Origin of the sequence: Streptomyces sp. AgN23 (assembly GCF_001598115.1) — a bacterium.
GTDB classification, from domain to species: Bacteria; Actinomycetota; Actinomycetes; order Streptomycetales; family Streptomycetaceae; genus Streptomyces; species Streptomyces antimycoticus.
In genome coordinates, this window is record NZ_CP007153.1 from 10,433,893 (window position 1) to 10,491,341 (window position 57,449).

At 69.4% G+C, this 57,449-nt stretch carries 50 protein-coding genes and 4 pseudogenes (2 of these 54 only partly in view); 25 read left to right on the forward strand and 29 right to left on the reverse strand.

Features of this window, described 5'->3' with window-relative positions; translation table 11 throughout:
* A protein-coding gene (locus AS97_RS44535) for a BtpA/SgcQ family protein (protein WP_059142372.1) crosses the window boundary here: on the reverse strand, positions 1-103 show its 5' portion. The gene continues 776 nt to the left of window position 1, outside the view; the window shows 103 of its 879 coding nt (coding positions 1-103); its start codon is at positions 101-103; the stop codon falls past the left edge of the window.
* A 161-nt stretch (positions 104-264) separates the two neighbouring features.
* On the opposite strand from AS97_RS44535, the gene AS97_RS44540 reads away from it, so the two are divergent.
* The 3 genes from AS97_RS44540 (at position 265) to AS97_RS44550 (ending at position 2,947) form a co-directional block, all read left to right on the forward strand.
* Positions 265-1,299 carry a LacI family DNA-binding transcriptional regulator gene (locus tag AS97_RS44540; RefSeq protein ID WP_210566912.1) on the forward strand — a complete coding sequence of 345 codons (1,035 nt, stop codon included), beginning with the start codon at positions 265-267 and terminating at the stop codon, positions 1,297-1,299.
* A gap of 32 nt (positions 1,300-1,331) precedes the next feature.
* Complete coding sequence (locus tag AS97_RS44545) at positions 1,332-2,438, forward strand: M20 family metallopeptidase (protein ID WP_210566913.1); 1,107 nt, start codon at positions 1,332-1,334, stop codon at positions 2,436-2,438.
* Between the two features lie 170 nt (positions 2,439-2,608).
* Complete coding sequence (locus AS97_RS44550; RefSeq protein ID WP_210566914.1) at positions 2,609-2,947, forward strand: hypothetical protein; 339 nt, start codon at positions 2,609-2,611, stop codon at positions 2,945-2,947.
* A gap of 146 nt (positions 2,948-3,093) precedes the next feature.
* On the opposite strand, the gene AS97_RS44555 is transcribed toward AS97_RS44550, so the two are convergent.
* The 9 genes and pseudogenes from AS97_RS44555 to AS97_RS44595 form a co-directional block, all read right to left on the reverse strand.
* Positions 3,094-3,564 carry a hypothetical protein gene (locus AS97_RS44555; RefSeq protein WP_210566915.1) on the reverse strand — a complete coding sequence of 157 codons (471 nt, stop codon included), beginning with the start codon at positions 3,562-3,564 and terminating at the stop codon, positions 3,094-3,096.
* A gap of 254 nt (positions 3,565-3,818) precedes the next feature.
* Positions 3,819-4,451, reverse strand: a complete 633-nt coding sequence (locus AS97_RS44560) for a TetR/AcrR family transcriptional regulator (RefSeq protein ID WP_059142347.1) — start codon at positions 4,449-4,451, stop codon at positions 3,819-3,821.
* 243 nt (positions 4,452-4,694) lie between these two features.
* Complete coding sequence (locus AS97_RS44565; RefSeq protein ID WP_210566916.1) at positions 4,695-5,075, reverse strand: hypothetical protein; 381 nt, start codon at positions 5,073-5,075, stop codon at positions 4,695-4,697.
* Positions 5,076-5,109: 34 nt separating this feature from the next.
* Positions 5,110-5,691: a leucine-rich repeat domain-containing protein gene (locus AS97_RS44570; protein WP_247204702.1), complete on the reverse strand. Its 582-nt coding sequence runs from the start codon at positions 5,689-5,691 to the stop codon at positions 5,110-5,112.
* Positions 5,692-5,893: 202 nt separating this feature from the next.
* Positions 5,894-6,784: an ornithine cyclodeaminase gene (locus AS97_RS44575; RefSeq protein WP_079059159.1), complete on the reverse strand. Its 891-nt coding sequence runs from the start codon at positions 6,782-6,784 to the stop codon at positions 5,894-5,896.
* Positions 6,781-6,969: pseudogene (locus AS97_RS44580) on the reverse strand (proline racemase family protein); the annotation flags it as partial. The gene AS97_RS44575 and the pseudogene AS97_RS44580, both read right to left, overlap by 4 nt.
* A gap of 363 nt (positions 6,970-7,332) precedes the next feature.
* Entirely contained in the window at positions 7,333-8,022 is a 690-nt protein-coding gene (locus AS97_RS44585; RefSeq protein WP_210566917.1) for a type 1 glutamine amidotransferase domain-containing protein, read from the reverse strand.
* Between the two features lie 52 nt (positions 8,023-8,074).
* The gene (locus AS97_RS44590; protein ID WP_349017646.1) at positions 8,075-8,467 is read right to left on the reverse strand and encodes a transposase family protein; all 393 of its coding nucleotides are present in this window, start codon (positions 8,465-8,467) and stop codon (positions 8,075-8,077) included.
* 131 nt (positions 8,468-8,598) lie between these two features.
* The gene (locus tag AS97_RS44595) at positions 8,599-9,174 is read right to left on the reverse strand and encodes a DinB family protein (protein ID WP_210566918.1); all 576 of its coding nucleotides are present in this window, start codon (positions 9,172-9,174) and stop codon (positions 8,599-8,601) included.
* 522 nt (positions 9,175-9,696) lie between these two features.
* Between AS97_RS44595 and AS97_RS44600 the strand changes: the two genes are divergently transcribed.
* Positions 9,697-10,197, forward strand: coding sequence for a hypothetical protein (locus tag AS97_RS44600; RefSeq protein ID WP_059142351.1), 501 nt, complete (start codon positions 9,697-9,699; stop codon positions 10,195-10,197).
* Positions 10,198-10,230: 33 nt separating this feature from the next.
* Here the strand turns inward: AS97_RS44600 and AS97_RS44605 are convergent, their stop codons facing one another.
* Together AS97_RS44605 and AS97_RS44610 are read right to left on the reverse strand one after the other, a co-directional pair.
* Positions 10,231-10,602: a VOC family protein gene (locus AS97_RS44605; RefSeq protein ID WP_210566919.1), complete on the reverse strand. Its 372-nt coding sequence runs from the start codon at positions 10,600-10,602 to the stop codon at positions 10,231-10,233.
* Between the two features lie 197 nt (positions 10,603-10,799).
* Positions 10,800-11,222: a DDE-type integrase/transposase/recombinase gene (locus AS97_RS44610; protein ID WP_349017628.1), complete on the reverse strand. Its 423-nt coding sequence runs from the start codon at positions 11,220-11,222 to the stop codon at positions 10,800-10,802.
* 267 nt (positions 11,223-11,489) lie between these two features.
* Between AS97_RS44610 and AS97_RS44615 the strand changes: the two genes are divergently transcribed.
* Together AS97_RS44615 and AS97_RS44620 are read left to right on the forward strand one after the other, a co-directional pair.
* Complete coding sequence (locus tag AS97_RS44615) at positions 11,490-13,748, forward strand: helix-turn-helix transcriptional regulator (RefSeq protein ID WP_210566920.1); 2,259 nt, start codon at positions 11,490-11,492, stop codon at positions 13,746-13,748.
* Positions 13,749-13,754: 6 nt separating this feature from the next.
* Positions 13,755-14,312 carry a hypothetical protein gene (locus AS97_RS44620; protein ID WP_059142354.1) on the forward strand — a complete coding sequence of 186 codons (558 nt, stop codon included), beginning with the start codon at positions 13,755-13,757 and terminating at the stop codon, positions 14,310-14,312.
* A gap of 63 nt (positions 14,313-14,375) precedes the next feature.
* On the opposite strand, the gene AS97_RS44625 is transcribed toward AS97_RS44620, so the two are convergent.
* Complete coding sequence (locus AS97_RS44625; RefSeq protein WP_086710425.1) at positions 14,376-15,500, reverse strand: IS630 family transposase; 1,125 nt, start codon at positions 15,498-15,500, stop codon at positions 14,376-14,378.
* A 93-nt stretch (positions 15,501-15,593) separates the two neighbouring features.
* The gene (locus tag AS97_RS44630; RefSeq protein WP_059142355.1) at positions 15,594-15,968 is read right to left on the reverse strand and encodes a LysE family translocator; all 375 of its coding nucleotides are present in this window, start codon (positions 15,966-15,968) and stop codon (positions 15,594-15,596) included.
* Positions 15,969-16,366: 398 nt separating this feature from the next.
* Here AS97_RS44630 and AS97_RS44635 point away from each other — a divergent pair, with 398 nt between their 5' ends.
* The 5 genes and pseudogenes from AS97_RS44635 (at position 16,367) to AS97_RS44655 (ending at position 21,765) form a co-directional block, all read left to right on the forward strand.
* Positions 16,367-16,624 (forward strand): hypothetical protein, encoded by a 258-nt coding sequence (locus AS97_RS44635; protein ID WP_210566921.1) that lies wholly within the window; start codon positions 16,367-16,369, stop codon positions 16,622-16,624.
* Between the two features lie 609 nt (positions 16,625-17,233).
* The gene (locus AS97_RS44640) at positions 17,234-19,099 is read left to right on the forward strand and encodes an ATP-binding protein (RefSeq protein ID WP_210566922.1); all 1,866 of its coding nucleotides are present in this window, start codon (positions 17,234-17,236) and stop codon (positions 19,097-19,099) included.
* 107 nt (positions 19,100-19,206) lie between these two features.
* Positions 19,207-20,701 (forward strand): annotated as a pseudogene (locus tag AS97_RS44645) (IS1182 family transposase).
* A gap of 152 nt (positions 20,702-20,853) precedes the next feature.
* A complete protein-coding gene (locus AS97_RS44650; RefSeq protein ID WP_210566923.1) occupies positions 20,854-21,291 on the forward strand; it encodes a hypothetical protein in 438 nt (145 codons plus the stop codon).
* Between the two features lie 96 nt (positions 21,292-21,387).
* A complete protein-coding gene (locus AS97_RS44655) occupies positions 21,388-21,765 on the forward strand; it encodes a nuclear transport factor 2 family protein (protein ID WP_059142360.1) in 378 nt (125 codons plus the stop codon).
* Between the two features lie 188 nt (positions 21,766-21,953).
* Here the strand turns inward: AS97_RS44655 and AS97_RS44660 are convergent, their stop codons facing one another.
* Together AS97_RS44660 and AS97_RS44665 are read right to left on the reverse strand one after the other, a co-directional pair.
* A complete protein-coding gene (locus AS97_RS44660; protein WP_059142361.1) occupies positions 21,954-22,634 on the reverse strand; it encodes a response regulator transcription factor in 681 nt (226 codons plus the stop codon).
* A 90-nt stretch (positions 22,635-22,724) separates the two neighbouring features.
* Entirely contained in the window at positions 22,725-23,921 is a 1,197-nt protein-coding gene (locus AS97_RS44665) for a histidine kinase (protein WP_086708765.1), read from the reverse strand.
* A gap of 253 nt (positions 23,922-24,174) precedes the next feature.
* Between AS97_RS44665 and AS97_RS44670 the strand changes: the two genes are divergently transcribed.
* Positions 24,175-26,385, forward strand: coding sequence for an MMPL family transporter (locus AS97_RS44670; RefSeq protein ID WP_210566924.1), 2,211 nt, complete (start codon positions 24,175-24,177; stop codon positions 26,383-26,385).
* A 698-nt stretch (positions 26,386-27,083) separates the two neighbouring features.
* On the opposite strand, the gene AS97_RS44675 is transcribed toward AS97_RS44670, so the two are convergent.
* Both AS97_RS44675 and AS97_RS48215 read right to left on the reverse strand, forming a co-directional pair.
* Complete coding sequence (locus tag AS97_RS44675; protein ID WP_210566925.1) at positions 27,084-27,944, reverse strand: NAD-dependent epimerase/dehydratase family protein; 861 nt, start codon at positions 27,942-27,944, stop codon at positions 27,084-27,086.
* Positions 27,945-28,101: 157 nt separating this feature from the next.
* Positions 28,102-28,320 (reverse strand): hypothetical protein, encoded by a 219-nt coding sequence (locus AS97_RS48215; RefSeq protein ID WP_247204891.1) that lies wholly within the window; start codon positions 28,318-28,320, stop codon positions 28,102-28,104.
* Between AS97_RS48215 and AS97_RS44680 the strand changes: the two are divergent.
* Positions 28,228-28,726, forward strand: a pseudogene (locus AS97_RS44680) (LysR family transcriptional regulator). The gene AS97_RS48215 and the pseudogene AS97_RS44680 sit on opposite strands and share 93 nt — an antisense overlap.
* A gap of 395 nt (positions 28,727-29,121) precedes the next feature.
* Here the strand turns inward: AS97_RS44680 and AS97_RS44685 are convergent.
* A complete protein-coding gene (locus AS97_RS44685; RefSeq protein WP_210566926.1) occupies positions 29,122-29,886 on the reverse strand; it encodes an NAD(P)-binding domain-containing protein in 765 nt (254 codons plus the stop codon).
* Positions 29,887-30,022: 136 nt separating this feature from the next.
* On the opposite strand from AS97_RS44685, the gene AS97_RS48795 reads away from it, so the two are divergent.
* From AS97_RS48795 to AS97_RS44715, 6 genes are all read left to right on the forward strand, one after another.
* Positions 30,023-30,412 (forward strand): LysR family transcriptional regulator, encoded by a 390-nt coding sequence (locus AS97_RS48795; RefSeq protein WP_282615714.1) that lies wholly within the window; start codon positions 30,023-30,025, stop codon positions 30,410-30,412.
* A complete protein-coding gene (locus AS97_RS44695; protein ID WP_210567475.1) occupies positions 30,409-30,663 on the forward strand; it encodes a hypothetical protein in 255 nt (84 codons plus the stop codon). The genes AS97_RS48795 and AS97_RS44695 overlap by 4 nt, the downstream gene beginning before the upstream one ends.
* Positions 30,660-31,178, forward strand: a complete 519-nt coding sequence (locus tag AS97_RS44700; protein ID WP_210566927.1) for a GNAT family N-acetyltransferase — start codon at positions 30,660-30,662, stop codon at positions 31,176-31,178. Before AS97_RS44695 ends, AS97_RS44700 begins: the two co-directional genes overlap by 4 nt.
* Before the next feature lie 242 nt (positions 31,179-31,420).
* Positions 31,421-32,152, forward strand: a complete 732-nt coding sequence (locus tag AS97_RS44705; protein ID WP_247204705.1) for a DJ-1/PfpI family protein — start codon at positions 31,421-31,423, stop codon at positions 32,150-32,152.
* Between the two features lie 891 nt (positions 32,153-33,043).
* A complete protein-coding gene (locus tag AS97_RS44710) occupies positions 33,044-35,668 on the forward strand; it encodes a glycosyltransferase (RefSeq protein ID WP_210566928.1) in 2,625 nt (874 codons plus the stop codon).
* Positions 35,668-37,152, forward strand: a complete 1,485-nt coding sequence (locus AS97_RS44715; protein ID WP_210566929.1) for a radical SAM protein — start codon at positions 35,668-35,670, stop codon at positions 37,150-37,152. Before AS97_RS44710 ends, AS97_RS44715 begins: the two co-directional genes overlap by 1 nt.
* Before the next feature lie 175 nt (positions 37,153-37,327).
* Here the strand turns inward: AS97_RS44715 and AS97_RS48220 are convergent.
* Positions 37,328-37,636: pseudogene (locus AS97_RS48220) on the reverse strand (hypothetical protein); the annotation flags it as partial.
* A gap of 928 nt (positions 37,637-38,564) precedes the next feature.
* Between AS97_RS48220 and AS97_RS44725 the strand changes: the two are divergent.
* Together AS97_RS44725 and AS97_RS44730 are read left to right on the forward strand one after the other, a co-directional pair.
* The gene (locus tag AS97_RS44725; RefSeq protein WP_059147353.1) at positions 38,565-39,338 is read left to right on the forward strand and encodes an alpha/beta hydrolase; all 774 of its coding nucleotides are present in this window, start codon (positions 38,565-38,567) and stop codon (positions 39,336-39,338) included.
* Positions 39,339-39,402: 64 nt separating this feature from the next.
* Positions 39,403-39,708, forward strand: a complete 306-nt coding sequence (locus AS97_RS44730) for an EthD family reductase (protein WP_059147352.1) — start codon at positions 39,403-39,405, stop codon at positions 39,706-39,708.
* A 460-nt stretch (positions 39,709-40,168) separates the two neighbouring features.
* Here the strand turns inward: AS97_RS44730 and AS97_RS44735 are convergent, their stop codons facing one another.
* Positions 40,169-40,747 carry a TetR/AcrR family transcriptional regulator gene (locus tag AS97_RS44735; RefSeq protein WP_210566931.1) on the reverse strand — a complete coding sequence of 193 codons (579 nt, stop codon included), beginning with the start codon at positions 40,745-40,747 and terminating at the stop codon, positions 40,169-40,171.
* 74 nt (positions 40,748-40,821) lie between these two features.
* Here AS97_RS44735 and AS97_RS44740 point away from each other — a divergent pair, with 74 nt between their 5' ends.
* Positions 40,822-41,676, forward strand: a complete 855-nt coding sequence (locus AS97_RS44740) for an SDR family oxidoreductase (RefSeq protein ID WP_210566932.1) — start codon at positions 40,822-40,824, stop codon at positions 41,674-41,676.
* Between the two features lie 201 nt (positions 41,677-41,877).
* On the opposite strand, the gene AS97_RS44745 is transcribed toward AS97_RS44740, so the two are convergent.
* The 3 genes from AS97_RS44745 to AS97_RS44755 all read right to left on the reverse strand — a co-directional run bounded on the left by AS97_RS44745 (position 41,878) and on the right by AS97_RS44755 (position 47,335).
* Positions 41,878-45,108 (reverse strand): bifunctional [glutamine synthetase] adenylyltransferase/[glutamine synthetase]-adenylyl-L-tyrosine phosphorylase, encoded by a 3,231-nt coding sequence (locus AS97_RS44745; RefSeq protein WP_210566933.1) that lies wholly within the window; start codon positions 45,106-45,108, stop codon positions 41,878-41,880.
* 1,638 nt (positions 45,109-46,746) lie between these two features.
* A complete protein-coding gene (locus AS97_RS44750) occupies positions 46,747-47,154 on the reverse strand; it encodes a DUF2178 domain-containing protein (protein WP_161500449.1) in 408 nt (135 codons plus the stop codon).
* Positions 47,144-47,335, reverse strand: a complete 192-nt coding sequence (locus tag AS97_RS44755; RefSeq protein ID WP_059147347.1) for a helix-turn-helix transcriptional regulator — start codon at positions 47,333-47,335, stop codon at positions 47,144-47,146. The genes AS97_RS44750 and AS97_RS44755 overlap by 11 nt, the downstream gene beginning before the upstream one ends.
* A 458-nt stretch (positions 47,336-47,793) precedes the next feature.
* Here AS97_RS44755 and AS97_RS44760 point away from each other — a divergent pair, with 458 nt between their 5' ends.
* Positions 47,794-48,321 carry a sugar O-acetyltransferase gene (locus AS97_RS44760; protein WP_079059693.1) on the forward strand — a complete coding sequence of 176 codons (528 nt, stop codon included), beginning with the start codon at positions 47,794-47,796 and terminating at the stop codon, positions 48,319-48,321.
* Between the two features lie 713 nt (positions 48,322-49,034).
* On the opposite strand, the gene alc is transcribed toward AS97_RS44760, so the two are convergent.
* The 4 genes from alc to AS97_RS44780 all read right to left on the reverse strand — a co-directional run bounded on the left by alc (position 49,035) and on the right by AS97_RS44780 (position 53,963).
* A complete protein-coding gene (gene alc / locus AS97_RS44765; RefSeq protein ID WP_059147345.1) occupies positions 49,035-50,147 on the reverse strand; it encodes an allantoicase in 1,113 nt (370 codons plus the stop codon).
* A gap of 51 nt (positions 50,148-50,198) precedes the next feature.
* On the reverse strand, positions 50,199-51,539 hold the full coding sequence (gene allB / locus AS97_RS44770) for an allantoinase AllB (protein WP_125758528.1): 1,341 nt from the start codon (positions 51,537-51,539) through the stop codon (positions 50,199-50,201).
* Between the two features lie 169 nt (positions 51,540-51,708).
* The gene (locus AS97_RS44775; RefSeq protein WP_125758527.1) at positions 51,709-52,434 is read right to left on the reverse strand and encodes an aspartate/glutamate racemase family protein; all 726 of its coding nucleotides are present in this window, start codon (positions 52,432-52,434) and stop codon (positions 51,709-51,711) included.
* A 44-nt stretch (positions 52,435-52,478) separates the two neighbouring features.
* A complete protein-coding gene (locus AS97_RS44780) occupies positions 52,479-53,963 on the reverse strand; it encodes an NCS1 family nucleobase:cation symporter-1 (protein WP_059147342.1) in 1,485 nt (494 codons plus the stop codon).
* Positions 53,964-54,298: 335 nt separating this feature from the next.
* Here AS97_RS44780 and AS97_RS44785 point away from each other — a divergent pair, with 335 nt between their 5' ends.
* Positions 54,299-54,865 (forward strand): IclR family transcriptional regulator C-terminal domain-containing protein, encoded by a 567-nt coding sequence (locus AS97_RS44785; protein ID WP_210566934.1) that lies wholly within the window; start codon positions 54,299-54,301, stop codon positions 54,863-54,865.
* A 110-nt stretch (positions 54,866-54,975) separates the two neighbouring features.
* On the opposite strand, the gene AS97_RS44790 is transcribed toward AS97_RS44785, so the two are convergent.
* A complete protein-coding gene (locus tag AS97_RS44790; protein WP_086709234.1) occupies positions 54,976-55,761 on the reverse strand; it encodes an IclR family transcriptional regulator in 786 nt (261 codons plus the stop codon).
* 266 nt (positions 55,762-56,027) lie between these two features.
* On the opposite strand from AS97_RS44790, the gene AS97_RS44795 reads away from it, so the two are divergent.
* Positions 56,028-57,449: the 5' portion of an NAD-dependent malic enzyme gene (locus AS97_RS44795; protein WP_247204706.1), read on the forward strand. 45 nt of this gene lie beyond the right edge of the window; 1,422 of the gene's 1,467 nt are visible here — the first part of the coding sequence; it begins with the start codon at positions 56,028-56,030; the stop codon falls past the right edge of the window.

The window sequence follows — 57,449 nt, forward strand, 5'->3', positions numbered from 1 at the left end:
GCAGGTGCACCACGCCGATGACGACCTTCGGGGCGCCGAACAGCTCCTTGATCGCGTTCGGCCGGGGCGGGAACACCCCAAGGCCGCTCGTGCTCCCGGACATCGTCATAGCGCCACCTCAATGCAATCGATTACAGCTGAGTTGCGGAGGACCGTAGGCAGGGGTCAGGTGTCGTGTCAAGGCTCTATGCTGATTCAACGCGCCAGGTCACATCGGCGTTGGAACCATGTGACGGACATGTTTCCCGGCAGGAAGGTAATCGATTGCAACGGGTTACGATCGCTCAGGTCGCCGAGCGGGCCGGTGTCTCCACGGCCACCGTGTCGCGGGTGCTCTCCCGGCGGGGCCAGGTCTCGGCCGCGGTCGAACGCAAGGTCCGCCGCGCCGCCGACGACCTGGGCTACCAGGTCAATGTCATCGCCAGGGCGCTGCGCAACAGTCGTACCGACACGGTGGGGATGGTCGTGCCCAGCATCACCAACCCGTTCTTCACCTCCCTGGTGGAGAGCGTGGAACACGCCCTGGGGAAGGAGGGCAAGGAGCTCTTCCTGTGCGACGCGCGCTCCGATCCACAGATCGAGGCGCGCCGGCTGGCCTCGCTCGCCGCGCGCAACGTCGACGGCATCATCGTCAGCCCGAGCCACGGCGTCGACAGCCGGCCCGCCGTGCAGCAGACCGCGGACCGGCTGCCGCTCGTCCAGCTCGACCGATTCGTCGACGGCACCACCACCGACTGGGTGGGCGTCGATGACGTCGCCGCGATGCGGCAGGTCGTGGACCACCTCCACGACGGCGGGGCGCGGTCGGCGGCCTTCATCGGCTCGCTGATGACCCACTCCTCCACGGAGCAGCGGTTCGCCGGGTTCCGGCGGCGCGCCGAGGAGCTGAACATCGAGGTGAAGCCGGACCAGGTGCTGCTCGGGGACTACAGCGTGGAGTGGGGCGAGGCCGCCGTGGCCCGGCTGATCGCGGAGGGCGGCCTTCCGGACGCGCTCGTATGCGCCGATGACCTCATCGCGCTCGGGGTCACCCGCGCCTGCCGGGCCCACGGTTTCTCGGTGCCAGGGCAGGTGCAGGTGACCGGCTATGACGACATCGAGTTCTCCCGGCTGACCGAACCGGCCCTGACCACGGTCCATCAGCCCCGCGACCGGATCGCCGCGGAGGCGGTACGGCTGCTGGCCGCGGCGGGAGCCAAGGATGCCGAGCGTGGCCCGCACGCGCACATCTCACTCGTGCCGACCCTGGTGGTGCGCGACAGCACCCGGGCCACGCAAGCGTCCCCGGACCGCATATGACGGCGACTCACCACAACTCCAGGAGGAGCCCGATGGACGACGCGGACACCTGGCGCGGTGTGACGGACCTCGCGCGGCGGCTGGTGCGGATCGACACCCGGGGCGGCCGGGAGGCACCGGCCGCCGCACTGGTGGCGGACCGGCTGGACGGCGCGGGGTTCGACGTCCGGGTCGAGGAACCGATATCCGGCCGGGCCAACGTCGTCGCCCGGTTCGGGCCCGCGGTACCACGGGTGCCGGTCACCTTCACCGGACACCTGGACACCGTGCCCGCCGACCCGTCGGGCTGGTCGTTCGACCCGATGAGCGGGGAACTGCGCGACGGCCGGCTGCTCGGCCGCGGCAGCAGCGATATGAAGGCAGGTGTGGCCTGCCAGGTCGAGGCGGCGATACGGGCCGCCCGGGAAAGCCCGCGGGACACCGCCGTACAGCTGATCTTCACCTTCGGCGAGGAGACCGGCTGCCACGGGGCCGAGGAGATCGACGCGGCGTCACTCACCCCCACCGACCTGCTCATCGTGGCCGAGCCGACCGGCAACCGGACCGTCCTCGGCCACAAGGGCGTGCTGTGGCTCGCCGCGACGGCCCGTGGGGTCTCCGCGCACGGTTCCCGGCCGGAGCTGGGCCGCAACGCGATCGCCGCGCTCGCCGCCGCGGCGAGCAGGATCCACGCGCACCATGACTGGCCGGTGAGCGCGACCCACGGCCCGGCCACGGTCAACATCGGCACGTTCCACGCGGGCGAGCAGCCCAACCTGGTGCCGGACCGCGCCGAGATGCGGCTGGACGTGCGCACCGTTCCCGGCTTCGGACGGGACGAGGCGATCGCCGAGGTCGCCCGGCTGTGCGGCGACGGCATCGGCCTCGAACCGCTGCTGGACCTGCCCGGCATCGCCACCGACCCGTCGGCTGCCGCCGCCGCGCGGGAACTCCTGGCCCCCGGCTCCTCGGCCGGCCCGGCCGAGTACGCGACGTACTTCACCGACGCCTCGGTGCTGACCGGCCGGCTCGGCGATCCGGCGGTGGTGGTGTACGGCCCGGGCGACCCGGATCAGGCCCATGTCACCGATGAATCCTGCTCGCTGGCCGCCATGACCGAGTCCGCGGAGGCGATGCACCGGCTGCTGCGGTGCTTGTAGTCCGACGGCGAAGCGGCCCGAGCGCCGCTTCGCCGTCGTAGGTGCCGTAGGGCTCGGACGCAGCCCCCTCGTCTCTCTGCGGAAGAGAGCCGCCGCCCTCATGAAGGGTCACAGCGTCGTCGGAGGTCTGCCGTCACCGGATGGGAGTGCGGTGCACGGCGCCGTCCCGCATGACGAAGTCGGTGCCCGCAAACGGCCGTGATGCCGTCGAAGGGGCCGGCGGGCAGCACGACCGGGTTCGCGGTCGCGCCGGGCTGGAGGCGTCCGAGGCCGGGCCGGTCGAGCAGGTCGGCGGCGACGCTGGTGGCGCAGACCTGTACGCGATCCCCGTGCCGCTGAGGGCCGGGATCGCCGTCGCGTGCGAACGCACCGGCGTCTACGGTGTGCCCGCCGCGCCGGGGCCGGCCGGCGTGTGCTTCACGGTGCGGACGGTCGGTGCGCTACGGGCTCAACGTGCCAGGGCCGCACCGCGCCGGCGGCATCGCCGGGTCCGACGACAGCTCGCGTGACGCCGCGCCATGACCTGATGTCAGGCTGTCTCACCGTGGCTGCCGCCCAGCGCGCCCAGCGTGGTTCGCACAAGCAGATTGATCTTCGCACGGTCGCGGTGGTGTCCGCCGGGATCTCGACGTTTCGCGCGGTGGCCTGGAATCGCTCAGCGAAGATGTCGAACTTCGGGACGCCGCGATGCCGTCAGCCCGGCGGTCACGGCGTCGATCATCGCCTGGGGACCGCGGATGTAGAAGCGGGCGCGGCGGCGGATCAGTTCCTCGTCGATGTGCTCGGCGGTGACCCGGCCGAAGGCCGAGTAGTGCACGCCGATCACGTCCTCGGCATCCGGGCGGCTGTAGTGGTCGATCACCGTCAGCCGCGCGATGGCCTCGTCGAGCTTCCGCAACCGGTCCGCGAACGGATGGGTCCTGCGGTTGCGGTTGCCGTGGTGCGGGACCACTTCGGGGACCGAGCCGCCGGTGGACGCCGGCGGCTCGAGGTGGCCGAGGAAGGGAGTGATGCCGACACCGGCCGCGAGCAGCACCACCGGTTGGTCGTGGTCGACCGGGATCGCGAACAGGCCGGACGGCACGGTCACCAGCCGCCGGGCTCCGGCGGTCAAGCCGCGGTGCACGACCGGGGAGAACACACCGCCCGTCGATCCGCCGGACCGCGAGCCGATACGTTCCGAGAGCGTCGCTCCGTGCCGCGCCGGTCAGCGAGTACGCCCGGGTGGTGCCCGGGGCGTCGGCTTCGGCGCGGGTGATGTGCAGGCCGGGCCGGAACTCCGGCAGCGGACCGCCGTCGGCCGGGCGGAGCAGAGGCTCCCGGATGTCTTCGGTCACGTCGTCGGCCGACTCCACGACGAACTCGCGATGGTCGTGGTGGTCATGCCAGTTCCTCCGGAGCGAGACTGCGGGTGAGGAGGTCCATGAGGGCGTTGACGAGGGCATGGGGGGCGGCCGCTTCGGCGGAGCGGGAATCGAGCGGTGGAGGTGCGGCGAGCACCTCGTACCAGAGGAGGCCGAAGACGATCCGGGCGTCGAGCGCCGGTGAACGGGCTGCCGGAAAATCCCCCCGCTCGACGGCGCGGCCCGCCAGGACCTCGAAGGCGGCGCGGCGGCGGGCGAGGAACTGCTCACGGAAGCAAGCGCCGAACTCCGGGTCGATCTGCGCCTGGGCCATCAGCGTGCGCATCACGCGCATCACCGAGGGGTCCAGGCCCAGCGTGAACGACCGATCAAGGAATTGGCGCAGGTCTGCCGCGTAGCTGCCGTGGTCGTCGAGCCCGGTGTGGACGTCGGCCTTGAGCACCAGCGCGTCGAGCAGCACATCGGCCTTGGACGGCCACCAGCGATAGACGGTCTGCTTGCCGGTGCCTGCCCGCGCGGCGATTCCCTCCACCGTCAGGCCCGGATAGCCGAGCTCGACCGTGAGTTCCCAGGCGGCGGTGAGGATCGCGGTGCGGCTGCTCTCGCTGCGCTTGCGGCCGGGGCGGACCGGCTCGGGGACGGACGGCATGGTTCCGAGGCTACCTGAAGCGAACCGAGACGTACCGATTCGTCATGGCGTTCACCGACGCGGCGGCGTTGATGGGGTCCGTGCGCTACACTTGATCTCGCTGCAGCCGCCCGAACTCCGGGCAGCTGGACGCGCGTTGGTGGTCCAAGGAAAGACGCCCCGCTTCCTGCGGGGAGATGCAGGTGCAAGGCCGGCCCAGCGCTCAGAAGACGAGCCCACCCCCGTATGCGGGGGTGGGCTCGTCTAGTGTACGCCCAGAAGGCCGCGCGGCCCACGGGGTGGGCGGCAGAAGGCGACGGTGGCGTTGTCCGGCGGTTCCGCGTGATCAAGGCTGCTGCGCGGACCCTTGCCGGTTACGGCGACCGGCTTTTCCACCGGCTTCTTCCAGAAGGCGCCCGTCCAGACGTTGGCCGGCATTCCCGCGGTGAGCGGGTATGCCTTCCGGTCGGCGGCGGTGCGGGCGGCCTGGCCGTCGACATCGTGGGGCCACTTGGCGTCACCGCAGGTGAGAGCCGGGAACATGGTCGCCTGGTGGTCCGTGGGGACGCCCGGCGGCACCGGAGTTTCGGCGAAGACCTGCTGGAGCACCGCCTTGCCGGCGCCCGTGGTGCGTGCGTGCCTCACCCGCCCGCCGGTTATGCCCCGCTCTGCCATCGATTCACAGCAGAACGACGCACCCGCGTTCCTCCAGCTTGGTGAGCAGACCCTGGGAGGGCGTGCGGGTGTTCCAACGAAGATCCAGCTTCTCCAGGGCGGGCATCCGCGCGACCCAGTCCGGAACCTGGACGATCCGGTTGCTGCGGAGGTCGAGTTGCCGAAGCCGGGGAAGGTCGGCCAGCGGCCCGGGCAGTTCGGTGAACGCGTTCTCACGCAGGTCCAGGTGCCGTAGTTCGCACAGGCCAGTCACCGTCGACGGCAAGGTGTTGAGTGCGTTCCCTCGCAGCCAGAGTTCGCGCAGTTTGCGGAGGCGGCCGATGGTGTCAGGCAGTCCGGTCAGCCGGCTGTGCTGGGCGCGGAACTCGATCAGCTCCGTCATCCGGCCGACGGTTTCGGGCAAGGCGGTGAGAGGGTTCTCGCCGACGTTGAGATAGCGCAGCCGCGTCAGGTTTCCCAGCGTGTCCGGAAGCCTGGACAAGTTGTTGTCGTGCAGGTAGAGGCAATCGGTGAGTTCGACCAGGTCGCCCAGTGAGTCGGGAAGCGAGGTCAGTTCGTTGTGGCCGAGGTCCAAGTCCTGACACACCGGGGCAAGGCAACGCGAAACCAGCCCTCGATGCAAAGGACACTCACGCACCCTGCCCAAACCAGCGCTGACCCGGCCTTCCTGGCGGGACTCCGCCATCGCGCGCGACATCCTGCGCGGCCGCGCGGCCGTCACCGCCGGTATCGGCGACCTGGAGGCGCAGCCTTCGGATGAACGTGATTGCCCGGCCAGGAGGACTGGTTCATATCCCGGCTGCCTCGAAGTGGGCCGCGGCGAGCACCAGGTCCTCCCAGGCCATGCCCACGCTCTTGAAGAAGCGCGGTCGCTCCGGCGGGATCTCGTGCCTGCCCGAGACGACATCGGCCAGGCCCACCAACTCGCCGGGATCGAGGGCGCCCGCCTGAACCGCCTGGACCACATCGCCGGCTTCGCGCAGCGCGGCCGAGACCGCTTCGACGATCACTGTGGACCGGGCGACCGCCGTCTCGTCGACCTCCCGGGCATCGGGTTCGTGCGAGCCGACGGCCACGATGGTCGCCGATGGAGGCAGCAGGGCGCCGTCGAACAACGGGGTACGTGCCGTCGTGCAGCACGCGACGATATCCGCGTGCACGATGTCGTCCACGGTGCCGGCCCGCGCCCCGACCTCGGCCGCGAAAGCGCGGGCGCGGTCGGCGTTCCGGCCGACGACCACGACATCCTGGATCGGCCGGATGCAGCTGAGGGCCTCCAGATGGGACCGGGCCTGCGGCCCTGTTCCGAACAGGACAAGACGGCTCGCATCCGGCCCGGCCAGCGCGTCGGCGGCCACCGCTGACACGGCGGCGGTGCGTACGGAGGTGAGGGCGATCCCGTCGAGCAGGGCCAGCGGTGTGAGGGTTTCGCCGTCCAGGAGCAGGTAATTGCCCTGAATGCGGGGGAGGCCACGTGCCGCGTTGCCCGGTGCCGCGGTCACCATCTTCACCCCGGTGTAGTTCCCCCAGTGCGCGGGCATGAGCAGGAGCTGGCCGTGTGGCACCGGGACGACGGAGCGCGGCGGCCCCGCCTCCGGGTCCAGTCCGTCGAGCAGGCTCTTACGCAGGACATCGATGGCGGCCGCCATGGGCGGGGCGCCTTCCAGGACAGGGATCACAGGTAGCAGCCTTCCGGGAACGGATCCTCCGGATCGAGGAAGAACTGCGCGGTTCCGGTCAACCACGCACGACCAGTGATCGTAGTGGTGGCAGCCGGGAGCGAGGCAACGGTCGTTGTGCCGACCAGACGCCCCTCGGGCCGGGTGCCGAGAATGGCCTCGTGTACGAACGGTTCGTCGGGCAGCACCGATCATGGCGTCGGCGGTCAGGTCGGAGTGCCCGCCGACCTCCACCACCGTCAGCACCTCTGCTGAGAGGGCCTGCTGGGCAACGGCGGCGATGCCGAAGACGGTAAGGGTGGCGTTGGCAAGTGTCTCGAAGAACACCACCAGGTTCGGCCCGTCAGTAGCTCAGGCAGGCGGCTGGCTTCGTCGGCGCGCAGGAAGGTGGAGGTGATGCCGACCTGAGGCAGGTTGTGGTCCCCGGTGCGGCCGTGGGCAAGGAACCTGGCGGCTTCGGCAGCCGTACCGCTTGGCGGGCTGTTCCCGCCCGGAGCCGCTGTGGTGAAGCGGATGAGACGGGTGAGGTGGCGAGGGCATCGTGTGGTTCAGAGGACCTTGAGCAGGCGTTCCGCCAGGTGAGATGCCGATGCGGGGTTCTGCCCGGTGTACAGGTTGCGGTCGGCCACCGTGTAGGGCTTCCACTTCTCGCCCCTGGTGAAGTCGACGCCGAGCGCGATGAGTTCGGTCTCCAGCGTCCAGCGGGCCCTCTGGGCGAGGCCGACCTCTTCCTCTTCCTCGTTGGTGAAGCCGGTGACCCGGTAGCCGGCGAAGGGCGACTTCCCGTGGATCCTGGTCGCCAGCATCGCCGCCGGGGCGTGGCAGACGATGGCGAGGGGTTTGCCCGAGGGCAGGGCCGCCGTCAGCAGGCGGCCGGCGTCGGCGTCGACGCTCAGGTCTTCCATGGGACCGTGGCCGCCGGGGAAGTAGATGGCGTCGTAGTCGTCCAGTCGGGCGTCCGCGAGGTGGATGGGGCGCCGCATCACCTCCGCGGAGCGGATGATCGCCTCCAGATCGAGCGCGATCTGCGCGCTGCCCGCCATATCGGGTCGGAGGCTCATCATGTCCACCGTCGGAACGGCCCCGCCGGGGGTGGCGACGGTGATCTCGTGGCCCACCTCGGTGAGGGCCTTGTAGGGGGCGGCGAACTCTTCGGCCCAGTAGCCGGTCGCGTACCTGGTGCCGTCCTTGAGCGTCCAGTACGACGTACCGGTCATCACGAAAAGTACCTTGGCCATCGCGCAACCGCCTTCCTGTCCGTGTTCGACACGACTAGCGCATATATCTCCCTTAAAGCATGGTATGAGCGGGCAGCGGCTCGCCACATTTGCGGTGATCATGGGCACGTAAAGCCGGGCAGGAGGCGGGTGACCCGGCCAGGGTCGGTGCGGAGCTTGGTGAGAATCCACCAGTTCTTAAGGTGGGCGAAGCGTGCTCGACAGGTGCGCGTCCGACGGCGAGGACTCGGTTGGCTTCCTTCTGGCCCGGGGTGAGCGTGTGGGTGCGGGTAGCGGTGTAGCCGGTGACGATCACGGGGTCGAGGATGTCGTTGTCCAGGCTGCGGAAGCCGAGGTCGGCCAGTGCCCCGAGGCCAGCGGCCTGCAGGTGGGCCCGGACGCGGCCGTGGCGGGCGGCGGTGTTGTCGTGGGTGCGGCCGGGCCAGGCGGCGGATATCCAGATCAGGCGGGCCCTTCTCGTCGGTCAGGGCGAGAAAGTGCAGGCCATGGCTGCGGTGCTTACCGGAAAGGCCGTCCGGCCGCAGAGGGCCGGAACCGGACTGTCAGCTCCCGCCACGCCTTCAACGGCACCGTTGATCATTGGCCTACTCGGCCGTCGATTCTCTCGCGCAGGAGGTCGGCGTGGCCGCAGTGCCGCGCGTACTCGGCTATCTGCGCCACCAGGATCTCGCGAAGCGGCGCCTCCCCGGTTCGCATGCCGAGGTCGGCGAAGCCGGCGATGAAACGGTCGGTCACCTCGCTCTCGGCCCGCCACTGCCGCCAGGCGTCCTCGACGACCGCGGGGTCGGCGATCGCCCCGTTCCAGTCCCCGTCACGGTCCTCAGCGGTGCGGTAGATCCTCGGCGAGTCCTCACCGGCCATCCGGCGGAAGTGCCGTTCGTCCTCGGCCATGTGCCGCACCAGCCCGAGCAGGGACATCGTGGACGGCGGTACGGAGCGCCGGGCCATCTGTTCGGCATCCAGGCCCACGCACTTCATCTCGATGGTGAGGCGGAAGTGGCGCAGACTCTCCAGCAGCGTGCCGCGTTCGTCGACCGTCTCGACTTCGGTCTCGCGCGGGTCGTCATCCGGGTCGACCCACATATCGGGGTAGATGGTGGAAGGAGCCCACCGAGTCACCGCTGCTTCGTTGTTGCGCTCGCCTGAGTCCATGATCGCATCGTGGTGCTCATCGACTGCGCCCGCCACTGATATATCGCATCCGGGCTCGCCGGAGGCCGACTGCCCCGTCTCGCTTCTGCGGAGTCCAAGTCCATGAAACCGGACGCATGCCGCTATTTCCCCCTGATAGTCGCGAGCCCGTCGCTCACCAACTGGCCTCCTCGGCCCGTCGAGAAACTACGTGCAGAGATCAGCACAACCATGCTGACAAACGATCTACACGGCAGACAGCCGCCCGCGACCAGCATGAGTGCCCTGGCGTCAGGTGGTCTTCCGGTTCGGCCCCGAGCTGCCGGTTCCTCGCTGGCGCCCCTGGGCACCAGAACAGGGCTCAGCGACCGTCCGTGACGATCCGAGAGTCTGTCGCCCGCAGATCCCCGGCCAGCTGTCCTGGACGCATCAGCCCAGGACGCTGACGATCGAGCACGCGCATCGGATCGCGGACCGCTCCTTCATCTCACCACGCCCGTCAGGGTCCCCCGGCCCATCCCGGCGGACCGGCTCAGGGGACTCTTGGACCAGGCCCCCGGCACCAAGGACAAGCTCGCTCGCGTCCTGATGGCTGTCTATGCCATCCGCCCCAAGCAAGTTGCCGAGATCCGGCTCGACGACCCCGACCGCTCCGCCGGACTCCTGCGGATCCGCAGACCGAACCGGCTCGACCACGAGGTCTGCCTGGACGACTTCGCACTACGACTCGTCAAGGGCTGGCTGATCGAGCGCCACCAACGGTGGCCGCTGAGCACCAACCCCTACCTGATCGTCAGCCCCATCACCGCCCTTCACGTCGACCGACCTGCGGTTGGCCCCTCCAACTTCAAAGCCCTCTGCGACCGGATCGGGATCAATGCCACACAACTCCAGCAGGACCGGTTCCTCGGCGAAGCACGAGAGACCGCGGACCCGGTCCGGGTCCGGATGATGCGCTTGTTCGGCATCACCTCTCACACAGCGATCCACTATGTCCGCGCCGCCCATCCCGAGTACTTCACGATCGATCCCACCCAGGCTTAAGGGGCCTGGGCTGCTGGGTCACTCGGAGCGAGATCAGCCTTTGGCCGTTAGGCAGAAGGGATGCCCAGCTGGATCGATTAGGACCCGCCAGCGATCTTCATTGGGCTGGTACTCCGGCTTGCTTGCGCCCAGGTCCAGGAGCCATGCCTCAGCCTCGTCCAGGTCGTCGACATCGAAGTCGAGGTGGAACTGCTGGGGAACGGTCTGGTCGGGCCAGCGGGGAGCCCGGTACTCGTCGACCCGCTGGAAACCGATGAAGAGTCCGTCCTCGCGGTTGAGACCGGCGAAGGCGGCGTCGGACTTCGGATGCGGTTCGAGGCCGGTGGCCTGCTGATAGAACGCAGCCAGCGCTAGGGGGTCTGAGCAGTCGAGTGTTATTGCGGACAGCTTCATCTGCGGTGGCATGACAGCTCCGGGCCGGTCGGTGACTCGCGATGTCACACACTAAAGGGCCAATGCAGACCCGCTGAACTCACGCGTCCCCGACAGAAGGACATCCCCGTCACCAGTGGGTTCACCGTGCCGGTGCCTTGAGAATCCGCGAACCCGCTGGGCTCCGTCTACAGCTCGAAGGAAGTGCCGGACCGCCTTCGCACGAGGACTCAGCTCAAGGAGCAGGGGCTCAAGCCGCCCGAGGGACAAAGGCCGGTTGCGCTGCTACGAAAGGGCGTTGTCAAGTTGTTGGTGTGGTGGCTGGTTGAGGCTGTGTCGGGGTGTGGTGGGGCCGGTTCCGCTTGTGGTTCAGGATGTGGTGGGGCATGGCGGTGGTGCCGGTGATGTCGTTCCGGGTTTCGAAGCGGTGGTGCATCTCGATTCGGTATTCGGCGGCGGTGAGCAAGTGGCGTCGGGGTCGGAAGTACGGTGAGATCCGATGGCACCCGCCGCCGCTTCTTCATCAGCTTCGCCATGAACCGTCTGGCTGCATTGGCGTTGCGCCGGGACTGGACGAGGATGTCGAGGACGTTGCCGTCCTGGTCGACGGCCGGCCACAGGTACTGCCGTACTCCGCCGATCTTCACGAACACCTCGTCACGCCTGACGCCCTGCGGCGGATGGCCCAGCCGCGGCTGGGCAGGGAATTGGGGGCGTGCCGGAGAAGATCCGGGCGGTGGGGTCGGTGAAGTTGATCCGCCGGTTCTTCAGTGGCAGCGGCCGAACGCTAACGACAAGCTCAACCTTCGCTGCGCCGGAACACGATGGGACATGCCCGCAGCGGCACGGCATGTTCTCTCCAATGAGCGATCGGAGTGCGATCCACGCGCGATATGCGCGCGTTTCGTTGTAGAGTAGCGATGGGAGGTGGGCTCTTGTCCAGAGAGGAAGAGCTGTTCAGTGCCGTTGACGCGCTGCTGGAACAGGCGGTGCTCGATCCGCTGCCGGAGCCCGCGGAGCGTAAACGTCTGCGCGAGGTGGCCGGGCTGACGCAGGAACAGATCGCGAAGGCTCTGCAGACCCGACGAGAGGCGGTGGGGAACTGGGAAGCCGGACATACCGAGCCGCGGCCGCCGAAACGTGCCGCATACGCGCGACTCCTTGAGGGCCTCGCTGCCCGCTTCCCCGCGCCCCCGTCGAGCGCCAGCACGTCGACCGCGGCCGCGAGCGCCAGCCCGACCGTCGCGCCCGCTCAGGAGGCGCCAGCGCCCGAGGCGCTCACCGGCCCTGCGTCGGAGCCCAGGGCCATGACGGCTCCGGAGAACACCGCCACCGCTCCGGCCGCTGCGGTGCGCCCGGCGGCCACCACCAAGCCGACGTCGACGTCCCGGCGCCCGGGTGCGAAGAAGGCCGCCCCGAGGCAGCTCTCCGCGGTGGCGGACACTTCCGATCCGCGGTTCGCCCATGGTCCACTCGCCGTCATCGATGCCGGCGCCGATCGCCGGGTCACGGCGTACTGTGTCGACGGCCTGGTCCTGGACGTGCCCGCCAAGTCGCTCCCGACGCTGGTGGAGTGGACGCTGAAGGAGGCACAGCTCGGCGCGCCGCGCCTGAACGGCGCGGGCAAGGACGCCGACCCGCTGCTGGTGCTCACCGAGGCCGCGTGTGAGCGGTACGGGCTTCCGGCCCGCCTCCCCGAGGAGGACCGGCTGGCCGGGCGGCTGCCAGAGGGCCACAAGGTTCTGGGGCAGCTCAGCAGGGCCGAATGGAAGCTGACCAAGCGCGGGTTCGGGCCGTGGGCGCGGATCTACGGCCCGGCCACAGGAGGCGAGCGGCAGTGCGTGCAGTTGTGCCTCCCGTCCTGGGACGCGCTCGATGCCCGGCACTGGGGTGGTGCCGCGCAGCTTCCGCCGCCGGAACTGGCCCCGCTCCTGGGCACCTACGCGAGCCGGGTGATGACTCCACGCGGGTCGACCGCCGTCACCGGCTTGGAGCTGATGACCGCTTTGCGTCCGCCGACCCGGGCCAGCGCGCCGGATGCTCAGGGCAAGCGGCACAGTGAACACAGCCCCGGTTCGCTGGGAGTGGAGCCGGTCGAATGCGCGCCCTGCGAGGCCCCCGACGGGCACCCGCTCCTGGCGGACCTGCCTCGTTTCCATGTGCGCGGGCCCGGCGAGAAGCTGTTCGAAGAGGCGTACGACTGGGCACGGCCGATTACCGACACGGAATGCGCCAAGCGGTACCTGGTCGGCATCGACGTCAATATGGCCTTCGCCGCTGGGGCGAACGGGCTGATCGTCGGGCTCGGTGCGCCGACGCACGTCAAGGCGCCGGTGTTCGACCCGAAGCTGCCGGGCTCGTGGCGGGTCGATCTGAGCCACGTGGAGATGTCCCGCGTGAAGGCCGGCAAGGAATGGGTGGAGCTGGACGGCGACCTGCTGCCGAGTCCGTTCACGCCGAAGGGCGAGCGCCCCGAAGGCCCGGCCTGGTACGCGACGCCCACCGTGGCATACGCGGTGGAGCTCGGGTACGAGGTGCGTCCGATCGAGGCGTGGGTTCGCCACGACAGCGGCCGGTACCTGGACGGCTGGTACAACCGGCTGCGCGACGCCTACCTCGCTACGATGGCGGACCTCGGCGTCGACGCGGACTTGGCGCCAGCCGACTTCCTGGCGGCGATGGACGGCTACAAGGAGCGTGACCCGGAGTTGGCGATCGTGGTGTCCGCGATCAAGGCGACGGTCAAGGGCGGCGTGGGCAAGCTGCGGGAGCGGCCCCGCGGTGAGGGCTGGCGTCCGGGCGAGCGGTGGCGAGCCCTGATGCGGCCCACATGGCGGCCGGACATCCGCGCGGCGGTCATCTCCCGCACACGGATCAACCTGCATCGCAAGATCGTCAAGCATGCGGCGTTCACCGGGCAGTACCCGGTCGCCGTTCTCTCCGACTGCGCCGTGTACCCGTCCGACGGGACGACGCCGTTGGACTTCCTGCCCTACCGGGACGGCAAACCACTGCCCGGCGGTTTCAAGCTCGGCGTCAACCCGGGCCTGGTGAAGTGGGAGGGCACCCAGACCGTCCTGTGGGGCGAAGGGGTCCGCGAGCAGTTCAACGCCCCGGAGCTCAACCTCGCCCGGTACATCAAGGACGGCACCGTCACCGACGTCGACAACGGGGAGTAGCAGGCAATGACCATGTTCGGGGACGGCCTGGACGCCGCGGTGCAGAAGACGTTCACCCGTCCGGCGCCCAAGAGCGCAGGTGTGCAGATGCGGTACCTGGTCAAGCAGCTCAAGGGCACCAGGCCCGTTGCCGAGCTGCTGGGGATCTCCCAGCGCACCGTCGAGCGGTACGTGAAGGATCAGATCAAGAAGCCACGGTCACAGCTGGCCGCGCGCCTGGAACGCGAGGTGAAAAAACGGTGGCAGCCGCAGATCCGGGCCAAGGCCCGGCAGCAGGCGGCAACGACCGGCGGCATCGTCATCGACACCCAGGCCCGCCTCGGCTACACCGCGCCGATCGGGACAACGGACCAGGACCGCATCCGGCACCTGACCGTCGCGCTACCGCCCCGCTACGCCGCTCGCCTCTTCGACGCGCAGGAGGCCGGCGCCAGCGACCAGGAGCTGCGGATGATCGCCGCCGAAGCACTCAGGGAGGTGTACTTCCAGGACAACGGCCGCCGCGCCGGGAGCCTGGAGGAGGTCCGCTTCACGGACATCGGACACCTGGAGTTCCAGCTGTAGAGGCCCCGTCGAGCGCACGCTGGAGCGGATGGCCGCCCCGTACGCCGAGCACGGCCTCATGGGCTAGTGTCCTGCGCCGGAGATCCGTCGGCAGAATTGGGCGAGGGATTCGAGGATCTCCTCGGCGGTCTTGGTCCAGATGAACGGCTTGGGGTCTGCGTTCCAGTCCTTGACCCAGGCGCGGATGTCGGCTTCGAGGGTCTGGACGCTCTTGTGTGCGCCGCGGCGGATCTTCTGGTCTGCCAGGAAGCCGAACCACCGCTCGACCTGGTTGATCCAGGAGGATCCGGTCGGGGTGAAGTGCATGTGGAAGCGTGGGTGCTTGGACAGCCACGTCCTGATCGCGGGTGTCTTGTGGGTGCCGTAGTTGTCGCAGATGAGGTGGATCTGGAGGTGCGCGGGCACCTCCTTGTCGATCTTGACCAGGAACTTCTTGAACTCCGTCGCCCGGTGCCTCCGGTGCAGGGAGCTGATGACCTCGCCGGTGGCGACATCGAAGGCGGCGAACAGCGTGGTCAGGCCGTTACGGACGTAGTCGTGGGTGCGCCGCTCGGGCATGCCGGGCATTATCGGCAGTACCGGCTGGGACCGGTCCAGTGCCTGGATCTGGGACTTCTCGTCCACCGAGAGGACAACCGCGCCCTCGGGCGGGTTGAAGTACAGCCCGACCACGTCGTAGACCTTCTCCACGAAGAACGGGTCCGTGGACAGCTTGAAGGTGTCCGTCAGGTGTGGCTTGAGCTGGAACTTCCGCCAGATCCGGCCGACGGTGGACTTGGACAGACCGCTGTGCTCGGCCATCGACTTCCGCGACCAGTGCGTAGCGTTCTTCGGGATCTCCTCCAGCGTGGCGACCACGACCGCCTCCACCTGCTCGACACCGATGGTGGGCGGTCGCCCCGGCCGGGGCTCGTCGGTCAGGCCGTCCAGTCGCTCGGCCAGGAACCGCCGCCGCCACTTGCGGACCGTGTCGGCGGCCACCCGCAACTCGCGGGCGACCACCACGATCGGCGGCACCTCCGGGCCCGCACACGCCAGCACGATCCGCGCCCGCAGGGCCAGCGCCTGAGCCGACGTTGCCCGACGCGACCACCGTTGCAACACCGCCCTCTCCTCGTCGGAGAGCAGCAACGGTTCAAGCTTCGGGCCCCGACGAGGGACCGAAGCACCAGCAGCAGAAGAAGTCATGCAGTAACTAACGATCAACTACTGGCGCAGGACACTAGGAGCGTGTCTCAGTAACCAGCGACCCGCGCAACGTTGCGAGTATCCGCTGCGTTGTCACACGTCATTCCCGGTGAGAGCCAGACGGACGCCGAGGCCGACCATCACCGTCCCGGACACCGCACCAATCGCGGACAGGCGGTGGGGCGACCCACGGAACCAGCCACGTGCCGTCCCGGCCAGGAGCCCCCAGGCCGAGTCTGAAACCAGAGCGACAGCGGCGCAGACGATGTCGAGGAGCAGGAGTTGCGGCGTCACGTGCCCTGCCGAGCGGTTGACGAACTGGGGCAGCACCGCCGAGAAGATCAGGAAGCCCTTCGGATTGCTCACTCCGACGACGAAACCCTGCCGGACGATGCGCCGCACGTTCGTGGGTGGCCGTTGCTGCGCGTCCGTGACGGCCGGTTCCCGCGGAAGCAATCCGGTGCACATCGCCGATTCTCCGCGATCAGCACCGCCGCCAGAGTGGTGCCGATGCCGGACAACTGCGGCCACCCGGCAGGGCCGGCGTGCGTCGGGACGTTCGTCGCCGATGCTGAAAGCGGTTGATCACATACGTCGGGCCTGCGTAGACTCCTTGGCTTCGTGCACCGGTGACGGGCGAGTGGAGGGCGACACGTGACCCTGGCGGACAAGGTCGAAAAGCGGTTGGCCAGCGAGCTGTTGCCGGGGGAACACGTGGTCTACGGCGTCCTCGGCTTCAGGACCGGCGGAGTGCGCAAGACCATGGTCGGCGGTGCGCTCGGGATCGCCGGAGCGGTGGGACCGATGTTCCCGCAACGGCACTGCCGCTTCCCGGCCGGTTCATCGTTGGGCTCACCGCTCAACGCTTGCTGGTCTTCTCGATCGGGGGCGTCTTCGTCGGCAAGCCAAGGAAGCTGCTGCACGCCTTCGCCCTGGACCGGATCGTCTGGATGTCCGAGCCGGAACTGATCACCGGTGTGGCGCAGGCGCTCCGGGTCTCCTTCGGGATGGCAGGCGAAGGGGTGTTGAGCTTCGAGTTCCCGAGGCTGCAGGTTGCCGATGCCCGCAACATGGTCAATCGGATCAGGCACAGCCTGCCCGACGAGCAAGAGACCACGGAGTAGGCGGAGCCGGCCCAGATGCTGAGCCAGGCCCGCAGGCCAGCCAGCCGCTTGCAGAATGTCCGCGGCCGCGGCCAGGTCCGCCTCGCCATTGTCCTGTACGGCAGTGGTTCGTCCCGGAAGTCCTTCGGGGGCCGACTTCGGAACCGTCGGCACTACCCGAAGTGGCCCCAACGCGTGGCGCCGATATGGCCAAGGCGGCCCGATTCCGGACGTCGGGTGTTGCGACGTTCATGAGAACCCGAGGAATCGGTGCGGGGCACGGACTCACCGAGCAGGGCAGCACCTACTTGATTCCGCCCCCAGCCCAGCGGCACTCTCCGACATCACTTCCGGCTGGCGAAGACGCCGGCTTCAGCGCGGGCAGCCGCGGTGGCCGGGGCCTCCAGACCCCGGCGAACTCTGAGAAGGAGAGGGCGAGCGCCCCGGCGAGTGCGCAGACCGCGGCGGAGAGTCGACGTTGTTGCCAGAAATTTGCGAAACGCACCCAGTGCGCGCCCTCCCCTGACTCGTGGCACGCCTCGCGCACCTGGCCGACGGGCCGTTGCCGGGCCGGACTCGTCGGGGTGATCATGAGGGTCAGGGGAGTGGACGGGGAGGGATGCCGTGGGCATGGGCGCGGTGGGCCGGCGGGGTGCGCAGCGGGGCGGCTGGGACGATCCGGGGCCCGGCAAGGGGCTGCCGATCGCGGCGAACGTGGTGTTCTGGGGCGGCGCGGCGTGCTTCCTGGCCGGGGTCGCCTGGTTCTGCGTGATGACCGGCTGGCCCCGGGTGTGGGCCGAGTCCTGGTGGCAGCCCGTCTGCCTGGCCGGCGGGGGGATCGCCGCGTCCGCCGTTGAGGGAGTGATCGGGCGGCGCACATGGCGGATCGAGCGCTTCCTCGCCTACCGGGAGATGCTGGAGAACCCGGCGCCGGGCGCGGCCGACCCGGGTGCGGAGGATCCCAGCGTGTTCCGGCTGCTGTCGCCCCTGCACAGTCCCGTGCCCTTCCGCGACCGCGACGACGAGCTGGCCCGGCTGCGGCGCTGGTGCGAGGACGGGACCGACACGCCGGTCATGCTGCTCGCCGGTGACCGCGGCGTCGGCAGGTCGCGGCTGGCGCTGGAACTCGCGCGGGCGCTCGGTGAGGAGTGGACCGCCGGACGGCTGCTGCGCGTCTCCGAGCACAAGCTGTTCCCGGCGCTGCGCGACCGGGGCAGGCCCGCGCTGATCGTCGTGGACGAGGCCGACCTGCGCTCCGACGTCGACAGCCACCTGCACTCCCTCGTGCGCGCGACCGTCGTTCCGCTGCTGCTGGCGTTCGAGGCGCGCCCGCGGGACACGCCGCCGGTGCGCCTGTTGTTCGTCGTGGGCCACGCGGAGCGCTTCCGCGCGGTGGTCCGCGAGGAACTGGACTACTCCCGCGGCGGCCCCGACCTGCTCCACCTCCTCGCCGACGCACCCGTCCTGCGTCTCGCGCCGCCGGCGCTCGACCGTGCCGCTCTGGCCGAGCGCCAGGCGGTGGCCCTGGCCGCCTTCACCGCCGCCCTCGGTGGCGGCACCGGCGCCGGGCGGACCGACAGGACCGTCGCCGCCCCGGTCGACACCCCCGTCCTGCCCGGCCGGACCCCGCTCGACCTGCACGCCCAGGCCCTCGTCAGCGCGCTGACCGGGACCCCGCTGCCCGCTGTCCCCCGGCCCCTCGAGGAGGTCGCCGGGATCCTCTTCGAGCACGAGCGCGGGCGCTGGCGGCGCTCGGCCGCGGCCTTCACCGCTCCCGGTGTCCCCGCCCTTCCGGGGCTGTCCGACCATCCCGGCCTGCCCGAACGCGTCATGCTCACCCTGCTGTCGGCGGGCCATAGGCAGTACGTCACCGCCGCGCACGTCCTCGAACGCCTCCCCGAGTTCGCGGGGTCGGCCGCGGAGGGGGCCCGGTCCGCGATGTGGGCCTGGGTGGACTGGGCCCTCGCGCTGCACGGCGGGACGCCTGCGCCCGCGCGTATGGCGGAGCCCTGGATCGGACCGGAGACCTTCACCCACTGGTTCGTGACGACACGGCTGCACGCCGATCCGGAACTGTTCGACCGCCTCCAGACAGGGCTGGACGGGCACCGCTCCGAGCACCTGGCGGGCGTACTGTCCCGGGCCTGCGAGGACTTCCCCGAGGCGGGCGAGCTGCTGCGGCGGTACGTCGCCCACTACCCCTCGGCTCATGGCTACAACGCCGTGCGCGGCGCCAGGGTGCTCGCCCGCCCCGAGCGGGTGGACCCCTGGATCGCCGAGGGTCTGCGCGCTTCGTGGCAGGGGTTCCGGCCCAGCTTCAGCGCGCCGGTCTCGCGCGATCTGTACACGCTGCTCCTGCAGGCCCGGCCCGAAGTGGTACCGCTGTCCCACGCTGTGCTGGCCCGCGCGTACCGGCGCGCCCGCCGGGCCGAGGAGAAGCAGGAACGACGGCGCAGAAGGGAACTGCGCGGCCGCGGGCGCGGTTCGCGCGCCTGACATCCGCCCCGGCCGTGCCGCCACCTCTTACGAAGTCATGTGGTCAACCCGCCCGTATCTCGCGGTCTTCTCTGCGGCATGATCCCGGTATGCATGGCGGGGATGGGCTGTTCGAGGTCGAGCCGGGCGGGAAGAAGCGGCCGCAGCATCGTCCGGCGGCGGTGGACAAGACGTTCCGGGCGTTCGACCCGCACCAGGTCCTGCTGCTGCCGCCGTCGCTGGACGACTGGCTGCCCGAGGATCATCTGGCCCGGTTTGTCGCCGACCTGGTCGACGAGGTACTCGACCTCTCACCGATCCTGGTGGACTACACCGAAAAGCGCGGCTTCCCGCCGTATGACCCGCGGCTGATGCTGCGGCTGCTGATCTACGGCTACACCACCGGCATCCGCTCCTCCCGGGCGATCGAGCGCCGGTGCGTGGACGATGTCGCGTTCCGTTTCCTGGCCGCTGGCCAGGCTCCGGACTTCCGGTCGATCGCCCGGTTCCGCCGCCGCCACCTGGACGCCCTCGCGGACCTGTTTCTCCAGTCGCTGCACCTCGCGCAGAAGCTCGGCATGGTCAAGATGGGCCGCGTCGCCCTGGACGGCACGAAGCTGGAGGCCAACGCTTCCAGGCACAAGGCGATGAGCTACGGCCGCCTGGTCGACAAGGAAGAGCGGATCGAGGCCGAGATCGCCAACCTGGAGGCCAAGGCTGCCACTTTGCTGGCCGACGCCGAGCACGTCGACACCGCCGAGGACCAGGCCTCCGGCGTCGACGGCAAGGACACTGACCTGCCTGCGGAGCTGGACCGACGCGAAAAGCGGCTCGCCCGGCTGCAGGCCGCCCGCACGCAGATCGAGGCCGAGGCGGCCGAGATGGCCCGCCGCCACGCCGAGGACAAAGAACGCCGCCGACAGGACCGCACCGGCGTCAGCGACGATCAGGCCGTCACCGACGCGGGCGAGCAGGCCGCCGCGAAGGCGAGGCCCAAGCCGAAGGCCCAAGCCGAAGGCCCAGGCCAACTTCACCGACCCCGACTCGCGGATCATGAAGAACAGCGACGGCGCCTACATCCAGGCCTACAACGCCCAAGCCGTCGTCGATGAGAAACACCAGGACATCACCGCCGCCGACGTCACGACCAACCCCTCGGACGCGCTGAACTACACCAGCATGCTCGACCAGTCCGCCGCCAACACCGGTCACCACGCCAAGCAGGCCCTCGTCGACGCCGGCTACTGCTCCGAGAGCAACCTGGAAGCCGCCCAAGAGCGCCAACTGGCATGCGGCACCGACACGTTCATGGCCACCGGCCGCCTGGCCCACGACGAACAGGTTCCGCCCGCACCACGCGGACGCATCCCCAAGGACGCCACCGTGAAGGAGCGCATGGCCCGCAAGCTGCGCACCAAGCCCGGCCGGGCCGCCTACAGCCGCCGAAAGGCCATCGTCGAACCCGTCTTCGGCCAGATCATGACCTGCCACCACGGCCGCCAGCTACTCCTGCGCGGCGAGGACGGTGCCCGAGGCGAGTGGCGCCTGCTGGCCGCCTGCCACAACTTCCGCAAGATCTACCGACACGCCGGGTCGACTGGCCTCGCCGCGGCGATCGCCTGACCGACCCGGCCGTCAACCCTCGTCCGGTCAATTCCCGAACCGGAAAGACCGGCCACCGCCGCAGGACAAACCGGCCGGGCGACCGGGCGATCCCAGGAATCACGCCCCCGATCCGTTGCCCGTTACTGACACACGCTCCTAGCGGACGGACGGTGGACGCCACCGCCGCGGGGCCGACGAGCGGCTACCGAGGCGATCCGGGCTGTTCACGCCGAGTGCCTGCACCGCTCGAAGGAGAGACGGGCAAGGCGAAGGTTGTGATCACCCGTCCAGGGCACGTCGTCGCACTGGATACCACCCCGCTGCCAGTGAAAATCCTCGACTTTGTGTTCGGCAACCCGATGACCGCCCACCTCACCCTGGCTCTCGATGCCTCCTCACATTCCCTGGTCGCCTTCCGGCTCACGCCGGTGTCGGAGTCGTCGGTGGAGGTGGCGATGCTGCTGCGGGATGTGCTGCGGCCGTTGCCGATGCGTCCGGACTGGGGAGAGGAGATGGCCTGGACCTGTCCCGGAGTGCCAGCCGCGCTGGTGGCGGAGTTCGCTGGACGCCCTGTGGCGGGGCTGCCGTTTTCGCCCCGGAAACGGTGACTAGTGCGTGACTAGTGCTGGGATCGGGATGGTTCACCGTGATCGGAAGGCGGCTCGTGGGACGAGCGCACGCGGAAGGGCTGGTATTACTGGGGCATGCAGGAAGAGACCGCACGCTCCGCGATCGACATGTTCATTTCCGCGTTCAACGCCTCGGACGACAGCTATGTGACTGCCCTGCTCTCCCAGGCCCTGACCTCAGACGTGGTCTTCTGGGGACCGTTGGGTCGCAGCGAAGGAATCGCGGCGGTCGAGCGGTTCGTGCTGGACATCCGGCGCCACCCGGCGGGGACCGGCACGATGGTGCGCTGCTCAGCGGTGGACATGCCTGGCGAATGGGCCCGGTACCAGTGGGTCTTCACCACGCCTGATGGAGGCCCCCGCCTGGCCGGAACGGACGTCGTCCATCTGCGACGGAGCCTCATCGACCAGGTCATCGTCTTCGCGGGGGAGATCGAGCCGTCCGCCTCCTGAGTCACCCTTCTGTCGCTGTCCTTCTCCTGAACTCGCCCCTTCGGCGTTCGGGAGCTGCGGTTCGCGGTTGATCAGGCTGCGGTGTTGAGGGGGCGTCCGCCCCAGCGGATGCCCTTTTCGCTGCGGATGCGGGCGCGTTCCTTGCGTTGGGCGGCGAGTACGTCGGGGTGGCGATGCCGTTGGCTGTCTCATCGGCTCCCGCGGACTGCTCCGTGTTCCCAGGCCCAGGCCGCTATCTCGACCCGGTTGCGGGCGTTGAGCTTGGCTTGGATGCGTGCCAGGTATGTTTTCACGGTCGACAGCGACAGGAACAACTCATCGGCGATCTCCTGGTTCGTGCGCCCTACGGCCACCAGCCGGACGATGTCCCGCTCCCGTTCGCTGAGGGCGGCCTCATCGGACGCCGCGGCCGCCTGTGCCGTCCCGTGTTCCGTCGCTTCCAGCCTCCGCAGGAGCCGCACGGTGACCGCGGGGGAGACGAGGGCGTCTCCCCGTGCTGCTGCGTGGACCGCCTCCACCAGAAGGGCGGGAGAGGCGTCCTTGAGGAGGAAACCGCATGCGCCGTTGCGCAGTGCGGTTCGCACATAGTCGTCCTGGTCGAATGTGGTGATCACGACGACGTTCATCGGATCGGCCACGCCGGGACCGGCCAGCTGTCGCACGACCTCCAGCCCGTCCAGCCGCGGCATACGAATGTCGGCCAGCACGACCCGGGGACGCAGACGACGCGCGATTTCGATGCACTCCACACCGTCTGACGCCTCACCGACCACCGTGATCCCTGGCTGCACACCAAGGATCAGGCTGAATCCCATCCGCACCAGTTCCTGGTCGTCGGCGATGACGACGTCAATCTGGGGTTCGGGCACTGACCCTTCCTCTCATCACGGGGCTGGGCCGGCTCGGGTCGGCCCGGGTCGCCTTGGCAGGGTCCGGCTCGAGCAGGGCTCGGCCCGGGGTCATGACGGTGCAAGCGGGAGGGCGGCGGAGACTTCCCAGCCGCCGTCGGGCAGCGGCCCGGCGCGCAGGGTGCCGTCGAGGGCCTCGATGCGCTCCTGGAGCCCGAGGAGGCCGAAGTCGCCCCGGCCTCCGGCCGGTATGAGTGCCCTGCGGTGCGGTGGGGTGTTGGTGACGGTCACGCGGAGTCGCTCCGTATCGGCGTCCAGGCGGACGATGGTGTGCGCGTCCGGTGCGTGGCGGCGTACGTTGGTCAGGGCTTCCTGGACCAGGCGGTGGGCGGAGGTCTGCACTTCGGGGCGGAGTCGGGCCACCCGCGCCGCCGCCGTGGCCTCGAGGCGTGCCGTATCGGCTTCGGCGGGCCCGGAGCCGGGCGACGCGGCGGCGCAGTGGGCGGACACGAGTTCACCGAGGTCGGTGAGCAGGTCGCCGGGCCGCAACGGTGTGTTGCTCTCCTCGCGCAGGACGCGGACCAGACGGCGGGTGGATTCCAGGGTCTCGGCGCCGGCCTGGGCGATGTTGCGCAGGATGGGCTCGATCTTGTCAGGCGCGGTGGCCTGGATGGACAAGGCGGCGTTGGCCTGCACGATGATGCCGGTCATGTGATGGGCGATGAGATCGTGCAGATCGCGGGCCAGGGCGAGGCGCTCCCCGTAGCGGACCTCGCGGGCCGTGCGCTCCCTCCGCGCTTCCAGGGCTCGGATGGTGTAGCCGAGCGTGATGGAGATGGCGAGGGCGATGGTCAGCACATAGCCGCCGCTGTTGAACGCCTGCCATGACCCAATCCGCAGGGGCAGCAGAAGTACGGTCACGCTGATCAGGACGGTTTCCGCCACCGCGACGACCGGTCGGCCGGGTTGGGCCGAGGTGCGCAGGGCCATGCACAGCAGGCCCAATGTCTCCAGTGCTCCCCACCACGCCATGGTGCTCTGAACGATCAGGCTCCACGCGGTCAGGACCAAGGACGATGACACCGCGGTGGCGACGCACACGCCCAGCGACGGCGACCAGGAGGTCTGGGCGACAGCCAGGGCGATCAGGGGGCCGGTGGCCACGACGGGCAGCCAGGGGATTCCGAATGTCAGGGAATCGTTCCTGACCAAGGCGATGTCCGCCAGCCAGGTGAGAGCGAACGCGAACAGGCCACTGACGGTGATCAGCCGTTTGACGTGCGGAGCAGTCCGAAGATGTCGATCCACGACGCTCAGCGTAGGAGGGCGGGTGGGGGCGCGGCTGTCGGTCGAACGGCCGACAGCCGCGCCCCCACCCGGTACGTACGGCTGACGTGCCGCCCCGTGTCCCGGGCCGACGATGGTGATGCGGACAGCCGACGACATTCACCAAGGGTCGGCTTCCGCCCATCGCGCCGTCCCAGCAGACGGCGTGTACAGCACGTCCCTGTCCCGGCATCCCGTCCCAACTTCGCATAAGTAGAAAGTTTTTCGTGCCCTCATGGCCACCTTCTTGCACTCGATCGGTCGGACCGCTTTCAAGCGGCGCTGGCTGGTGCTTCTCTTCTGGGTCGTCGTCCTTGCCGCGGTGAGTGCCGCTGCCGCGCGGACCACCAGCGGTACGACGTCCGCCATCACCCTGCCCGGCACCGAGTCACAACGCGCGAACGACCTGCTGAGCAACAAATTCCCCGCGGCCAACGCGAGTGGCGCGACCGCCCGCGTGGTACTGCGGTCCCCGCACGGGGAAAAGATCACCAGTAGGGGCAACCTGGCCTCGGTGACCACGATCCTGAAGAGCCTGTCGGCCTCCTCGTCCCGGGTCAGTACCGTCAGCGACCCCTTCAAAGACGGAACCGTCAGCAAGGACGGCGCGACCGCCTACACCACGGTCACGTACCGGATCACGCCCGCCGAACTCACCGATCGTGACCACGAGCGGTTCGACGACGCTCTGAGCGAGGGCAGGAAGACCGGGCTGACGGTCGAAGCCACCGGCAACGCGGTCGCCACGGAGGAGGAGGGCACCTCGGCCGAGGCCATCGGCTTCGCCCTGGCGGCGGTCATCCTCTTCCTTACCCTCGGCTCGTTGATCGCCGCAGGTCTTCCGCTGCTGACGGCCGTGGTCGGAGTGGGCATCAGCGTCGCCGTGATCACAACGCTGAGCCCGGTCTTCGATCTGAACAGCAGCACGTCGGCACTCGCCTCGATGCTGGGCATCGCGGTCGGGATCGACTACGCGCTCTTCATCGTCTCCCGCTACCGCTCCGAACGTGCCGCGGGCTACGACGCCCGCGAGGCAGCGGGGCGGGCGAACGGCACCGCGGGGTCGGCCGTCGTCTTCGCCGGCCTCACCGTCATGATCGCCCTCGTCGGCCTGGCCGTGGTCAACCTCCCGGTGCTGACTGCCATGGGCATCACCGCCGCCGGAGCCGTCGCCGTCGCCGTCCTCGTCGCCATCACACTGATCCCGGCCATTCTCGGCTTCGCCCCCGAACGCGTCCGCGGACGTTCCCGCAACCGTGCGGAGGGCCGCGACAGCGGTGAGGCCAAGGCGCAGTTCGGCCGACGGTGGGTCACGGCGGTGGTGAGCCGACCGGTGCGGACTCTCATCCCCGCCGTGGCAGCACTGATCGTGATCGCACTCCCGGTCAGCGGACTGGAGGTGGGACTGCCCGACGACGGCTCCAAGCCACCGTCCACCACCCAGCGCAAGGCATACGACATGCTCGCGCAGTCCTTCGGAAAGGGCTTCAACGGCCCCCTGACCGTGGTCGTCACCGACCAGACCGCGGCCACCGCCAAAAAGGCAGCCGCCACCATGGGTTCGAAGATCCGCGCAATGGACGACGTGGCCGTGGCGACACCCGCGGTGTTCAACCCCGCCGGTGACACGGGCATCATCACCGTCATCCCCGACAGCGCGCCGTCCGACGACGCGACCAAGGACCTCGTCAGCCACATCCGCTCCCTGGCCACGACGACGGAGCGTTCCACCGGCGTCCAGTCCATGGTCACCGGCAGTACCGCGCTGAGCATCGACGTCTCCGACAAGTTCAAGGCCGCCCTGATGCCCTACCTCCTGGTCGTCGTCGGACTGGCCTTCTTGATCCTGATCCTCGTCTTCCGCTCCCTGCTCGTGCCGTTGAAGGCGGCGCTGGGCTTCCTGCTGTCCGTCCTGGCCTCGCTCGGCGCGGTGGTGGCCGTCTTCCAGTGGGGGTGGCTGAAGGATCTGTTCGGCGTCGAACAGCCCGGGCCGATCATGAGTCTGATGCCCATCCTCACCGTCGGCATCGTCTTCGGCCTGGCCATGGACTACCAGGTCTTCCTGGTCACCCGCATGCGCGAGGCATATCTCCACGGCGCCGATCCGCGTCAGGCCGTTGTCACGGGCTTCGAGCACAGTGCCAAGGTCGTCACAGCCGCGGCCCTCATCATGATCGGCGTGTTCGCGGGCTTCATGAACTCCACCGACTCCGTCATCGCGGCCCTCGGACTCGGTCTCGCGGTCGCTGTCGCACTCGACGCCTTCGTCGTCCGCATGACGATCGTGCCGGCGGTCCTGACTCTCCTCGGCCGCCGGGCGTGGTCCCTGCCCGCCTGGATCGACCGCGTGCTGCCCATCGTCGACATAGAAGGCGAACGGTTGGCCAAGTCCCCAGCGGCCGGCGCGCGGCCAGAACCCGCGACCGAACTCAGCCCCCTGCACTGACCCGATCCGCGGATGACAGCGGCGCACACCAGTCGGCAGCAGATCTCAGACCTGTGGGGTCGGCTCCATGGGTTGCTGACCGTGCCGAACACTTCCTCGTACTCGCGGCGCCGCTCGGCCCACTTGGTGGCAACGCCCGCCGGGTGGGCCTCAGAAGGGCGCACATCACCATGGTCGCCCGCCGCGAAGAGATGCCGATCGCGCGGGCCGAGGGGGGAGAGTACCCCAGCGCCGCTTCGCCATCGACTCCGAGATCCGCAGGCCGATTACCTACCGAACGTTGCTCGAGGATGCGCCGGCGTTGCTTGACACGAGACTGACTGTCCCGGTCAATCCATGCCCCTCTGCCAGTGGCGTGCGGCGCGGCGTGCGGCGTAGCGCGCTTTGCGGTTGGCGGCCCTGACCCATCCTTGCCATTCCTTATACGCTGAGCGCTCCTGGGTACGCGCGCAGCATGGCCAAGGGGAGGCCATTCCGGTGACCGTGGCCCATCGGCAGCGGGTACCAGCGTCCTCCCGGGGTGGGTGTGACGGAAGGTCGCAGGGGCCGTTCCGGTGGTCGTGCAGGGGCAGGCCACCGTGCTCGCGGTGGCGTACCCACGATGGTTTCGTCTTGTCCGTGCGGGACATCTCGTTCCTCCGGAACCAGCCGCCCGGGGTCCCGGGCTCTCCGGGCGGGCGGCTAGTGCAACTGCGTCATCACCATCTCCTGCTCTGTGCCTGTGCCTGTGCCTGTGCCTGTGCCTGTGCCTGTGCCTGTGCCTGTGCCTGTGCCTGTGCCTGTGCCGGGCAACGTAAACGTCGGCCCGCTTCTTCCAAGACTGCGGCTCGTCCTCCAGACTGCGGCTCGTTTCTGCCCATTCCCAGGCCGGGTTCGGCCGGGGGCAGGGATCGAGGTCGCCGCCGCACGCGGTCACCTCCCCAAAGGGCTGGTCGGTTCGCCAATCTCTCCGCCGCCCACTCGTGACCGGCCGCACCGTCAGCCAGTGGGGCGCGGGGTCGGTGACGATGCCGGTACGGCCGGCCAGCCCATGATCTTACGAAGGGTGCCGCCGGACAGTGCGGTCTTCTCCGCTTCGGAGAGCTCGTCGCGGTCGAGCAGGTAGTGCAGTCCTTGGGCGTATGAGTGGTAGCCGGGATACCTCGGCACTGGGTCGAACACCTGCGGACTGGTCCACTACGAGCGGCTCGTCCGAGCCGAGCAGTTGATGCCTGCCACGCAGGTGCCCCGAACGTCATCTGACCGGCAGGGGCCGGCAGCACTGACCGTTGCGCGAGCGCGTCCTTGCCGATGACCTCGTTGGTCCAGGTGGCCCGGTAGCCGGCATGTTCCAGCCGCCGGACCGCCGCCCGCGGGCAGTGTCGATCAACTGTCGCACCGGCATGCAGGCTGTCCAGGTCCTCCAGGGCACCGCGGTGCACCTCGGTCCCGGCTGCGGTCAGCGTGGCAGCGGAGGCGTCCGATCGGGCCAGGCCGAGCACCTGGTGCCCAGCGACCAGCGGCTTCCGCACGACCGCGGCCCCGACGAAGCCGGTCGCACCGGTGACGAATGCGCGCATGATTGTCGGGCCCCTTCGACCAGGTGACTGTCAACCGGCTCCGACAGGTGCCGGGCCGACCCTTCCACCCTGCCCTCGGACGACCTCCCCGATCCAATGAAACCTCCGTATCACGCAATACGGCTTGAGCGTCACCCCAGCTCATCACCCCAGCTCATCACCCCAGCTCATCACCCCAGTTCATTACCCTGTGCATGACGTGGTCGAGGACTACTCTGGGGACATGCCCGACCTGCCGACTGCCGTGGACCTCGATCTGCGGCTGGTGCACAGCTTCACGGTCATCGCCGAACACCGGCATTGCGGCCGCGCCGCCGAAGCCCTGCACATCACCCAGCCGTCGCTGAGTCGGCAGATCCACCGTCTGGAACAGCAACTCGGCGCCCGGCTACTGGACCGCACTCCGCGGGGCAGCCGCCTCACCGAGGCGGGCCAGGTATTCCTGCCACAGGCCGAAGCGTTGCTGCGCGCCGCGGCTGAGGCCATCGCGCGCGCCAAGGCCGCGGCCCAGCCCAGCCGCGTCACCGTCGGCTATACCGCCAGCCTGATCGTCGCACCCGCCGTACGCGAGATGCGCCGGGCAGGCCGTGGCTGTCTTCGTCGGCCACAACATCCAGGCCCTGCGCCCCGACCTCACCTCGATTCCGCTCGACGGCGTCGATCCGGCCCACGTCGTACTGGCCACGCGCGCCGACGACCGCAGTCGCCTGGCCGCCGCGTTCCGTAAGTACGCCCAGACCCACCTCAGCAGACCGGACTCAGCCGACCCCCCCCGGTCCTGACGCGTGTTCCCGGGGCCGTTGGGGGACTGGGCTGATCCGTTCGGTGTGTGTCCTGGCCCGGCCGCACCGGCAGCCACGCAGCCGGGCTCCAGTCCGCCCCGGCCGTGGGCCATGTCGAGAGCGTCGACGACGAGCTCGGCGCGGTGGTGGTCGGCCATCGCGTGGCCGACGACCTCGCGGGTGGCCGGGTCCAGCCAGCAGGCGAGGTAGAGCCAGCCCTCTGCTCCTCCACCGCGGCTGTCTGCTCGTTCAGCGCGATGATCAGCCGGGCATGGGCGGTGGCGGTGGCCGCGTAGGCGGCCGACTGACGGCAGGGCCTGCGTCCCATTCGCCGCCCACCCCGCACAGCCGGGCCGCCTGCACCGGGCTGAGGCCCTGCCGTCGATCGTCTGTCGCTACAGCTGGAAACCCGCGGGGCCGCGTACCGTGGCCGCAGCGAGTTCCTTGACGCGGGCCGCGGGGACGGGGACGGCGTCGGCCTGTTGGGCATAGGCCACGAATTCCTGGGGAGTGAGCCCTGACGGCGGCTGCTCGGTATAGGCAAGGGCGTACAGCGGGGTGTTGGGGCCGGTGCGCCAGCTCTCGGCCAGCGTGCCGAGGTCCACGGCGTCGAAGCCGAGAACGTCCAGCAGATCGGCCACCTCCTTCTTCGCGGTCGCGTCGTCGCCGTGCAGCGGCAGTGCGGTGCGGTCGTCGGCTCCGGCGGGGCGGAACATCTCCAGCAACCCCTTGGTGCCGTAGTTGTGCAGAGCCTTCACCACTCGGCTGTCCGCGAGGTGGCGCTGCACCAGTTCACTGGAGGTCAGCTCGTTGTTGTCGAGTTCCGGAATCGAGAAGCCGGGATATAGCGCGTAGTTCATCGGGTCGATCACGGTCTTGCCGGCAAGCTCCGCTCGGGGCAGGCGCTCATGCTGTGCCAGCGGTACGGCGGCGAGGACCAGATCACCGGCGTTCGCCGCTTCGGCCGGGGTGGCCGCGGTGGCCCGGTCGCCGAGTTCTGCGACCAGACCGGCCAGCGTCTCGGGACCACGGGAGTTGCTCAGGACGACGTGCAGACCCGCGTCGATCGCGCGGCGGGCCACCGCGCTGCCGACCATGCCGGTGCCGATGATTCCCAGGGCTGTCTGGCTCACTTGTGTTCTCCGTTCATGTCTTTCCACCCCGCGGCGGCCGGTGATGGGGCCGCTGTGGAGGTCTCACCTCCATCCCAGCGGCGACGACCCCGGCGAACAAGAATCAGAATCCTCCAGCAGCGATCACACAATGTGATAGATCAGAGGGGTGGAGCTGAGGGCGTTGCACTACTTCGTGACCGTCGCCGAGGAACTGCACTTCGGGCGGGCGGCACAACGGCTGAGCATCGTGCAGTCAGCGGTGAGCCAGCAGATCACCCGGCTCGAACGCGAACTCGGGGTGCGGCTGCTGGAGCGCACCTCACGGCGGGTGCGGCTCACCCCGGCCGGCGAACGGGTGCTCGCCACGGCCCGTGAGACCCTCGCCGCGGCGGCCCGAGTGCGGGTCGTCGCCGGAGAACCGGCCGCGGTCCTGCGGATCGGGACGGCGTCCTGTGCCACCTGGCGGCTCGACCGCGCGTTGGACCGCCTGCGCGTGAGTGAACGCCCCGCCGAGCCGCAGCTGATCGATCTCCCGGTGACCGCGCGCTTGGCCGGCCGTCCGCGACGGTGAGCTGGACCTGGCGCTGGTACGAGGCGCGATCACCTCATCGGGAGATGGCCGACCTGCTGCGGGACGGCGCCCGCCGGGGCATGCGAGCCCCGGTCCGCGCGGTCGGCGACGGCGCCCTGGGCTTTGGGAAGGCACGGGCGCAGCAGCGGTGGCGGGCAGTGAACGCGCCCCACCTCGTGGTCCTCGTCCGCGCCGGAGCCCGCTTCGAACGCGGCCGCCTCGTCGAACGCCCTGAGGGGGTCGCGGTGTGAGCAAGCTCGCGGCCCAGGCCATCAGCACCAGGCGGCTGGACGTGCTGCCGCTGCGCGTGGATTACGCCGAGGAGATGGCCGCGGTGTTGTCCGATCCGGCCCTGTACACCTTCATCGGCGGCACTCCGGACGCCCCGCAAGCGCTGCACTCGCGCTACCAGCGCTTGACCGCAGGTTCTCCTGATCCGGCCGTCTCCTGGCTGAACTGGGTGATCCGGCTCCGTGATGAGTCCTGCCTGACGGGCACCGTCCAGGCGACGGTCAGTCCCTCCGGCCATGGTCTCATCGCCGAGATCGCCTGGGTGGTGGGGAGCCTGTGGCAGGGGCGCGGTATCGCCACCGAAGCGGCCCGAGGACTCGTCGACTGGCTCAGCCGGCAGCCGGTGCACGCCGTCATCGCCCACATCCACCCCGGACATCGGGCATCCGCCTCTGTCGCCACTGCTACCGGTCTCACACCCACCACCGAATGGCACGAAGGCGAGATCCGATGGCACCGAAGCATCAGACGGTGACTTCAACGATCCACAGATCTTGACCCCTGCTCTATGCGGGGAGGACGGATGAGACTTCCCGGCACGGGCAGCGCCGCCAACAGAGCACGTACGCACGGATCTTGCCTGTCGATCACGGTCCGCTGCCGCTGGTCATCGACATGCCGGTAGCCCGGACAACCGCACCTGTCAGCCCGGGAACTCAACCATCGTCCGGCACGACTCCTCTTTCGTAGGCAGTTACCGGCGTAGGAGGCACACCGGTGGATCGTAGGCGGTTTCTTCACCGGACGGCAGTAGTGGGTACGACGGCTATCGGGGCAGAGACACTCACGGCAACGGCTTTGGGCACCGAGGCAGCGGCTGCTGCGACACGTCCGCTGCGCGTTGACATCGTGATGTTCGACGGAGTCGAGGAGTTGGACTGCATCGCTCCGCACGAGGTCTTCTCCATCGCTTCCGCGCACAGCCAGGGCGGGGTCAAGGTCCGGTACGTGACCACAGGGCGGCCCAGGTCTGTACGAGCCTCTTTCGGCACTCGGATCGAGGTGGAACACCGCTGGGCTCCGGCGGAAGCGAATCTGATCGTGGTGCCCGGCGGCGGCGCCTACACCCGCGGTGAGGGCCCTGGTATCTGGGACGAAATCCACAGTGGCGTCCTCCCGCGAGCGCTGGCCGCTGCCCCGCGTAAGGGGCTGACGATCAGCTCACTCTGCACCGGAACCATGCTGCTGTCCGCCGCCGGCCTGACCAAGGGGCGTCCTTGTACCACCCACCAGGTCGCGAAGGCGGACCTTGAAGAGCAGGGCGGTGTCGTCAAGAACGCCCGCGTGGTTGACGACGGGGACCTGGTCACCGCCGGGGGCGTCACATCGGGGCTCGAGTTGAGCCTGTGGCTGGTCAAACGCGAGCGCGGTGCGGAAGTCGCGACAGGCGTAGAAGGCATGCTGGAATACGAGGCGCGCGGAACCGTCTGGCAGGCGGGTCTGTGCTGAGCGGTCTGGTCCAGGCCGGCGAGGAGGTGCTCATCCCGGTGGCCGAGGAGATGGGTATGTCATTGAGGCACATGGCGAGGGGGTTCGTTGCCACGCACCCCCGGTGTGTGGTCAGGACGGCATGTCGTGGAGGCGATGGTCGAAGCTGCTCAGTGTGGTCCGGATGGCGTCGAGTGCCTCGCGCGGATCGCCTGCAGCGCGGCACCGAGCAGGTCGTACGTGGTGGATTCGGCGGGCGCGTCGGCGATCGCGTCTGCGACCCGGTCGTCGAACGTCGCGGTCGGCCCGATCGCGCCTTGGGCGCCATCCGGGCAGGGCTCCGGCGGTGCCGCGGCACGGCCCCTGCTTCCCCAACGGGGTGACCGGGCCCCGGACCGGCTGGCTCTGCGGAGCGGGCCGCATCTGCCGAAGGGTCCGGACCCAGACGAGGGCCGGCCTGTCGGCGATCACGCCGGCTTCTCTCTACTCGGATACGGTCCGGCGAAGTCCTCGTCGGGGAACAGCTCGCCCGGCTTCGGCGAGCGGCACGGAGAAACGGACGGGTGGCAACTCCGGCACCGCGCTCCATGCACTGCGGCAACCACATCGAGTGGTACGACGCCGTCCTGTACCCGCTGGGGGTACCCCGCCACGACCAGCGACGCATGAGAAGGTTCTCCCGGCAGCGGGCTGCCCGGACCCGAATCTGAGTACGGGGGCGGGGAGACCAACCGCTGCGGCGGTCCAGCCGATGAGGGGTGAGTCACCGTCGGACACCCGGAAGCTGTGTAAGTCCCGTTCACGTTCGATTCACATCTGATCGGGCTCTGTACGACCTCGGCAAAGACTATTTAAAATCAAGGAGTTGGCCGACAAGCCCTGGCAACGTTGTCGGGGGGACGGAGGCGAAGCATGGCTATGCTATGGGGTGTCTCCTTCGATGCAACCCCCATATCTGGCGTGGTCGTCGAGTTCGTGAAAATCGCCCGGCATTTCCATGATCGTGGCTACGAGGTGCATCTGGACCTCGGTTACGACATCAAGGCAGATAAGAACCGATTTTTCCGTCCCTACCACGACGAGGCCCGGCTGCTGCCACCGTGGGTGCGGTTATCGCGGATACCGGCGCTCGACAGCATCGATGGCTACGATGCCTCCCTGGTGACCGCCGTCCTGCAAGAGGTGGTGGAGAAGGGCGACTTACGGCTGATGCCGGAGGTGGAGCGGATCACCGATGCCATCTGCGAGCGGCTGCTGACGCTGTGGGAGGAAATCGGCGTCACCCGAGTGCTGGTCGAGAACGGCACGCTGCCGGAGAACATCATGGTCACGCGGGCTTTGCAGCGGGCGATCACCGTGTACGGGGCTCGGCACGGCCTTGGCCGCTTCGTGCTGTGGCGCGACCACGACCTGATGTGGCAGAGCGAGCCGGGCAATGGCAAGTACGGCAGTCCGCCGTACCCCCATGTGCCGCCGCTGCTGGACTCGGGCCACCTGCGCTACCTCGCACTGCACGAGCGGGCACGGGAGTTGACCCAGGCGTGGGCCCCGCACGTGCGGCACATCGACGTGTTACCGAATGCCTTCCCGTGCCGGGTGGCCGAAGTCACCCCGGCGAACGCGTCTTTCCGCGCCGCCCACGGGATCCCGGCGGGGGCTCGCCTGATCGCGCGTACCACCCGGATCATCCCGCAAAAGCGCATCGACCGCGATATCCGCTTGGTGGCCGCCCTCGCGCCGACGATGGACGTGCGGCTGTTCGTCGCGGGCGACACCGGCGAGAACCCCGGCGAGTACCGGCGGCTGACCGCGCTCGCCGCCGGTCTCGGCGTCTCGGAACGGATCGTGTTCGGAGGGTGGCTCACACCGGACACCGAGGCGACGGGGGTGGCCCCAGGCGGTGGCTGGTCGGTGCGCGATCTGCTGGCCCACGCCGACCTGGTGTCGTTCCTGACGTCGTACGACTACGAGAGCTACGGCAACCCGGTCGGCGAGGCGATCGCCGCGGGCGTCCCCTATCTCACCAGTGACTACGAGCTGTACTCGACGGTGTACGGCGACAAGGGCTTTCGCGCGCCCGTCCTGCGTGACGACCTTCCGACCCCGACCTTCGTGAGCGAGGTGGCGCACTTGTTGAACGACGACACCCTGCGGGCGGCTACGGCTGAGCACAACCACCGCCTCGGCGAACAGCACTTCGGGCGCACCACTGCGGCGGAGCTGCTGGATCGGCTTGTCCTCACCCCCATGGGCGCGAGGACGCGGTTGAGCGTGGTGCTGCCGGTCTACAACGAGACGGCCAACCTGCCCGCCGTGCTGGATTCGCTGTACGGTCAGCGCGACCTCGACGGCGGTCGCCTGGACCCGGAACTCTACGAGATCGTGCTCGTGGACAACAACTCCACCGACGACACGGTGGCGCTGGCGAAACGTTACGCTGCGGAGCACCCGGACCTCGCCGTGCATGTGGTGCACGAGCCCGAGCAGGGCGTCTCGTGCGCGCGCCGCACCGGCATGCTGTTCGCCGCCGAGCGCAGCACGGGTCGGCCCGCAACCGCCCCGGCCGCGGGGGAGCGGTTCTACCTGGTCTCGGCGGACGCCGACTGCAAGGTGGACCCGCGATGGCTGTCCACCCTGCTGTCCGCGATGGACGGCTCGGGAGCGGCGATCGGCGTGTGCGACTACTACTACCGGGAGGAGCACTTCGCCGGCCGTCCCCGGCTGTGGGACGCGATCGAGCGCACGCTGCGCTGTCGAGCGGTGGCCTTCTCCCTGTTCGGCGGGTTCCCGGACGGCAAGGGGTTCGCCGTCGAGCGGGAGGCGCACGACAGGGCCGGCGGGATCGAGATCTTCTACCAGCTGGAGCGCGGGCGGTTCGTCAACCACCTGTCGGATGACTGGGATTTCGGCATCAAGGTGTCGGCGCTCGGCGGCAGCCGGGTATATGTGCCCGGCTCCCGGGTGGAGATCAACCCGCGCCGGGTGGACCACGCGCTGGACGAGGTGATCGAGGGCAAGGCGTACGGCTCGCACGGCACCATCGTCATGCGGGACATCCGGCCGGAGGCCGACGACTGCGGCGGCGAGGCGGCCCCGGTACGCGACCTGACCGAGGAGGAGGCCCTACGCGCCTGGCAGTTTTCGATCAAGGACTTCCTGCCCAAGAACCTGCTGTTGCCGCTGCTGCTGGACCCGGAGCTGCTGGCGACGGCGCCTGTCCGGGAGTTCTTCGGCGATGAGCTGGCAGACGCGCTGCGGCGGCGTATCGCGGAGATCGTCGACGAGATGCGGATCGTGGACTTCACCCCGATCCACGCGTACAAGACGCCCTCGTTCCGGCTGTACTTCGAGTTCGCCGACGAGCTGTTCGCGCGGCTGCGGGCGGCGGCCGGGGACGACATCGGCTTCCCGCCGCCGCTGCCGGACTGCCTGGCGGACATCCCGCGCGAGCGGTTCCGGGAGTTCGTCCATTACTACTGCGAGGACCGGGAGTCCGGAGAGGCACACGACTACTTCGGAAATGGGGGTGTGTTCTGATGCGGGCACCGACGTCGGCTGTACCCACTCCGGACCCCGCTCTGGCCTCGCTCCTGGCGGTGGACCCGTCGGCCCCCGTCCCCGCGGCGGTCGAGGCGCTGGCGGCGCCGGACAACCGGCACCTGCTGGAGTACGTGCGCGAGGACCCGTTCGGCGCCCACGTCTTCCCCGGCAACATCGAGGGCTATGACCCCGAGCGGTTCCTGGACGACCTGGACGAGCAGTTGCGCACCACACCGCCGATCCACCTGTGGGCGTATATCCCGACCTGCTCCTACCGCTGCCGCTTCTGCCAGTACCCGGTCGTTGTCGTCAAGGGGCCCGAGGAGACGGTGGCCCGGAGGGCGGCACAGTGGGTGGACTGGAACATCCGGGAGGCGCGGCTGTGGCTGCGCAGGGTGCCTCACCTGGCGAGCGCGCCGGTCGGCGAGTTCAACGTGTTCGGCGGCACGCCCTCACTCCTGCCGGCCGGGGAGATCCGGCGGCTGCTGGACTTCTACCGGGAGCACTTCGCCTTCGGCCCGGACACGACCGTCCGGTTCGAGGGCGATCCCACGACCTTCACGGCCGAGAAGCTGGAGCTGCTCGCGGAACTCGGCTGCACCAAGGTCTCCAGTGGGGTGCAGTCGTTCGACGATCACGTGTTGCGGCTGAGCGGGCGTGAACACACCGCGGCCGACTGCCGGGAGTTCGTCCGCCGGGCGAAGACCACCGGGTTCGAATGGGTCAGCATCGACCTGATGTACGGGCTGCTGGACCAGACGCTGGACAGCGTCCGGCGTGACCTGGAGACGGTCCTGGAGGTTGAGCCGACGGCTGTTGTGTGCACCAAGTTGCACCTGCGTGACTACAGCGATACCCGCACGGGCGTGTCCGGAGTCCGGCCCGCGGCCTGGCAGCTGCCGGACTACCGGGCCCGGTTGGAGTCGCGCGGGCACCGCTGGCCGACGCTCGGCGAGCAGTATCAAATGCGGGAGGTCCTTACCGGTGGCCTGCGGGACGCGGAGTGGACGGAGCATCCGACGATGTACTTCGCCCGGCCCGGCGCGGGTCCGGAGAAGTGGAAGGCGATCATGGCCGACCAGAACCAGCAGCAGCCGGAGGTCGCCATCGGCCTCGGCGGCAGTTCCAGCTGCCGCCGTTCCGAGGGGATGACGAACGTCGACTGGCAGCGGTACGGCGCCGCGGTGGATGCCGGGCGTGTGCCACTCGGCTCGGCCACCGGGTTCACCGAGCAGGCACAGGAGACGCGGGCGGTGAACATGGCGCTGACCACACTGCAGCCACTGCGGGAGGAGGTGCACCGGCGGCGCTTCCCCGGCGGGTCGCTGTTCTCCCCCCGGAGGCGGGCGGGCTTCGACTCGCTGCGGCGACGAGGCCTGCTGGAGATGGACGAGCAGGCCGGGACGGTCACGCTGACGCCGGTGGGGGAGACGCTGGTCGAGGCGATCATCAACACCGAACTGGTGGCGGACGTGTCGTAAGGACAGGTGGGTTCGGTGCCTTCGGCCCGAGCTGGGGTGGGACCTGGGCTCGGGCCGAAGGCCGGGGTAGTCGCTGTGCGTGGGGGTGCCTCCCCCGGGGCCGAGGGGTGCATGTTGATCACCAGGAAGCCGTGCGCGGAGTCGGCGCACAGCTCGCGCAGTAGGTGTCGGAGCAGTGCACGCCGGTCGCGTTCATCTGGCTGGTGCGCGGGGTCGGTTCCTCGATCCGCGCCAGGTCGTCCGCACTCGCGCTGGAGATCCGCATGACCAGTTCCAGCGAGCGCAGGAAGTCCTCGTCCGGGCCGGTGAAGGCGGACTGCTCGGCCGTCCGGCGGAAGCCGGCCTGGTACATACGGCGCCGCTGACGCGAGCCCTCGGTGACCGTGGCCGGAGTGAACTCGGGTATGTCGGGCAGGGCGAGCACCTGTTCGTGCGCATAGCAGCGCACCTCGGGCGGATGGAAGGCGACCTCCGCGCGCTCGGCGGCAGTCGGCGCGGCCGTGGCCGTGCCACGGTGCTGGACTCGTCGAGGGCGGCGAACTGGACGGAGGACTCCGACAGGAATGGAGGACAGGGGGTGACCGCTGCATCGGGCAAGATCCTCAACCATGGCGAACCCCTCCGCACCCATTCCCTCCGCCTCCCTCCGCCGGAGGTCACGCGGTAACGGTGCCGCCTCCGCCTTCCGCCATGTGACCGACCAGGAACGCCGCGCGCGGCTCGCCGTGAGACACGCGCTGGCCCCGACCAGCCGAGTCGAGTCGCCACTGGCCGCTACGCGGGCGATGACCGTGCTGCATGCAACGGAACCCGCCACCGTCTACCTGTCCTGCCACGCCCGGGTGAACTCACTGACAACCCAAGAGGTGGACCGCGCGCTCTACACCGACCGCGGCCTCGTCGAACAGCTCGCCATGCGGCCGCGTCCCGACTCCGCCTCAGCGAAGCGGAGCTGGCGGAACTCGACGCGGCCGCGTAACCGACGCTCGGCCGAAGCTCTGTCCCGAGAAACCGGTCGACAGCGGGCACGAACACGCCCGGTGCGGGCGGTGGGGGAGTGGCCCCTGACGCGACGGCGCCCACGTCGTCGGGAACAGGTATGTCAGGAGAGCGCCACCTGGACCGCCTACGCCTCTACGTCTGCGAACTGCGGCGTTCCATGCGGGCGGCGGCGACAGGTGGGTGCAGCACACCCAGGCCCCGGCACTCCACGGCGTCTAGTGTGGTGTGCGGGAGGCGGGCACGAGGTGCCTGCGCCTGGGGCAATCCGCTGCTCAGCGCTGCCGTCCATGTCCCCCATCCCGGGGAGCGTCCCGCGGAGAGCAACGCAACAGAGCCCGGCTCCACTTGAGCCCCACCACACCGACCGGATTGCCGGTACCACCCACTGTTTCCGAGAGAACCGAGCAGCCGTGATACTCCCGTTCGACGAAGCCGGCCAGGGTCGGCCGATCGTCCTGCTACACGCCCGGCCCGTCGACCGCACAATGTGGCGGGCACACCTTCGCCTGCTCGCCGAGGCCGGCGTCCGGGCCATCGCCCTGGATCTGCCCGGACACGGCGACGCCGCTACGGCCCACCGCGACGAGGTGACTCCCTGGGCCGATGTGCTGGACACACTCGACCACCTAGGTGTCGACCGTTTCACCCTCGCCGGGAACTCGCTGGGTGCCCTGGTGGCGCTCCAGATCGCCGTCACAGAGCCCCGGCGTGTGCAGGGTCTGGTGTCCATCGGCTACCGACCGCACGACCTGCCGCCCTCCTTCCGCCTGCAGACCGCGTGGGACAGGGAGCGTGCCGCGCTGGAAGCCGACAACGTCGAAGCCGCCGCGCGGGCCGGTGTCGAGGCATGGACGTCGCCGAAGGCATCCGACGACGTCCGCGCGCAGGCCGCCGTCATGATGCGCAACCAACTGGTCGCGCGCGTCACGTACGGCGAACCGAAAGTGGCGGCGGACCCGCTGAGCAAGGACACGGGTGCCTTGCGCGCCCTGACCGTCCCGACGCTGGTCGGCGTCGGTGAACTCGACATGCCCGACTTCTTCGAAGGCGGAGCGGTTCTGAGCGACGAGCTCGGGGCCGGCGAGGTCGTCGTCCTCTCGGACGCCGGACACCTCGCCCCGCTGGAACAGCCCGAAGCCTTCTGTGCTCTGCTGCTCGACTTCGTGGGCCGCCTGTCCGCCTAGTCACCCTACGGCCGCGTATGGATGCGCCGGCCGCACGGACGAAAATGACGAGAGAGGAGAAATCATGGAGACCGTCTTCGTGATCTACAGGTCGAATGGAGAAGACTTCCGGTTCGATCATGACTACTTCGCGTCCCAGCACCTCCCGCTGGTGCGCAAGGCATGGGAACAGTACGGTCTGCAGTCCAGCACCGCTGTCTACCCGAAGAGTGAGGGAGACATCGTGGTCGTAGCGGTGAACGAATTCCGCGACGAACACGCCGCCATCGCGGCGTTCAGTTCGCCGGAGAGCGAGGCGGTGATGAGTGACGTTGTTCGCTACACCGACCTCACCCCCATCCGGCTCCGCGGTGTCCCCTTCACCTACTGAAGCCTGCAGCACGACGTTGATGTGATCGGTCAGGTACGGCGAGGTGGGACCAAGTTTCCTGGTCCCATCCCGCCGTCCTGCGCCGGCGGTTGCCGGATGACCTCCGCCGAGGTCTTGGGCCTGGGCTGGCGGGCTACTGGTCAGCCGCGACCCGTCGGCGTCCGTGAAGCGCAACTGGGCTCCGGGTGGGGGCGTCCCTTGCGGACGATCAGCCGCAGTCCCTTCGGCCAGCCGGTCAAGCCACAGCGTCCGACCTCCACCGCAACGACAGTGCCTCTCCGGGCCCATCGTGAAACACGCGGAGCACACGATAGAAGAGAGCCGTGACGTCGGAGCTGAGACGTTCGTGTTCGGCCGGGTTGCGTTCGAGATCGGCGGTGATCTGTGCCGCGTATGGGGACGTCAGATCGGTGTTGTCGGCAGAAGTCTCCATCACAAGGTCCCTCGTCTGGGGCGGCGGTCAGCCGGATCGCGCCTTGAGGGAGCCGACGAGTATGTCGACGAGTTCCTCACCGCTGGTGTCCCATTTCTCCGCCGCGAGGTGCCCGCTCAGTTCCATGCCGGCTATTCCGTGCGCACTCGACAGCAGGAGCGCGCCGTACCGGCGGGACTCGTCCTTGCCGACGACATCGGCGACCAAGCCGAGGAAACGACCATGTGACTCCGCCACCGCATCGAACAACGCGGCGGTGTCGCTTTCCGGGGTACGAAACATCAGTGCGTACAGGTGAGGTCGTTCGCGTCCGACCTCGATGAGCGCCAGCAGGGTGCGTTTGAGTCTGGTGACCGGCGCGAGCCGGGGATCGTCCTGGATGCGGCGCAGCTCATCGGCCAGGGTGTGCCAGGCATCGATCGCGAGCCGGGTGAGCAAGTGTTCCTTGTCGGTGAAATGCCCGTACGGCGCCCCCCTGGACACACCGGCGCGCGCGCCCACGGCGCGAAGTGTCACGGCGTCGAGCCCACCGTGGTCCAGAAGGTCCGACGCGGCGCGGAGCAATGCGTCGCGTGTCGCGGCTGCCGACTCGGCGCGGGTAACCATGCCCCCATTCTAGTTGACAACGTCATGCGAGTGCGTGCACGCTTCTTCGTATGACAGTGTCACATGGAAATGCGATGGTCTTCATCTCCGGTGCCTCCACAGGCATGGGCGCGGCGACCGCACGCGAATTGGCACGCCGTGGCTACCACGTGCTCGCCGGGGTCCGCAGCCGCAGCGATGCCGACGCTGTTCGTGACACCCGCATCGAGCCCGTCCTCCTCGACGTCACGAACCCCGAGCAGATCGAGGCCCTTGCCGGCAGGGTCGCCGACGACCCCCATCAACGAAAGCTCGTCGGCCTCGTCAACAACGCCGGCATCGCCGTGAACGCCCCGGTCGAAGCCCTTCCCCTCGATCAGTGGCGGCGGCAGTTCGAGGTCAATCTGTTCGGCCACATCGCCGTCACACAGGCGCTTCTGCCGTTTCTCCACGACAGCCGCGGCCGCATCGTCAACATCAGCTCCGTGGGCGGCAAAATCGCCATGGCCACCTACGGGGCATACGCCGGCGCGAAGTTCGCGCTCGAGGCCGTCAGCGACGCCCTCCGCCGCGAACTCGCCCCGCACGGCGTGCAGGTGGTGATCGTGGAGCCCGGCGGCGTCCAGACGGAGATGACCGGACACGTTATCCAGCGAGCGAAGCAGTTCGTCAAGGACATGACGCCACCGCAGCGCCAGCGTTACGGCGGCCTCATGCAAGGAATCATCAACCAGGCCACCGAGTTCACCACGCAGGGTGTGACGGCAGACGAGGCCGCGCTCGTCATCGCCAAGGCCGCCACCGTCCGCAAGCCTCGAACCCGCTACACCATCGGGCGCGACGCCGCGCTCATGACACGCCTGGCGTGGCTGCTCACCGACCGTGTACTCGACCGCGTCGCAGCCGCGAACCTTCGCGCCCACCTCCCCAAGGCCACCGCCAACACGTGAGACTCCAGGACCTGTGCCTGACCTTGGCGCGACAGGCAGGATTCGCCAACGGCGTCGCTGCAATGCCAGGGTCGGGGCGTTGTCATGCGGAGCGGGAAAGGGGTGACCATGCGCACTGCCCGGGGCCGGTCGGCGTCGCGGTCCTGGTGGCGGGTCCGGCCGCGGACGCGTCGGCCGGGACTGACGGGCTTGGCGAGGCGGTCAGCTCTGGTAGCCGTAGAAGAGGCGTTCGGTCACGGTGCGGGCGCGGCGGGTCGTGCGGCGGTAGTCGTCCAGCATCTCGCCCACATGGCCCGGGGCGTAGCCCAGGTAGTGGGCGACTGCGGCCAGTTCGCGGGAGTCGGTGGGGAAGGTGTCGCCGGGGCGGCCGCGCACCAGCATCACCGTGTTGCGGACCCGGGCCGCCAGCACCCAGGCATTGTCCAGGGTCTGGGCGTCGTCGCCGCTGATCAGACCGGCGTGGTGGGCGGCGGCCAGGGCCCGGCGGGTGCGGGTGGTGCGCAGTCCCGGTTCGGCCGCGCCGTGGCGCATCTGCAGGAGCTGCACCGTCCATTCCACGTCGCTGAGACCGCCGCGGCCCAGTTTGGTGTGGGTGGCGCGGTCGGCGCCACGGGGCAGCCGTTCGGACTCCATCCGGGCCTTGAGCCGGCGGATCTCACGGATCGCGTCCTCGCCCAGCCCCTCGGCCGGATAGCGCAGAGGGTCGATCAGTTCGATGAAGCGTGCGCCGAGGCCGGGGTCGCCCGCCACCGGTTCGGCGCGCAGCAGCGCCTGGCTCTCCCAGGCCAGTGACCAGCGGCGGTAGTAGGCGGCGTACGAGGCGAGGGTGCGCACCAGCGGCCCGGACTTGCCCTCGGGGCGCAGATCGGCGTCGATGAGCAGGGGCGGGTCCACGGTGGGGGGCTGGAGCAGCCGTCGCAGCTCGTTGGCCACGGCGAAGGCGGCGCGGGACGCCTGGTGTTCGTCGGCGCCCGCGCGGGGTTCGTGGACGAAGAGCACATCCGCGTCCGAGCCGTAGCTGAGTTCGTGGCCGCCGAAGCGGCCGAGGCCGATGACGGCGAAGCGGGTGGGCAGTTCATCGCCCCAGGTGCCCTGGACGGCGGCGCGCAGGGCCCCGGCGAGGGCCGCGGCGGTGATGTCGGAGAGGGCGTCGCCGACCATGTCGACCAGCGCTCCCGGGCTCGCGGGCTCATCGAGGAGCGCCGTACGGCCCGAGGGACGGGCCGGGAGGCGGGGTTCGACGTGGCGCGGCGCGCCGGGGATGCCGGCCGCAGGTCGCGCGCCGCGCGGGGTGTCTGGCGTCGGCGGGGCGGCCGGGGCGTTGTCGCCGCCGGGCGGCGGGCAGCTCGTGGTGGGCCTGACCGCCCTGTCGGCCAGCCGCGCGCTCACGATCACGTCCGCCGCGGCTGTGCGGAACAGCTCGCGCCGACGTACCCCGCGCGCTGCCGCGACCGCCTGTTCGGCGCCGTCGGCGCGGCCGACCGTGGCCAGCACCTCCTGTTCCAGACGGGTCCGGCCGCGCGGGCGCAGCCCCTCCGGGTCGCCGAGCAGGGCGACCGCCTCGGGGGTGCGCAGCAGCAGGTCGGGGGCGAGCCGCCCGGCGGAGAGCACCCGCGCGAGGTTCTCCGCCGCGGCGCCCTCGTCGCGCAGCAGCCGCACGTACCAGGGCGTCCTGCCCAGCGTGTCCGCGACCTTGCGGAAGCCCAGCAGCCCGGCGTCCGGGTCGGCGGAGTCGGCGAACCGGCCCAGCAGCACGGGCAGCAGCGTCCGCTGGATCGCCGTCCTCCGGGTCACACCGCGGGCAAGGGCCTCCAGATGCCGTAGCGCGCCTGAGGGGTCTGCATAGCCCAGGGCCTCCAGCCACCGGACGGCTGCCTGCGAGCCCAACCGGGCCTGTCCGGTCTCCAGCCCTGCCACCGCCTCCAGCAGCGGCCGGTAGAACAGCTTCTCGTGCAGCCGCCGCACCTCGCGCGCGTGCCGCCGCCACGCTTCGCCCAGCTCCGTCACCGGCTCCGTGCGGAACCCTAGCGACCGGCCCAGCCGCCGTAGATCCGTCTCGTCCTGCGGCACCGGGTGGGTGCGGCGCAGCCGGTGGAGCTGGACGCGGTGCTCCACCGAGCGCAGGAACCGGTACGCCTCGTCCAGCGCGGCCGCGTCCGACCGTCCCACGTAGCCGCCCGCGGCCAGCGCCGCGAGAACATCCAGCGTGGTGCCGCGGCGCAGCGACTCGTCCGACCGGCCGTGCACCAACTGCAGAAGCTGCACCGCCGATTGGATGCCCCGCAGGCCCCCCGGGCCCGGCTTCAACCCGCGGCCGGTCTCCGCGACCGGGGTGTTCTCCACCACCCGGCGGCGCATCCGCCGCATCTCCGGCACGAAGTTCTCACGCTCGGCCGCCTGCCAGACCATCGGCGCCAGCGCGTCCACGCACGCCCGGCCCAGCGCCCCGTCACCCGCCACCGGCCGGGCCGTCAGCAGCGGCTGGAACTCCCACGTCCTGGCCCACCGCCGGTAGTACGCCACATGGCCGGACAGCGTCCGCACCAGCGGGCCGTCGCGCCCCTCCGGGCGCGGATCCGCGACGACCGGCCAGATGGTGCCCTCGGCCGTCCCGTCCGAGCAGATCCGCATCAGCCGCGCGGCCAGCCGGGTGGCCGCCTGCACGGCCCGGGACTCCTCCACCCCGTCCCGGGCCTCCGCGACGAAGACGACGTCCACGTCCGAGACGTAACTCAGCTCCCGCCCGCCGAACTCGCCCGTCCCCACCACCGCCAGCCGGCACGCCGCCGCGTCCCCGGGTCGCTCCTGCGTCGCGATCTCCAGCGCGGCCCGCAGCGTGGCGTCCGCCAGGTCCGCCAGCTCGGCGGCGGTCTGGGTGACGCCCACCGCGCCGCACACATCCCGCGCGGCGATCGTCAGCAGCGCCCGCCGGTACGCCACGCGCAGCGCCTCTGGCCGGGCCAGCCTCACCCCCGGCTCGCCCCAGATCTCCTCGGCCAGCGTCTGCTCGAAGCCAGAGGCGGCCGGGTACGGGGCTACCGGCTCGTACGCCGTCACCAGCGCCTGCCAGTGCCGCGGATGCCGGGCCAGATGGTCACCCAGCGCCTCGGAGACCCCGAGCACCCCCAGCAGCCGGTCACGCAACGGTTTCGCCGTGACCAGGGTGTCCAGCAGCGTCTTCCGCGAGCCGGCGCACTTCTTGTCGTCCCCGTCCCCGGGGATCTCCGCGAGCGCCTGGAGCAGCCGTACCAGCCTACGCAGCGCCAGATCGGGATCGGCGGTCGCCCCGAGCGCCTCCAGCAGCACCGGATCGCCGAGCACCCCGGCCGGCTCGGGCGCGTCCAGCAGCCGCTGGGCGGCCGGGGGGTCGGTGAAACCGTGCCGCAGCAACCGGGTGACGTTGCTGCTCCTGCGTCCCTGCGGTAGGGCCATGCGCGCCGCCTCCATCCCTGTCCCACATTCGCGCCCTGCCTGCCATGGCCAGGGCCCGCTGACGAGCCCTGCGCGAACACATTGCTTGCGACCCGGATCATTCCTGAGAAAAATGATTACTGACCGACGTCGCCCCACCGACTGGGCCGCACTGAGGCATCATGAAAATCCCCTCGTCCCCCATGTGTCTCATGTCGGGCGGGCTGGATGGCTGCTTTTACGGGGCCATCCAGCCCTTTCTGATCGGACGACTCGGAGGTCGCCACGGCCTGCCTTTGCCCGGTTGGCAAAAATGCAGACACAGGCGGCCCTGCGATCTTCTTCGCCGCATCCTTCCGCCGGTTTTTCGGCAGATGTTTTTCGCCGTACCCCGCGCCAGGTGGAACGCTTGAATCCGGCGGCAGAAACGTAGGAGGCGGCGTCGGTGGTGGTCAAGGCAGAGGCAATAAAACGTTGAGTGATACATTGATGTGCGAATGGGGGCAAAATGGATTCGCTTAACACTGTGTCCGCGAGGTTTTGGACAGCGCCTTTCCCTGTCGATGCCCCGGCCTCTCTGGCAGCTCTTTGAATCAATATTCACCGAGTATTGGTCTGTGCTTTAATGTGTGGTGGGTGCGGTAGCCGGTTCCGGCCTGGCTGTCCGCCTTGGTTCCCCGCGGGCGGTAAAGGGATTCCTGCTGTGGTAAAGAAATTCCCATTGCGGTGGCCGTGACGGTTCAGGTCCGGCGGGCGGTGTGCTGGCGGGCTGTCCGGAAAACGAAGGGCGAGACGTGGCGCAATGTGAACGCGCTGCCGGAAGAGCGTGCAGGCGTCGTCCTTTCCCGGAGGGCGGGGGAGTGGGGCGGCTCTACGAGGGCTGCGGTGGACGGCTGGAGCCGGGTGCTGCGGCTCGTCCATGGGGGTTCTCCCGGGTGAGCTCACCGCGTCCACCGGTCGAATGCGGCAGTTGCTCTCCGTGCATGGGGGTCGCTGAGTGAGATGGTTGACACCAGGCGCGGTCCGTCGTTCATTCCACGCTGCGTCCCAAGACGGTGAGCGCCCCGGCTGGGGCCCGCGCTCGCGGCATCCGTACGCGAGGGGCCTGTTGAGTCGCCACGGAGCGCGGCGGTGCCGGTGGTGCCGGTGGTGCCGCAGGCCGGTCTCTGCGGCCCGCTCGCCGGGCCCGGCGCCGGCCCGCCGCCGATCACCGGCAGGGCCTTCTTTCGCTCGGACTGTCCTGCCCGGCACGGCCGGGAACGCCGCCGTCCGTCGTTGCCGCCGACTGGATGCCCGTCGGCACGCTCGCTGTGCGGTGCGGGGGACCGCTCGGTGGCTTGGCCGGCGCCGGTATCCATGCCCGGGTGGAGTGCTCGCGGGGTCTCCGGCCCGCGCCCCCGGCCGTAACCCAAGCAACCCGCGTAACCCGCCACCGCCACCGCCACCGCCCCCGCCGCCGTGGGCGGCCGGTGTCTTCTGACGGGCGGTCAGGGATCGGCGCGCGGTAGGCGGCGTGCAGCGGCAGCTCGCGTCTTCGGGGCCCGGATCGTCGTCCGCGTGCGCGTTGCCCCCCGCGCGGATCGGGCGCCGCGGCGGTCCGGCACCGCCGCCATGAGCACCGTGGTGGCCGCCGCCGTCCAGGGGCCGTCCGCGGGCCGGTCAGCCGCGACGTGAGAAGTAGATGGTGGCGAGGATGTAGGTCACGCCGCCTGCCCCGCACAGCACATCCCAGGGGTGACCGCTGTGCCCGCGGATCAGCTCGGTCACGAATCCGGCCAGGAGCACCAGCACGAGGACGTTCAGCGTGAACGCGGACGCGCGCTGGTTGATGGCCCGACGGCGCTCGTCCGTGGTCTGGCCGCGCAGCAGCGCGGCGGACTCCGACCGGCGCGACGCCAGGACGAGGATCAGCACATAGGCGGCCATGATGGCGAAGCCACCGGCAGCCATCCCGGGCTCGTCCCGGGCCAGGAAGATCGCGATGAAGACGACGCCCATGGCCAGCCCCACGGCCGGAACGGCCCAGCGCTGGCCGCGGGTGGTCTCTGGCTTGTGGTCAGTCGACATGGAAGATCTCCTCAACTGTCTTACCGAAGTGCCGGGCCATACGGATCGCCAGGGGCAGCGATGGGTCATAGCGAGACTGTTCGATCGCGTTGATCGTCTGCCGGGAAACGCCCAGCGCCCGCCCCAGCTCCTGCTGGGAGAGCCCCATGACGATGCGCAGCTGACGTACCTCGTTCCGCATATGTGGAAAGTAGGCTTTACATCCGGAGAGTGTCAAGTGACCTTTACATCTCCGGGGGTGGCGAAGGAACTCTGCGAGGTTGTCTCCGCCCTCCCGCCGCCCGTCCGCGCCGCTCGACCCCGTCCACCGGGCCGGTCATGGGTGTCTGCTCCTGTGCCGCGGTGTCACCTCTCAGCGCACCAAGACATGGAAGGAACGGCCCGGCCCGGGCGCGACCCCGACCCTGGCCCTGGCCCGGCCCCGGGCGCGGCCCTCAGGCGCGACCCCGACTCCAGCCCCAGCCCTGGCCCGGTCCCAGCCCTGGCTCAGCCCCGGTCGCGACGTCCGCAGAGCTTCAACATCCACATTTCAGCCCACTTCCACAACGATTGGTTGTGTCTGGTAGGGGGTGCGGTTGTTTGATCACACGCTCTTCAGGGTGGTGGAATCGTCGTATGTCTACCCGCACAGAGCAGGTCATGTATGTCCAGACGCCCGAGTTCGCGCGCCATGCGGAGCGAATCGTAGAGGTGACCGATGCGACGTCTCGACTGAACGTGCTGCCGTTCAGCGACAGCAAAGGTCGTGCTGAACTACTTTCTGTTGTGTTTGGTGGCCCGCTCCCGGAGTCGGTGACGATCTACCCGCCGTTCTTCACCGAGTACGGGCTGAACACGACGTTCGGGGAGAACGTCTTCGTCAACCAGGGATGCACGTTCATGGACAAGGGCGGGATCCGCATCGGCGACGGTGTCATGATCGCCCCGAAGGTCAGCCTCATCACCGGGGGGCACCCTCTGCCGCTCGCCGAGCGTCGGGAGTATCTCTCCTTCGCCCCGATCGTCATCGAAGACGACGTCTGGATCGGGGCGTCTGCCGTGATCTTGCAGGGAGTGACCATCGGTGCTGGTGCGGTGGTCGCTGCCGGTGCGGTGGTCAGTCGTGATGTTCCTGCCCGCACCCTGGTCGCGGGAGTCCCCGCCCAGGTGATCAAGACGATCGACTGAGCCCGGCCGGGCCGTCGGCCCGGGGCGAGCAGCACGTCTGCGGTCTGATTCGGGTGTGACCCAGATACGGGTCAAAGGGGCAATGAGTTGATCTTGAAGCCCTGATGCGTCCGGGCTCATTCGGTGCTGTCGGCGTCCTCGGCGAGGATGCGGTAGACGGTGGCGACCGAGGGCCGCTTGCTCTGATTCTTGCCCGCGGTTCTTCTTCGAGTACGGTGTCGACACCCCGTTGTGGCCAGGTCCGTCGCACATGCCCGAATTCGACTGCCCTTTCGGGTATCCCTGTGTCCCGGAGAAGCTGCCTATCTCTCCGGTCACCAGCAACGAGCTCACGAGACTCGCCGGCAAATCGACCGCGGCCTGGAGTTCGCCGCCGGCGCGGTCAAGGAGGTCCTCGGCGGCCCGGCCGTCGTCATGCACCGCCTTCCCGCCTTCCCGCCTTCCCGCCTTCCCGCCTTCCCGTCTTCCCGTCTTCCCGTCTTCCCGCCTTCACCCCGCACCGCAAGGGCAAGGTGGAGCGGTTGAACCTCACCATCGAGCAGACCTGATCTCCCAGCTCCGGGCTTCACCGGCGGGCCGTGCAACATCAGCGGGATGCTGTACGGGCCGGTGAAGGACTCCGGCGCAGCCCAGCGCGCCGCCGAGTCGGCCGCCGAGGGCATGCTGGCACACACTGGCGGTGGGCCACGGACACCCGGTCTGGGCGCGGGGGCTCACTTGCCGAGTTGGTACCGCTCCGCCAGTCGCGCCGCGCCCTCCTCCGTCAGGGAACCGTGCAGCCGCAGCCGCGAGATGCCCCCGTCGGGGTAGATGTCGATGCGGGCGTGTGTGGCGATGGCCGCTGTGGCGAGGACAAAGCGGTGGTTCGTGTCGGGCTGGAGACGGGTACGCGGCAGGACTTCGGCCCATTCCCCGTTCTCGCCGTTGCGTACCGACACCGAAGCCCACCCCGCGGCGTTCCCCTTCAGATAAGCCGTGTCGATCTCGATCGCACGGATCTCGGACTGGGCGGCCAGCCGGTAACGGATCCAGTCGTGCCCCTGGTCCCGGCGGCGGCGGGTCTCCCAGCACTCGTGCATCACCCGCGCCCGGCCCGGCTGAATGGTGTTCGTGGCGGGCGAGTAGAAGAGGTTCGAGGCGTCCTCCGCCTGGCCGCCGTTCTCCAGGGCCACGACGTCGAAGGTGCCGAGCGCGGCGAGCCACGCGGGATCCGGGACGACTTCGCCGTAGACCCTGAGACGGGCGATGCCGCCGTCGGGGTGCTGGTTCACACGCAGGTGCGTGAAGCGCTGCTCGACGGACACGGCGAAGCCGTTGGCCGCGTGGCCGCCGACCGGGGTGCGGGGGACGAGCGTGGTCCACTTCACGTTGTCCGCGAGGAGTTCCTCCGGGGACGGGGCGCCGGGGAGGGATACGCCCTCGACCGACACGGCCTGGGGGTAGTTGCCGCGGAAGTGGGCCGTGTCGACCACGACGCCCCGCACGACGCCCGGGGCGCCGAGCCGCACCAGCGCCCAGTCGTGGGTCTCGGCCGTCGGCCACGGGTGGTCCGCCGAGGCGCCGCGGCGCCTGCGCGTCTCCCAGCCATCCATGATCTTGCCCTTGTGCCCGAAGTGTTCGGGGTCGAACTCGGGACGCTCGGGCACGAGGAGGTTCTCGCGTTGGGCGAAGAACTCGTCGTTGGCGGCGATGACTGCGGCACCGAGCCGGCGGTCGGCGAGGTTGGCGTGGTGAGTGAAGGGGAAGTCGGCGGTGCGATAGTCCGCGTAGGGGTCACCGCCTCCGTAGGGGTTCGCGTCGCCGGTGAAAGTCGGTATCGCCGTCACTGTGATCAGGTCTGCCTTTCGGTGTGGACCGCTGGTGGTGCGGAATGGGCATCAGGAGGGCCGGGTGAGGAGTTGGCCCTTCGGTTCGGTGAACTCGCCGTCCGTGGCGATGCGTTCGCCACGCAGCCAGGTGGATCTGACCACGCCGTACAGGGTCCTGCCGGCGTACGCCGTGACGTGGTTGCGGTGCTGGAGGGCCGCGGGGGCGACGGTGAACGTCTCGTCGGGGGCGAGCACGGCGAAGTCGGCGTCCCGGCCCGCCTCTATGGCGCCCTTGCGTGCGTCCAGGCCCACCAGCCGTGCCGTGCCCGTCGACATCCAGCGGACCACGTCTTGCAGATCGTGGCCCCGCTTCCGTGCCTCGGTCCATACCGCCGACAGGCTGAGCTGGAGACCGGAGATACCGCCCCAGGCGGTGGCGAAGTCGTGGGTCTTGAGGTCGGCCGTGGACGGGGAGTGGTCGGTGACCACACAGTCGATTGTGCCGTCGGCCAGTGCCTGCCAGAGCGCATCCTGGTTGGCGGCCTCGCGGATGGGCGGGCAGCACTTGAACTCGCTGGCGCCGTCGGGGACTTCCTCGGCCGTCAGCGTCAGGTAGTGCGGGCAGGTCTCCACCGTGATGGCCACACCCTCCCGTCTGGCCGCGGCGATCAGCGGCAGGGCGTCGCTCGACGACAGGTGGAGCACGTGCACACGGGTGCCGTGCCGCCTCGCCTGTTCGATCAGGGTCGTGATGGCCGTGACTTCGGCGCCACGCGGGCGCGAGGCGAGGAAATCGGCGTACTTCGGGCCACCTTGCTGCGGAGCGGAGGCCAGGTGGTGCGGGTCCTCGGCATGGACGATCAGCAGTCCGCCGAAACGGGCGATCTCCATCATCGACCGGCCCAGTTGCTCCCTGTCGAGTGCCGGGAACTCGTCCACGCCCGACGGCGACAGGAACGCCTTGAAGCCGAAGACGCCTGCGTCGTGCAGCGGCCGCAGGTCCTTGACGTTGTCAGGGAGCGCGCCGCCCCAAAAGCCCACGTCAACGTGTGCCCTGGCTGCGGCGACTTCCCGCTTCGTACGGAGGTGGGCGACGGTCGTGGTCGGCGGGAGGGAGTTGAGGGGCATGTCGACGAGGGTGGTGATGCCACCGGCCGCCGCTGCGCGTGTCGCGGTCCAGAAGCCCTCCCATTCGGTGCGTCCGGGGTCGTTGATGTGCACATGGGTGTCGACGAGTCCGGGCAGCAGGACGTCGTCGCCGACGTCCTCCAGCCGGGCTCCGGCCGGCACCTCGGCGTCGTGCGGGAGCACGTCCACGATCCGGCCGTCGGTCACGGTGACGGACGCGGGGCGCGTGCTCTCGGGGGTGATGACGCGCGTTGAGCGCAGTACGAGCTGTACGTCGGGCAACGGACCCTCCTCCTGTGCTGGTTCTCTGTTCACGGTCGTCCTTCACCCACCCCTGGAATGTCGAAGGGCGGGAAGACATCTTCATGGCCGGATTCTGCGAGTCAGTACCTTCCCGGCCAACCGGGCCGCATCACAGCGGCCGGACCCGGCCTCGACGCCCCCATCCGCATCAGCGCGTCCGCGGAGGCCAGTTGACCATGCGCTTGGGCCGCGGCGGTGCGTATGTGCGCACCTTCGAGGTCGACAGTCCGAGCCGGACGAGGGACTCGGCGATCGTCACGGCGGCACTCACACCGTCGACGACGGGGACCCCGGTGCGTTCGGCAACGCGCTCGGTGAGGCCGGACATGCCTCCGCAGCCCAGGCAGATCACTTCCGCCCGGTCGTCCTCCACCGCGCGGGCGGCCTGCTCGACGATCGCGTCGACGGCAGCCTTCTCGTCCCGTTCCAGATCGAGTACCGCGAGCCCGCTGGCGCGCACGGAGGCGCACCGGGCGCTCAGGCCGGCGACGTGGAGACGCTCCTCGATGAGCGGAACCGTGCGGTCGAGGCTGGTGACGACGGAGTAGGCGCGGCCGAGGAACTGGGCGGTACTCGCGGCGGCCTCGGTGATGTCGACGACGGGCACGTCGAGCAGCTCCTGCAGGCCTTCCCGTCCGTGCTCACCGTATCCGGCCTGAATCACGGCGTCGAACGGCTCGGTGTGAGCGCGGACGGCCTCCATCACGGCGACGGCGGCGAGGTAGCTCTCGTAGTTGCCCTCCACGGACTCCGCTCCGAAGGAGGGGGTCAGCGGGACGATCTCGGTACCGGGCGACGCCGTACCGGCCGCCTGCTCACCGATCGAGTCGGTGATGGACTGCGTGGTGTTGACGTTCACGACGAGGATGCGCATGGATCGGCTTTCTGGACGGATTCTGGTGGGCTCTGCTGACCGGTTCACTCGGCGGCGACCGCGATGGCCTCGCCGTCCACGTCCCGGATCAGGATGTTGCGGTCCGCGATGACGGCGTACAGCCCGGCGCCGAGGATGGCGCCGATGAACCAGGAGAATCCCGCCACAGCGTGGAAGGCCGGCATCAGGGCGATGACGACGGCGATCGTCGCGGAGGGCACAAAGGCCCAGATGGCCCGCGGGTTGTAGCCACGGCGGTAGTGGTATTCGCCCTGCGCGTCCTCGCTGTAGAGGTCGGGCACGTTCACCTGGGCCCTGCGCAGCAGCCAGTAGTCCGCCATGATCACTCCGAAGAGCGGCCCGAGCAGAGCACCGAGCCCACCGAGGAAGTATTCCACCGCGATCGGGCTCTTGTAGAGGTTCCACGGCAGGATCACGAGGCCGATGACCGCGCTCACCAGGCCGGCCCGGCGGAAGTTCAGATGCCGTGGGAAGAGGTTGACCAGCGCGTAGATCGGCGCCACGAAGTTCGCCAGCAGGTTCACCGCGATCGTCAGCGCGATGAGGGCGAGCGACGCCGCGGCCAGCAGGATCATGTTCGGGATCGTCCTGACGATGTCCGTGGGGCTGGTGATGATCTGGCCGTCGAGCTTGAACTGCGCTCCGCTGAGGACGACCACGATGACGGCGAAGAAGAGCATGTTCACCGGGATTCCGACGACGTTGCCGCGGATGATGGAACCGCGGCTCCTGGCCGACCGGGTGAAGTCGCAGAAATTCAGTACGAAGGTCCCGTAGATCACGACCCACAGCGCGGCGCCCTGGAGGACGTGCAGCCACATCGCGCCGCCGGTGAGCGGGTGGCCGTTGGACAGGGAGATCGATCCGCCCGCCCGGAAGAACATCCAGGCGGCCAGCGCGCACATGGCGATGAGAGTCGTGGGCGCGGCGAAGGCCATGTAACGCCGGATCATCTGCATCCCGTAGCTCACGATGAGGACCTGAAGGAGCCAAAGGATCATGAAGGTGATCCAGCCGAGCAGCGTCTGGCCGAGCACGGAGTGGCCCTGCAGGGCCCGCAGACCAGGAAACATCGCCAGCAACAGCGCGCTCAGGACGGAGGAGGCGAGGTAGGTCTGGATGCCGAACCAGGCGATGGCGACGGCGCCGCGGACACCCGCCGGTATCTTCGCGCCTTTGATGCCGAACGCGATGCGGCTCATGACGGGAAAGGGGACGCCCGTCTTGTGCCCCATGAATCCCGACAGGGTGAGCAGCAGGAAGAGCAGCAGGGACGCGAGCACGAAGGCCGCCAGAATGCCCCACACGTTCAGGCCGAGCGCGAAGAGACCGATCGCGAACGCGTAGTTTCCGAGGCTGTGCACATCATTGGCCCAGAGCGTGAAGACGTTGTAGGCGCCCCAGCGGCGCCCTTCCTTCTTGGTCGGGGCGAGATCGTACGTGTAGAGACCGGAGCTGGCGGTGCCATTGGTTTCCACGGGCGATCGGTCATCCACAACAGGAGGCATACGGGGCTCCCGGGACAGGGGAAGTTGGATGTTTTCTGCATGCCGGAATAATACTTTCGGCATGCAGAACGTAGTTTTCGCCGGGGGTACCGTCAAGAGTCCAGGCGAAATTGAAGCGGGACAAGGGCAAACCGTCGCTAATCGGCTGGAACGCTCCATGTCGAGCCTGGGTGGGTCACCGGCCCAGCCGGGCGGGTCTGAGTGGGCTCTGCGCTGTCAGCGGTCTGCCGCTGCCTGATGCGTACGCTCGTGGCCTGCGGATACGTCCGTCAGCAGCCCGACCGCCGGTATGCGCTCGGCCCCGGCTGGTCGAGGAGTGCGGCGAGACGGCGAACATGGCACTGCTGGATGGCGATGAGACCGCGGACGTGGGGCAGGTGCCGTCCAGGCACTCGACGCGTATGTTCACCGAGGTGGGCCGCCGGGCGCTGCCGCACTCCACGGGCGTGGGCAAGGCGGTATTCGCGGGCTTCACGGGCCAGGAGGGTTCGCGTCCTGCTCGCCCGTACGGGCATGCCCGCCACCGCGGAGAAGACGAGCACGGCTTCCTGACTGCCCTGGAGGACATACGCCGCCTCGGGTGCGCGGTCGACGACGAGCAGGAGATCGGGGTCCGCTGCCTGGCCGCCTCCGTGCCCGAATCGCCGACCGCCGCCGCGATCTCGATCTCGGGCCCCGCAGGTCGAGTGGCGGCCCCGGTCAACCGTCGCTGTCGACGGCTCAGTGACCGCACCGCTCGGCGGGGCACCCTCTCGATCACCACGGAACGCCCGCAGACCGCGGTGATGTATCGGCTGCGCACCCGGCCCGACGTGGTACCGCGGGCAGGACACCCGGGATCGGGCCTCGTGGTCAGGTACGGCACGGACAAAGGCACCGTCGGCAGGCCCTGGCACTCCTGACGGCTCGGGGTTTCCTCCGGTGTCACGGCGACGGGAAAGATCTGCCCCCATCCGGTCTGACCACATGCTGCCCGCCGGTTGGTCAGGCGCGGGCGGGCAGCACCCTCAACTCAGAGCCGTCCCGAGCTCAGCTCGGCGGACAGGCTCTCGGCGGCGTTGAGCAGCAGTGGTACGGCCCGATCGATCAGGTCTTGGGTCATCCGCGGCGCGGGGCCGGAGATGGAGAAGGCGATCCTCGACGGCGCGTTGGGGATCTTCACGGCCACACAGCGGACGCCGATCTCCTGCTCGCCGTCGTCGGTGGCGTAGCCGTGCTCGCGGACCCAGGTCAGCTGGTCCTGGAAGGTCTGCGGGTCGGTGATGGTGTGCTCGGTGTGCTCCGCCATACCGGTGCGCCGCAGCAGTGCCCGGACATCGGCCTCGGAGAGGTCGGCGAGCAGAGCCTTGCCGACGGCCGTGCAATGCGGCGAGACCCGGCGGCCAACTTCGGTGAACATGCGCATCGAGTGCCAGCCGGGCCTCTGCGCGACATAGACGATCTGATCGCCGTCGAGCATGGCGAGGTTGGCGGTCTCGCCGAGGGAGTCGACGAGTCTTGCCAGGTGGGGCATGGCCCAGGTGGACAGCATCCGGCCGGCGCTCTCGCCGAGCCGGATCAGCCGCGGGGCGAGCACGTACTCCCGGGACGCCTCCTGGCGTACGTAGCCGAGGCTGACCAGAGTCCGGACCAGCCGGTGAATGGTGGGCAGCGGCAGACCGGACGTCTCGGCCAGCCGGGACAGGCTGGCCGCGCCGCCCTGGTCGGCCAGCGCCTCGAGCAGTTCGAAGGTACGCACGATGGACTGGACGCCGCCAGACCGCGCCGGAGACTCCTCGGGGCTCTGCGTTTTTCGCATGACGGAAGCATACTTCCTCAGTTTGGGCCGCTGCGGGGACTTCGGTCGGCTCTTGTGGACGACGTTCGCCGGGGCAATGGGCCGGCACTCGGCATGCGGGGCCGGCCCCCGAAGTCGTCTGGTGTCCGCCGGGCCTCCAGGCGGTGCGGGCCTCGGTTTTTCGCGTGGTGGACGTCGCGTGTTCCCGGGGTGACTCGCGGCGGCTCGCGTCCGTAAGGCCCCTGGAGGCCCTTGACTTCTGCAATGTGGAAGTTAAGCTCCGCGATATGGAAAACGAGGTTGACCGTAAGATGACGCCCCCGACTCCTGGCTACTCGATCACCATGCGTGTCGAGGGTCCCGCGGAGACCGCGATGGCTTCGGTGATCGCCGAAGCCATCGGGGAGGCGGGCGGGGCACTCACCGCGCTCGAGGTCGCCGAGCGTCGGGCCGACCGTATGGTCGTCGATGCCACCTGCGATGCCCGCGACGCAGACCACGCGGAGCAGATCGGCAAGGTCGTGGCCGCCGTCTCCGGGGTCACCGTCCTCGAGGTCAGCGATCGGACGTTCCTGGTCCACCTCGGCGGGAAGCTGGAGGTGACGCCGAAGGTCCAGCTCAAGCACCGCGACGACCTATCCCGCGCGTACACCCCCGGAGTGGCGCGAGTCTGCACGGCCATCGCCGAGGACCCGCCCGCCGCCCGCCGCCTGACGATCAAGCGGAACACCGTCGCCGTGGTCACCGACGGCTCGGCCGTGCTCGGACTGGGCGACATCGGGCCTGAGGCCGCGCTCCCTGTCATGGAGGGCAAGGCCGCGCTGTTCAAGAAGTTCGCGGACGTCGACGCTTGGCCGGTCTGCTTGGACACCCAGGACACCGACGAGATCGTCTCCGTCGTCAAGGCCCTGGCCCCGGTGTACGGCGGGATCAACCTGGAGGACATCTCCGCGCCGCGCTGCTTCGAGATCGAGGCCCGGCTGCGCGAGGCCCTGGACATCCCGGTCTTCCACGACGACCAGCACGGCACCGCCATCGTGGTCCTGGCCGCCCTCACCAACGCCCTTCGCGTGGTGGGCAAGCGCATCGAGGACATCACCATCGTGGTCTCCGGTGTCGGCGCGGCCGGCCACGCGATCATCCGGCTGCTGCACAAGCAGGGCGCCGGGGAGATCATCGGCTGCGACCGGCGCGGCGTCCTCGACCCCGAGCAGGAGGGGATGGACGACTTCCGGCGGTGGATCGCCGACAACACCAACTGCTCCGGCCGCCGTGGCACGCTCAGGGAGGCGCTGGGCGGCGCCGACGTGTTCATCGGAGTCTCAGCGCCGAACCTCCTCACGGAGGAGGACATCGCGGCGATGGACGAGAGCGCGATCGTGTTCGCCCTGGCCAACCCGGACCCGGAGGTCGACCCGGTCGCCGCCGGCCGGCACGCCGTGGTGGTCGCCACCGGGCGGTCCGACTACCCCAACCAGATCAACAATGTGCTGGCCTTCCCCGGCTTCTTCCGCGGACTGCTCGACGCGGGCGTCTCGGACATCACCGGCGAGATGATGACCGCCGCGGCCCGGGCCATCGCCGCCGCCGTGACCCCGCGGCAGCTGTCGGCCGGCTACATCATCCCGAGCGTCTTCGACGCCACGGTCGCCCCGGCCGTCGCTGCCGCCGTCCGTGAGGCCGCCGCTGAGCGCACCATCGCGCAGGCC

Excerpts from the sequence above, each read along its gene's own strand:
- AS97_RS44545 (WP_210566913.1), top strand. The coding sequence starts at position 1,332 with ATGGACGACGCGGACACCTGGCGCGGTGTGACGGACCTCGCGCGGCGG.
- AS97_RS44550 (WP_210566914.1), top strand. The coding sequence starts at position 2,609 with ATGACGAAGTCGGTGCCCGCAAACGGCCGTGATGCCGTCGAAGGGGCC.
- AS97_RS44560 (WP_059142347.1), bottom strand. The coding sequence starts at position 4,451 with ATGCCGTCCGTCCCCGAGCCGGTCCGCCCCGGCCGCAAGCGCAGCGAG.
- AS97_RS44585 (WP_210566917.1), bottom strand. The coding sequence starts at position 8,022 with ATGGCCAAGGTACTTTTCGTGATGACCGGTACGTCGTACTGGACGCTC.
- AS97_RS44595 (WP_210566918.1), bottom strand. The coding sequence starts at position 9,174 with ATGGACTCAGGCGAGCGCAACAACGAAGCAGCGGTGACTCGGTGGGCT.
- AS97_RS44605 (WP_210566919.1), bottom strand. The coding sequence starts at position 10,602 with ATGCCACCGCAGATGAAGCTGTCCGCAATAACACTCGACTGCTCAGAC.
- AS97_RS44615 (WP_210566920.1), top strand. The coding sequence starts at position 11,490 with ATGGGAGGTGGGCTCTTGTCCAGAGAGGAAGAGCTGTTCAGTGCCGTT.
- AS97_RS44620 (WP_059142354.1), top strand. The coding sequence starts at position 13,755 with ATGACCATGTTCGGGGACGGCCTGGACGCCGCGGTGCAGAAGACGTTC.
- AS97_RS44625 (WP_086710425.1), bottom strand. The coding sequence starts at position 15,500 with ATGACTTCTTCTGCTGCTGGTGCTTCGGTCCCTCGTCGGGGCCCGAAG.
- AS97_RS44630 (WP_059142355.1), bottom strand. The coding sequence starts at position 15,968 with ATGTGCACCGGATTGCTTCCGCGGGAACCGGCCGTCACGGACGCGCAG.
- AS97_RS44640 (WP_210566922.1), top strand. The coding sequence starts at position 17,234 with ATGGGCGCGGTGGGCCGGCGGGGTGCGCAGCGGGGCGGCTGGGACGAT.
- AS97_RS44655 (WP_059142360.1), top strand. The coding sequence starts at position 21,388 with ATGCAGGAAGAGACCGCACGCTCCGCGATCGACATGTTCATTTCCGCG.
- AS97_RS44670 (WP_210566924.1), top strand. The coding sequence starts at position 24,175 with ATGGCCACCTTCTTGCACTCGATCGGTCGGACCGCTTTCAAGCGGCGC.
- AS97_RS44675 (WP_210566925.1), bottom strand. The coding sequence starts at position 27,944 with ATGCGCGCATTCGTCACCGGTGCGACCGGCTTCGTCGGGGCCGCGGTC.
- AS97_RS44710 (WP_210566928.1), top strand. The coding sequence starts at position 33,044 with ATGGCTATGCTATGGGGTGTCTCCTTCGATGCAACCCCCATATCTGGC.
- AS97_RS44715 (WP_210566929.1), top strand. The coding sequence starts at position 35,668 with ATGCGGGCACCGACGTCGGCTGTACCCACTCCGGACCCCGCTCTGGCC.
- AS97_RS44730 (WP_059147352.1), top strand. The coding sequence starts at position 39,403 with ATGGAGACCGTCTTCGTGATCTACAGGTCGAATGGAGAAGACTTCCGG.
- AS97_RS44735 (WP_210566931.1), bottom strand. The coding sequence starts at position 40,747 with ATGGTTACCCGCGCCGAGTCGGCAGCCGCGACACGCGACGCATTGCTC.
- AS97_RS44740 (WP_210566932.1), top strand. The coding sequence starts at position 40,822 with ATGGTCTTCATCTCCGGTGCCTCCACAGGCATGGGCGCGGCGACCGCA.
- AS97_RS44745 (WP_210566933.1), bottom strand. The coding sequence starts at position 45,108 with ATGGCCCTACCGCAGGGACGCAGGAGCAGCAACGTCACCCGGTTGCTG.
- AS97_RS44750 (WP_161500449.1), bottom strand. The coding sequence starts at position 47,154 with ATGTCGACTGACCACAAGCCAGAGACCACCCGCGGCCAGCGCTGGGCC.
- AS97_RS44755 (WP_059147347.1), bottom strand. The coding sequence starts at position 47,335 with ATGCGGAACGAGGTACGTCAGCTGCGCATCGTCATGGGGCTCTCCCAG.
- AS97_RS44760 (WP_079059693.1), top strand. The coding sequence starts at position 47,794 with ATGTATGTCCAGACGCCCGAGTTCGCGCGCCATGCGGAGCGAATCGTA.
- AS97_RS44775 (WP_125758527.1), bottom strand. The coding sequence starts at position 52,434 with ATGCGCATCCTCGTCGTGAACGTCAACACCACGCAGTCCATCACCGAC.
- AS97_RS44780 (WP_059147342.1), bottom strand. The coding sequence starts at position 53,963 with ATGCCTCCTGTTGTGGATGACCGATCGCCCGTGGAAACCAATGGCACC.
- AS97_RS44785 (WP_210566934.1), top strand. The coding sequence starts at position 54,299 with ATGGCACTGCTGGATGGCGATGAGACCGCGGACGTGGGGCAGGTGCCG.
- AS97_RS44790 (WP_086709234.1), bottom strand. The coding sequence starts at position 55,761 with ATGCGAAAAACGCAGAGCCCCGAGGAGTCTCCGGCGCGGTCTGGCGGC.